General features: G+C 59.9%; 35 protein-coding genes, 2 tRNA genes and 7 pseudogenes. 14 read left to right on the top strand and 30 right to left on the bottom strand.

Features of this window, described 5'->3' with window-relative positions; genetic code table 11:
* Positions 1 to 362: 362 nt before the first annotated feature.
* Complete coding sequence (locus tag ACVIW0_RS06325; protein ID WP_461351550.1) at positions 363 to 1625, bottom strand: serine hydrolase domain-containing protein; 1263 nt, start codon at positions 1623 to 1625, stop codon at positions 363 to 365.
* A gap of 102 nt (positions 1626 to 1727) precedes the next feature.
* A complete protein-coding gene (locus ACVIW0_RS06320; RefSeq protein ID WP_229158754.1) occupies positions 1728 to 2408 on the bottom strand; it encodes a molybdate ABC transporter permease subunit in 681 nt (226 codons plus the stop codon).
* 1853 nt (positions 2409 to 4261) lie between these two features.
* On the opposite strand from ACVIW0_RS06320, the gene dctA reads away from it, so the two are divergent.
* From dctA to ACVIW0_RS06300, 4 genes are all read left to right on the top strand, one after another.
* On the top strand, positions 4262 to 5566 hold the full coding sequence (gene dctA / locus ACVIW0_RS06315) for a C4-dicarboxylate transporter DctA (protein WP_461351549.1): 1305 nt from the start codon (positions 4262 to 4264) through the stop codon (positions 5564 to 5566).
* Between the two features lie 1080 nt (positions 5567 to 6646).
* Positions 6647 to 9319 (top strand): PAS domain S-box protein, encoded by a 2673-nt coding sequence (locus ACVIW0_RS06310; RefSeq protein ID WP_461351548.1) that lies wholly within the window; start codon positions 6647 to 6649, stop codon positions 9317 to 9319.
* Positions 9316 to 9984, top strand: a complete 669-nt coding sequence (locus ACVIW0_RS06305) for a response regulator transcription factor (protein WP_461351547.1) — start codon at positions 9316 to 9318, stop codon at positions 9982 to 9984. The genes ACVIW0_RS06310 and ACVIW0_RS06305 overlap by 4 nt, the downstream gene beginning before the upstream one ends.
* Before the next feature lie 93 nt (positions 9985 to 10077).
* Positions 10078 to 10464: a response regulator transcription factor gene (locus ACVIW0_RS06300; RefSeq protein ID WP_461345123.1), complete on the top strand. Its 387-nt coding sequence runs from the start codon at positions 10078 to 10080 to the stop codon at positions 10462 to 10464.
* Between the two features lie 991 nt (positions 10465 to 11455).
* On the opposite strand, the pseudogene ACVIW0_RS06295 reads toward ACVIW0_RS06300, so the two are convergent.
* The 5 genes and pseudogenes from ACVIW0_RS06295 to glmS all read right to left on the bottom strand — a co-directional run.
* Positions 11456 to 12202 (bottom strand): annotated as a pseudogene (locus tag ACVIW0_RS06295) (transposase); the annotation flags it as partial.
* Between the two features lie 441 nt (positions 12203 to 12643).
* Entirely contained in the window at positions 12644 to 13444 is an 801-nt protein-coding gene (locus tag ACVIW0_RS06290; RefSeq protein ID WP_461351546.1) for an effector protein NopP, read from the bottom strand.
* A gap of 213 nt (positions 13445 to 13657) precedes the next feature.
* Positions 13658 to 13947, bottom strand: a pseudogene (locus ACVIW0_RS06285) (transposase); the annotation flags it as partial.
* Positions 13948 to 14502: 555 nt separating this feature from the next.
* On the bottom strand, positions 14503 to 16473 hold the full coding sequence (locus ACVIW0_RS06280; protein WP_461351545.1) for a glycoside hydrolase family 127 protein: 1971 nt from the start codon (positions 16471 to 16473) through the stop codon (positions 14503 to 14505).
* 1140 nt (positions 16474 to 17613) lie between these two features.
* Positions 17614 to 19440 (bottom strand): glutamine--fructose-6-phosphate transaminase (isomerizing), encoded by a 1827-nt coding sequence (glmS, locus tag ACVIW0_RS06275; RefSeq protein WP_461351544.1) that lies wholly within the window; start codon positions 19438 to 19440, stop codon positions 17614 to 17616.
* An 890-nt stretch (positions 19441 to 20330) separates the two neighbouring features.
* Between glmS and gmd the strand changes: the two genes are divergently transcribed.
* Together gmd and fcl are read left to right on the top strand one after the other, a co-directional pair.
* Positions 20331 to 21416, top strand: coding sequence for a GDP-mannose 4,6-dehydratase (gene gmd, locus ACVIW0_RS06270; protein WP_461351543.1), 1086 nt, complete (start codon positions 20331 to 20333; stop codon positions 21414 to 21416).
* Positions 21388 to 22422: a GDP-L-fucose synthase gene (gene fcl / locus ACVIW0_RS06265; RefSeq protein ID WP_461351542.1), complete on the top strand. Its 1035-nt coding sequence runs from the start codon at positions 21388 to 21390 to the stop codon at positions 22420 to 22422. The genes gmd and fcl overlap by 29 nt, the downstream gene beginning before the upstream one ends.
* A gap of 260 nt (positions 22423 to 22682) precedes the next feature.
* Here the strand turns inward: fcl and ACVIW0_RS06260 are convergent, their stop codons facing one another.
* The 4 genes from ACVIW0_RS06260 to ACVIW0_RS06245 form a co-directional block, all read right to left on the bottom strand.
* Positions 22683 to 23825, bottom strand: coding sequence for an MFS transporter (locus ACVIW0_RS06260; protein ID WP_461351541.1), 1143 nt, complete (start codon positions 23823 to 23825; stop codon positions 22683 to 22685).
* A gap of 881 nt (positions 23826 to 24706) precedes the next feature.
* The gene (locus ACVIW0_RS06255; protein ID WP_461351540.1) at positions 24707 to 24976 is read right to left on the bottom strand and encodes a hypothetical protein; all 270 of its coding nucleotides are present in this window, start codon (positions 24974 to 24976) and stop codon (positions 24707 to 24709) included.
* Positions 24977 to 24980: 4 nt separating this feature from the next.
* On the bottom strand, positions 24981 to 25916 hold the full coding sequence (locus tag ACVIW0_RS06250) for a sulfite exporter TauE/SafE family protein (protein ID WP_461351539.1): 936 nt from the start codon (positions 25914 to 25916) through the stop codon (positions 24981 to 24983).
* 818 nt (positions 25917 to 26734) lie between these two features.
* Entirely contained in the window at positions 26735 to 29839 is a 3105-nt protein-coding gene (locus ACVIW0_RS06245; RefSeq protein ID WP_461351538.1) for an efflux RND transporter permease subunit, read from the bottom strand.
* 802 nt (positions 29840 to 30641) lie between these two features.
* On the opposite strand from ACVIW0_RS06245, the gene ACVIW0_RS06240 reads away from it, so the two are divergent.
* Positions 30642 to 30717, top strand: a tRNA-Ile gene (locus ACVIW0_RS06240).
* Positions 30718 to 31141: 424 nt separating this feature from the next.
* Here the strand turns inward: ACVIW0_RS06240 and ACVIW0_RS06235 are convergent.
* From ACVIW0_RS06235 to ACVIW0_RS06225, 3 genes are all read right to left on the bottom strand, one after another.
* Complete coding sequence (locus ACVIW0_RS06235; RefSeq protein ID WP_461351537.1) at positions 31142 to 31375, bottom strand: hypothetical protein; 234 nt, start codon at positions 31373 to 31375, stop codon at positions 31142 to 31144.
* Positions 31376 to 31963: 588 nt separating this feature from the next.
* Positions 31964 to 32212 carry a hypothetical protein gene (locus tag ACVIW0_RS06230; protein WP_461351536.1) on the bottom strand — a complete coding sequence of 83 codons (249 nt, stop codon included), beginning with the start codon at positions 32210 to 32212 and terminating at the stop codon, positions 31964 to 31966.
* Positions 32213 to 33419: 1207 nt separating this feature from the next.
* Positions 33420 to 34148, bottom strand: coding sequence for a hypothetical protein (locus ACVIW0_RS06225; RefSeq protein ID WP_461351535.1), 729 nt, complete (start codon positions 34146 to 34148; stop codon positions 33420 to 33422).
* A 203-nt stretch (positions 34149 to 34351) separates the two neighbouring features.
* Here ACVIW0_RS06225 and hisN point away from each other — a divergent pair, with 203 nt between their 5' ends.
* Together hisN and ACVIW0_RS06215 are read left to right on the top strand one after the other, a co-directional pair.
* Positions 34352 to 35143 (top strand): histidinol-phosphatase, encoded by a 792-nt coding sequence (gene hisN, locus ACVIW0_RS06220; RefSeq protein ID WP_461351534.1) that lies wholly within the window; start codon positions 34352 to 34354, stop codon positions 35141 to 35143.
* A 139-nt stretch (positions 35144 to 35282) separates the two neighbouring features.
* Entirely contained in the window at positions 35283 to 35564 is a 282-nt protein-coding gene (locus ACVIW0_RS06215) for a DeoR family transcriptional regulator (protein ID WP_461351533.1), read from the top strand.
* 447 nt (positions 35565 to 36011) lie between these two features.
* Here ACVIW0_RS06215 and ACVIW0_RS06210 read toward each other — a convergent pair.
* The 9 genes and pseudogenes from ACVIW0_RS06210 to ACVIW0_RS06170 all read right to left on the bottom strand — a co-directional run.
* A pseudogene (locus tag ACVIW0_RS06210) lies at positions 36012 to 36276 on the bottom strand (IS5/IS1182 family transposase); the annotation flags it as partial.
* 180 nt (positions 36277 to 36456) lie between these two features.
* Complete coding sequence (locus tag ACVIW0_RS06205) at positions 36457 to 37359, bottom strand: terpene synthase family protein (RefSeq protein ID WP_461351532.1); 903 nt, start codon at positions 37357 to 37359, stop codon at positions 36457 to 36459.
* Positions 37356 to 38906 carry a hypothetical protein gene (locus tag ACVIW0_RS06200; RefSeq protein WP_461351531.1) on the bottom strand — a complete coding sequence of 517 codons (1551 nt, stop codon included), beginning with the start codon at positions 38904 to 38906 and terminating at the stop codon, positions 37356 to 37358. Before ACVIW0_RS06200 ends, ACVIW0_RS06205 begins: the two co-directional genes overlap by 4 nt.
* 277 nt (positions 38907 to 39183) lie before the next feature.
* Positions 39184 to 40182 (bottom strand): polyprenyl synthetase family protein, encoded by a 999-nt coding sequence (locus ACVIW0_RS06195; protein ID WP_461357256.1) that lies wholly within the window; start codon positions 40180 to 40182, stop codon positions 39184 to 39186.
* 132 nt (positions 40183 to 40314) lie between these two features.
* Positions 40315 to 41658, bottom strand: a complete 1344-nt coding sequence (locus tag ACVIW0_RS06190) for a cytochrome P450 (RefSeq protein ID WP_461351530.1) — start codon at positions 41656 to 41658, stop codon at positions 40315 to 40317.
* Complete coding sequence (locus ACVIW0_RS06185) at positions 41658 to 42503, bottom strand: SDR family oxidoreductase (RefSeq protein ID WP_461357255.1); 846 nt, start codon at positions 42501 to 42503, stop codon at positions 41658 to 41660. Before ACVIW0_RS06185 ends, ACVIW0_RS06190 begins: the two co-directional genes overlap by 1 nt.
* On the bottom strand, positions 42490 to 42798 hold the full coding sequence (locus ACVIW0_RS06180) for a ferredoxin (RefSeq protein ID WP_461351529.1): 309 nt from the start codon (positions 42796 to 42798) through the stop codon (positions 42490 to 42492). Before ACVIW0_RS06180 ends, ACVIW0_RS06185 begins: the two co-directional genes overlap by 14 nt.
* Before the next feature lies 1 nt (position 42799).
* Positions 42800 to 44089 (bottom strand): cytochrome P450, encoded by a 1290-nt coding sequence (locus ACVIW0_RS06175; RefSeq protein ID WP_461351528.1) that lies wholly within the window; start codon positions 44087 to 44089, stop codon positions 42800 to 42802.
* 93 nt (positions 44090 to 44182) lie between these two features.
* A complete protein-coding gene (locus tag ACVIW0_RS06170) occupies positions 44183 to 45385 on the bottom strand; it encodes a cytochrome P450 (RefSeq protein WP_461351527.1) in 1203 nt (400 codons plus the stop codon).
* 724 nt (positions 45386 to 46109) lie between these two features.
* Between ACVIW0_RS06170 and ACVIW0_RS06165 the strand changes: the two are divergent.
* Together ACVIW0_RS06165 and ACVIW0_RS06160 are read left to right on the top strand one after the other, a co-directional pair.
* Positions 46110 to 46220 (top strand): annotated as a pseudogene (locus tag ACVIW0_RS06165) (phospholipase effector Tle1 domain-containing protein); the annotation flags it as partial.
* Between the two features lie 345 nt (positions 46221 to 46565).
* Positions 46566 to 46796: pseudogene (locus ACVIW0_RS06160) on the top strand (hypothetical protein).
* Between the two features lie 43 nt (positions 46797 to 46839).
* On the opposite strand, the pseudogene ACVIW0_RS06155 reads toward ACVIW0_RS06160, so the two are convergent.
* Positions 46840 to 47018, bottom strand: a pseudogene (locus ACVIW0_RS06155) (DUF3606 domain-containing protein).
* A gap of 132 nt (positions 47019 to 47150) precedes the next feature.
* Between ACVIW0_RS06155 and ACVIW0_RS06150 the strand changes: the two are divergent.
* Positions 47151 to 47312 (top strand): annotated as a pseudogene (locus ACVIW0_RS06150) (DNA ligase); the annotation flags it as partial.
* Between the two features lie 220 nt (positions 47313 to 47532).
* On the opposite strand, the gene ACVIW0_RS06145 reads toward ACVIW0_RS06150, so the two are convergent.
* Together ACVIW0_RS06145 and ACVIW0_RS06140 are read right to left on the bottom strand one after the other, a co-directional pair.
* Positions 47533 to 47793: a hypothetical protein gene (locus ACVIW0_RS06145; RefSeq protein ID WP_461351526.1), complete on the bottom strand. Its 261-nt coding sequence runs from the start codon at positions 47791 to 47793 to the stop codon at positions 47533 to 47535.
* 75 nt (positions 47794 to 47868) lie between these two features.
* The gene (locus ACVIW0_RS06140) at positions 47869 to 49788 is read right to left on the bottom strand and encodes a methyl-accepting chemotaxis protein (protein ID WP_461351525.1); all 1920 of its coding nucleotides are present in this window, start codon (positions 49786 to 49788) and stop codon (positions 47869 to 47871) included.
* 1171 nt (positions 49789 to 50959) lie between these two features.
* Between ACVIW0_RS06140 and ACVIW0_RS06135 the strand changes: the two genes are divergently transcribed.
* Together ACVIW0_RS06135 and ACVIW0_RS06130 are read left to right on the top strand one after the other, a co-directional pair.
* Positions 50960 to 52690, top strand: coding sequence for a hypothetical protein (locus ACVIW0_RS06135; protein ID WP_461351524.1), 1731 nt, complete (start codon positions 50960 to 50962; stop codon positions 52688 to 52690).
* A 717-nt stretch (positions 52691 to 53407) separates the two neighbouring features.
* A complete protein-coding gene (locus ACVIW0_RS06130; protein WP_461357254.1) occupies positions 53408 to 55069 on the top strand; it encodes a recombinase family protein in 1662 nt (553 codons plus the stop codon).
* On the opposite strand, the gene ACVIW0_RS06125 is transcribed toward ACVIW0_RS06130, so the two are convergent.
* The 4 genes from ACVIW0_RS06125 to mnmA all read right to left on the bottom strand — a co-directional run bounded on the left by ACVIW0_RS06125 (position 55026) and on the right by mnmA (position 57494).
* Positions 55026 to 55102, bottom strand: a tRNA-Met gene (locus ACVIW0_RS06125). The genes ACVIW0_RS06130 and ACVIW0_RS06125 overlap by 44 nt on opposite strands.
* 117 nt (positions 55103 to 55219) lie before the next feature.
* On the bottom strand, positions 55220 to 55582 hold the full coding sequence (locus ACVIW0_RS06120; RefSeq protein ID WP_461351523.1) for a hypothetical protein: 363 nt from the start codon (positions 55580 to 55582) through the stop codon (positions 55220 to 55222).
* Between the two features lie 53 nt (positions 55583 to 55635).
* Positions 55636 to 56274 (bottom strand): class I SAM-dependent methyltransferase, encoded by a 639-nt coding sequence (locus ACVIW0_RS06115; protein WP_461351522.1) that lies wholly within the window; start codon positions 56272 to 56274, stop codon positions 55636 to 55638.
* 23 nt (positions 56275 to 56297) lie between these two features.
* On the bottom strand, positions 56298 to 57494 hold the full coding sequence (gene mnmA, locus ACVIW0_RS06110; protein WP_461351521.1) for a tRNA 2-thiouridine(34) synthase MnmA: 1197 nt from the start codon (positions 57492 to 57494) through the stop codon (positions 56298 to 56300).
* Between the last annotated feature and the right edge of the window lie 177 nt (positions 57495 to 57671).

The following is a 57671-nucleotide window of genomic DNA, read 5'->3' as shown; positions in this document are numbered from 1 at the left end:
GATACCGAGCCGTGCAGCGCACATGCTTTAATTTGCAAGGCGGATCGATCCGATCTGTCTGTCTTGCAATGTGGCTGCGCACGGCATCACCACGGGATCGGGTGCGAAGGGCTGAATGTTCTTGAGTCTAGGAGCGCACCGCGCGAGCCAATCAATGGCAAGCCGCGGTCCTCTTAGCGCATCACGACACCGCACTCGCCTCAAGAATCGCTTCGCGATGCGGAGGCGTCGCGTTCGTCCTAGCACCGGCGCAACCCGGCCGAGGATAGCGGGAGCCGGCGCTGACGTTCAGTCATTGGTGTCCAGCTCACCGGTTTCCAACCACCCCAAACTGTCGTCGGGCTCTTTCAACGCCGGGCGAACTATAGAATTATTGCGGCATAGACGATGTACTGGACTTGTTCGCGATAGTACTTCCGGATTTCTCCGCGCGCGGCCGTTCCGACCACCACGACCAGACGTTCCTTTGGGTCGCAGAAGAATTGTGTTCCGTAAGCGCCGGTCCAAGTGAACTCACCTGGATTGCCCGGAACCGCTGAGAGACCCTCTCTTATGCGTACAGCCACTCCGAGTCCAAAGCCGAAGCCGGCACGATGTGCCTCCACATTGGAGACCTTATTCCTGATCTCCGGCCCGAGGTGGTTGGAGATCATGTGGCGCACCGTCTTCGGGCCGAGAATGCGCTGCCCATCGAGCTCCCCACCGTTGAGCAACATTTGTCCGAAGCGCACGTAGTCACCGACTGTCGCAAACGCGCAGGCTCCTCCGCAGTCAAACTTTGTCGGACTCTCGAGGAGCTCGATCTCTTGTGGCTTTCCCGTCAGTGGGTCGTCTGGAAACGGATGCGCGAGGCGCTCGCGTTGCGATATGGACAAATGGAAGGTGGCATCCTGCATGCCGATCGGCTTCCACAGGTTGTTGGCAAGATAGTCACCCAATCGTTGTCCGCTGACCTGTTCCACGACAGCTCCGAGCACGTCGGTTGAGAAGCCGTATTCGAATTCCGTCCCCGGTTGGCGTGCTAGCGGCAACTTGGTAATGGCATGGATGAAAGCCTGCTTGTCGCCCTTTACCGGCGGGGCTGCAAATTCCGGGTAGAGGCGCGCCACTTGGTCTGGGCTATCTGGAGGCGCGCCATAGGTGAGACCTGATGTGTGTCGATAGAGATCGTGGATGTAGATCGGAGAACTCTGCGCTAAATATTCTAACGAACCGTCAGGCCGTGGCACCGCCACCTTCATGTTTGCGAATTCCGGGTAATAGTCCGTAAGCCTGCCCCGCAGAGGCAGGCGACCTTGCTCCATGAGGGTGAGGCCAGCAACGGCCACCATCGGCTTGGTCATAGATGCGAGCGCGAACATCGCATCGAGCCGCATCGACGATCCTTTTGCAGGATCAAGTTGGCCGTACGCCTTGTAGTGGATCAGCTTGCCGTCTCGGGCGATTGCAACCACCGCGCCCGGCACGCGTTTGTTTTCGATCTCACGATCGAAGAACTCGTCCAGCTTGGCAAGGCGCTGCCGAGAAACTCCGACATCATCGGCCATGACCTCGGGCAGAGGCGCTGGATGCACTGAATTAAAACTGATTCCAGCAACCGCTGCGGCCATGACAAGCTTGTTCATTCTATCCTCGCCATTAGACGGAGCTGGCTTGGGCTGCTCCAGCTCTGGCAAGTCTGGTTTGGCAAGCGGAAAGCCCCTCGATTCGGCTTGGCGTGCCTGCGCTCATGTGCTTCTCCTGGCACAGCGTCTGTCGAGGAGAGCTAAAGTGAAGATGACCGCAAAAGCGAACATCACCATACCGCCCGCAACCACACTCGCCTCGCGCCAGCGTGATGCTTGGACGTAGTCTATGACGTAGGCTGACAACACCTTAGTGCGCCCGGGAATATTGCCGCCGATCATCATCACGACGCCAAATGTGCCGATCGTATGAGCGAAACCAATCACAGCGGCTTTGACAAACTCCAATCGCGCCAGCGGCAAACCGATTGTAATGAAGGCATACAATGGAGAAACCCGCGCCGCAGCTTCCAGCGGAGGGTCGCCCATCGCAACAAAGGCGTTGCGGATTGGCTGCACCACCAAAGGCAACGCCGAGAGCACCGATCCGACTACGATTCCTGCGAAGGTAAAGGCGAGCGAGCGCTCGCCCCAGAAAGAAGCGAGAAGCCCGCCCGGCCCGCTAGGGCCGAGCAGCACGAGGACGCAGAAACCGAGTGCCGTCGGCGGCAGCACCAGCAGCAGCGTGATGATCGCTGCCACGGCCTCGCGCAGAGCAGTCTTTGAACGCGCTAGCCACCACGCGAGCGGCGCACCAATCACCAGGAGGATCATGGTCGTCACGCTGGCGAGCTCGACCGTAAGCGCAACGGATTGCCAAATCTCTGCCGAAAACGCATCCATCGCCGTCAACTCCCCAACGAGCGACGGCCGCCGTCTCGGGGCAGTGATCGCCTGCGGGTCCGGCGCGCCGAGGCATGGGGCCCACAGCGCCTCTTAGTCATGCGGAACTTCGTGGCGGCCACCACATTGACGTGCATCGTTCTCGCAACCAAGAGCAGCGGCGCAAGCTTCATAGGAAACTCCTGTTACGGGGCCGCCTCGACCGTCGGCGGCAGCTCCTCGCTCATCGTCCAGCAATCCCTGTGCCGCTTGCGCAATGTGGTGCATCCTAGGCTCAGCGTGAAAAAATACGCACGGACGACGAGTTCGCGGTGGAGTTGATCCTGCGCTCTGTCAGGTTTCCGGCAACTTTGTTCCCGAGGAGACAGCGACGGCACAATGATTGGCAGAGTTTGACGCCCTCAGGGTTGCTATTGGATCTTACGGCGATTGATGATCAATCGACGCAATCCTTAAGTGGATTCTGTTTCGAAAGTTGCCCCGGCCGCTTAAAGTTCGCTCGAACGCGGGCGCGGCTGAGCGCGAGCACAACCCGCCCCATTTCCATTTACGATAATGCCTTTGCTTGACGGTGCCGGAAACGACCATCAACAGAGATGCCTCCATCCGGCAATCATGTGCGCACCATAATCAGCGGGCGCACATCCTTGCGACATGCAGCTAGTTGCGCTGGGACCGGGACCTGCCGCCAAGAACGGTTTGCAGCGAACCTACAGAGCGTCCGGGAGGTGCCGTAGGTCGACCGTGATAATGCCCCGGGCGCGAATATCTTTTCGTTCCGCGTTTCTGCGGCTCGTCGAAGAAGACGTCACGGTGGTCAAGATCAGCGTCGGTCTTGACGATGTCGATGGTGCAAACGCCACACTCGCGGCGCACCAAATTGCCGAGACGCGCATCTGCGCGATTTGCGATAGTGGCAGCCCCCCGGGGTGCATGGATAGCGTGAAGGCGCGTTGCTCAAGCATCGTGCATGCTTGGACAATCCGATAAAAAAACGACGGAATCAGCGCGCCCCTGCCTCTTGCCCCGCGCCGCATGCGCTGTACTCGGGGATTCTCATCAAACCACGATTCGCCTCTGTAGTGCGCGCCCACATGCGGGAGCTATAGAGCATGTGCGGTATTCCCATTTCTGGCCAACCGCGCGTCGAGCAGCGACGACGGTAGCCCCGTCTTGAGGGGCCACGTTGCCGCTGAACTCGGCAACACACGGCAGGACTTCAAGGGCCATAAGATTCCTTCTTCTTGGACGACCTCTGCGGGCTCCCAGATGCCCGCCTTCTGCTGAACTGTGCGGTCACTTCACCTGGAGACAAATGCCTCGCTAACGGACATGCTTTGCCGCTAGCGAGAATGTAGCACCTCCATCACAGAATTTGGAGGCAATCGGGTTCTAGATCTTCGATGCGCCAGGCTTCCATCGTATGAATACCTACGATCGAAACTATCGATTTTACCAATCTCACGCAGTGTTGCATCGATCTCATCAGGCGCGCATACCGATCGCACCAAGGTTCTAGGTCGAGGCGAGCCCGCGCTACCACAGCCGGCAAAAAGGTACCCATTGTGCTGCAACGTCATGTTCGAGCTTGCAACCGCGGTCCGAGCACCTGGACTGAGCCAACGGCGAGAGACGGTTTATCCGCAGACGCGTGATTCGCCGCAGATCGACATCTGGTGCATATCTTGCTTAGCAAAAAAAGATAACGTAACTGAACGCCTGCCTTTGGGATGACCCGCCGCCCCTCGGATCGTCTTCAATCGGACACGGCTAAAACAACGAGCCTCGCATGATGCTGTCGCCTCTCAACGACGCGGCCGCTTGCATTCGAGTATATTTGGGAAGGAAGCGTCATGACCACCATGGCAACCGCGGCACCCGCGCGCGCGTCGCAGACTTGGTATAAGATTCTCTATGTCCAGGTGTTAATCGCCATAGTGGTTGGTGCATTAGTCGGTTGGCTGTGGCCATCTGTTGCGACCAACGATTGGGTCAAGGCGCTCGGTGACGGGTTCATCAAACTCATCAAGATGGTGATCGCACCGATCATCTTCTGCACCGTCTCATCCGGCATCGCGCACATTCAGGATGCAAAGAAAGTCGGTCGCGTGGGCGTCAAGGCGTTGGTCTATTTCGAGATCGTCTCCAGCTTTGCGCTGCTATTGGGCCTTATTATGGGTAATCTGATCCAAATCGGTCGTGGCCTTGCACTCAAGCCGGACGCGGCAGCGGTCGCCAATTACGTCAAGCAAGCGGAAGCGTCTAAGAGCGTCGATTTCGTCCTCAACATCATTCCCGATACCGTGGTCGGCGCGTTCGCTCGCGGTGATGTTTTGCAGGTACTCCTGTTCGCGATCCTGTTCGGTTTTTCTCTGATGGCGCTAGGAGAACGCGGTGAGCGGCTGCGCGGCATGATTGATGACGTCGCGCACGCGGTGTTCGGCGTAATCGGCATCATCATGAAAGCGGCCCCGATCGGGGCCTTCGGCGCCATGGCCTTCACGATTGGCAAGTTCGGGCCGGCAGCGCTCGGCAATCTGATCGGTCTGATCGCGCTATTTTACGTGACGGCTGCGCTTTTTGTGGTGGTGGTGCTCGGCGTTATCGCACGCATCGTCGGCTTTTCGATTTTCAAGTTCATTGTCTATATCAAGGACGAGCTTTTGATCGTGCTCGGCACTTCGTCCTCGGAAAGCGCGCTGCCGCAATTGATGGAGAAGCTTGAGCGGCTGGGCTGCTCCAAGCCCGTGGTCGGCCTGGTGGTCCCAACTGGGTACTCCTTCAACCTCGATGGCACCAACATTTATATGACGCTTGCCACATTGTTCATTGCCCAAGCGCTCGGAGTCGATCTCACCTTTGGCCAACAGCTCACGATCTTGCTCGTGGCAATGCTGACCTCCAAGGGGGCAAGCGGCGTCACCGGCGCGGGCTTCATCACGCTCGCCGCAACATTGTCGGTCGTCAACCCAGCGCTGGTACCGGGTATGGCAATCGTGTTCTCGATCGACAAGTTCATGAGCGAGGTACGCGCCCTTACCAACATCACTGGCAATGGCATTGCAGCCGTGTTCGTATCCTGGTGGGAAGGCGAGCTAGAGCACGCGACGTTGCACGCTCGGCTTGACCGGCCCACCACTGTCGACACAGGGCGGTAGGCCCCGGATGTTGATCGCAGTCAGTGCAAGACGCGTCGAATCCAAGCGCAACCACATTTATGGTTCTTCGTAGTTCAAGTCGGCACCGTACCTGATCTGCGAATCGGAGCTTTCTCCCACGACATCCCAGAACGCAGCTCTTGCTCCCCGTCACGCCCCCGGCAGTCGCCGGGGAGGGGTGACCGCACGCGATAAGGAGCTGCAGTTTTAGAAAGTCATTTTCAAGCGTAATCTTTCGAGGTCTGGCTTCTGGCCAGCCGAGCGCCTGTGCAACATTGCCGAGCCAGGCGGGAAGACTGCGAAGGAACGTATCCAGCGTGACGGACCAAGGTGTTGGCCTGCCCACAAATGCCCATGTGCGTGGTCAACACACTTGCCTCGCCCGGCCGACGAGGCGGTAGCATCTTCCGCGTGCAACTCAGTACTACGGTACGTATCAGATCCGATGGATGTGATCAGCGTGGACTAGATTGGCACCTTGACTGAGACGAGGCGGCTCGCAGAAGCAAGTGTCGGCTCGGCCCTCATATACCCGCTCTGGATTCCGGCCGACGGCTCGTCGGCACCGAGCCTGGCGGACTTGGCCGCGATGCATAGATAGCAGTTGCATAAGTTCGCCTTGCTATCTCGGCACATCACATTACGCTGCGTTCCGCATGATCGATCGCGAGATGCGTGGTCCTGCAGCTTGCACCTGCCCTTTCCGGGTTCGACAAGGGGGCTGCTTTTTCGGCCGCGACGTCCTGGCTGAACTGAAGTCCTTGTCCTCGTCGTGGGTGCCACTGGGTCGCGGCGGCGGTCCTCGGCCGCAGCCTCGAATGCCTGCCCCGAGGTCACCGGCGGCGGAGGAAAGCCGACAACCCAGCCTCGATTGTACAGAGGTCAGCGCGCAATATTGAAAGGTTTAGGACAACTATACGTTCGTTTGTAATGCGTCTTCCTTCGGCGCGTGCTGAGTTCAACACTAGGCAATCAATCTCGGAACCGCGCACGAGCGTCTGTCGGCACGGAAAGGATTGCCTCATTTTTGCCTAAAATGTTATAGCTCTCCCGCCGGAGAAAAGGCCGGACGATATCAAAATGCCTAGCCAGATCAGCAGTTTGAAAGTTTCAGCACCTCAGTTTACCTTCGGCAGCGTAACGTTAGCCGTAGTGACGCTGGCTTGCCTGTACCTTCACGCGCCGTTCGCTGCGACGGCGTTCGCCTATTTGTTAGTCGTATTGCTGTTTTCGTTGATGGGCAGCCTCATCGCGTCATCCGCGCTTTGTGTCGTGGCCATCGCAGCTCTCGCTTACTACTTTGCGCCGCCAGCGTTCAGTCTGCGGATCGATGATCCACAAGATCTTCCGGTGGTCGTTGCGTTCTTCATTGTCTCTATCATCGGAACGCACCTGATCGGAAAGGTCCGCCAAGAAAGCCAAGCCGCGCGTGAGGCCGCAGCCAAGCTCCGGATCAGCGCGGCCGATCTGGAGGACCGCGAGAAACGCTGGCAAGCAATCTTTGAACACAATCCAGCCATGTACGTCATGGTCGACGAAGCCGGTACCGTCCTCAATACCAATACGTTCGGCGCGGCACAGCTCGGCTATGCGCGTTCCGAACTGATCGGCCATTCCATCCTGGGAGTCTTTCTGGAGGAGGATCGCGAGTTAGCTCGCGAATGCATTCGCGCCTGCCTTGAAGATATCGGTCAATCGCGAACCTGGGAGGCTCGGAAGGTCAGGAACGATGGCTCGGTACTGTGGGTACGTGAAAATGCCAAAGCCATGCTGTGGGCTGATGATCGGCCCATTGTTCTGATATCCTGCGAAGATATCACGGAACGGAAGCGGACCGAGTTTGCCCTGCAGCGGAGCGAAGCACATTTGGCCCAGGCGCAGGAGCTGAGCAATACGGGCAGCTTCGGCTGGAACGTCGTCACCGGCGAGGTCTTCTGGTCAAAGGAGACGTTTCGAATATTTGAGTTGGACCCGCAGACCGTTCCGTCGCCGCACCTCGTCGTCGAGCGCACCCATCCAGATGATAGGGCTTCGGTTCAAGAGGTCATTGATCGGGCGATGCGAGATCCGAAGGATTTCGAACATGAATACCGGCTGCTGCTGCCGGACGGCTCCGTGAAACACATCCATGCGCGGGCACGAGCCACGAGAACCGCCAGCGGTGATATTGAATTTGTCGGAGCAGCGACGGATGTTACCGCGGAGCGACAAGCAGAGCAGAAGCTGCGCCGCAGTGAAGCCTACCTCGCCGAAGCCCAGCATCTCAGTCACACGGGCAGTTGGTCCTGGGACGTTCATGGGCTCGATTTTGTGTATCGCTCCGCCGAGGTCGATCGTCTGTTTGAGTTTGATCCGCAAGAGACTGTATCAATAGAGACCATTCGCTCGCGCATCCATCCAGACGATCTCTCCGGGCTCCAGGAGGTGCAGCGCCAGGCTATCGAGCTCAAGGAAGATCGCTTCGAGTATGATTTTCGAATCCTTCTAAAAGACGGCGGGATAAGGCGCATACACTCCGTTGCGCACATCGTACTCGGCAACGATGGTTGCGTGAGCGAACTGATCGGAACGCATATGGATGTGACCGAGCAATACGCCGCCAGAGAGCGCCTAGAAAACACACTGGCTGCGCTGCGCGAAAGCGAGCAGCGCTTTCGCGATTACGCCGAGACGGCTTCCGATTGGCTCTGGGAGACGGGGCCGGATCACCAGGTTACGCGCTTGTCCGAGCACACCAGCGCTGCGGGAATCTTAGCGACAGGATTGATGGGCCTGCTCCGCTGGGACATTGCGTGCGATGTCGAAGAGGAACCTGAGAAGTGGCAGCAGCACCGGGCCACACTGGAGGCGCATCTGCCGTTCCGGGATCTCATCTACCGTACTGTTAACCGGGCCGGATCTCCGATCTACGTTCGGACGAGTGGCAAGCCCTTTTTTGATACGAACGGCAAGTTCCTTGGTTACCGCGGCGTCAGCACCGACATCACCGCCATTATTCGCGCAACTCAAGCCGAACAACAGTTGCGAAAGGCACATGCGGAACTTGCGCATGTGACACGTGTAACAACGTTAGGAGAGCTGACAACCTCTATTGCCCATGAAATTAACCAGCCACTCGCCGCAATCATCAGCAACGCCGACGCGTGCCTTGGCTGGATGGGCCGCGAAACTCCTGATCTATCGGCGGCGCGCTCTTCGGTTGAGTGGATCATCGAAGACGCAATACGGGCAAGCGAAGTGATCCGTCGCGTGCGCGCTCTTGCGAAGAAAGGCGAGATCGAGATGGTGCCGCTCGATATCAATGAGGTCGTTAGAGACGTCATTGCGCTGGTGACCCGAGAGCTTGTGAGCCACCAGGTGGCGTTAAGAACCGAGCTGATGGCAGCGCTGCCTACGATTCTGGGTGACCGCATTCAGCTGCAGCAAGTGATCATCAATCTGGTGATGAACGGGATCGAAGCCATGGACGCAGTTAGGGATCGAAAGCGTGAGTTGCTGATTCAGTCGTCGATGGACGATATGGGGCATGTGCAGGTGGCCGTGACAGACTGGGGCGTCGGGATCGCCGAGAATGATGCGGACCGCGTGCTAGAGCCTTTCTTCACCACGAAATCCAGCGGCCTTGGAATGGGTCTTTCGATCTGCCGGTCGATCGTTGAGGCTCACGGAGGACGGCTGTCAGTGGTGCGCAAGCAGGAGCCGGGCGTGACATTCCAGTTTGCCCTGCCGTTGCATGAGGAGATCGTCTCATGACGCGACGCTTTGACTCGCCAAGCAATCTCGAGGCTTCGACAAAGGCCATGGTCTTCGTCGTCGAAGATGACATCTCCATGCGTCGGTCGCTCACCAACCTTTTTCAATCGGTAGGATTGGACGTCGTTGCATTTGGATCGGCCCGCGAAATGCTGCAGAACGCACTTCCGGATGTTGTTAGCTGTCTGGTTCTTGATGTCCGGCTCCCAGGCTTGAGCGGCCTCGAGTTCCAAACCGAGCTGGCGAAGTTGAACATACATATTCCGATCATTTTCATTACCGGCCATGGCGACATTCCCATGAGCGTCAGGGCGATGAAAGGAGGCGCGGTCGATTTTCTTACCAAACCGTTTCGCGATCAGGAATTGCTTGACGCGGTGATCGCCGCGACCGAGCGCGACCGCAAAAGACGGGAGGCCCAGCAAACCGTCGCAAACCTGCAGTCCCTGTTTGCGACCCTAAGCCCGCGCGAACAGGCGGTCATGAAGCTGGTCGCTTCCGGCCTGATGAACAAGCAGGTAGCCGCTGAGCTTGGGCTCGCCGAGATTACGGTCAAGATCTACCGGGGACACGTAATGAGAAAGATGCGTGCCCGCTCGCTGGCCGATCTGATCAGAATGGCTGAGACTCTGGGGATCGGCGCCAATCGTCCTGAACAAACCTAAGTATGATTTTACAATTTCGTCCCTCGAGCCCACTTTTCATCCAGGGTGGCTAATGCCTCGGCAGCCGTTAGTCCCGCGCCAGGAGGGATCGTCTTGTCCACGCCTTTGATTTCTGTCGTAGACGACGACGCATCCGTCCGTGCGGCGACGGAGAACCTATTGAAATCGCGCGGCTACATCGTTCAAACGTTTACATCGGCGGAGGACTTTTTGAGATCGCCGCGGTTGAAGGAGACCTCCTGCGTAATTACGGACGTGCAGATGCCGGTTATGAGCGGCTTGGATCTGCTGGCGGAAGTGCGGACTCGCGGTTACGGGGTGCCGTTTATTTTCATTACTGCCTTCCCGAACGACCGCGTGCGCGCCTCAGCTCTGAGCGCAGGAGCGGTTGGCTTTTTGGCCAAGCCCTTCGCCGGACATGCACTGATCGAGCACCTCGATGCCGCACTGAAGGAAAACCGCAACGGAGGATGCACTTGAAACGATCAGCCGGCAGCGAGTCATTTCAGCCCGAATGTCGAGATCCGGTCGCGAGCTCGGTACGATCTTATTGAAGCGGCCTGTGCGAAATCAGGTGGCCCAGCGCCAGTCGATGTCGCATTGCCTTCGTGGCCCGTGAGCTGCCCAGGCATCAGGCCGCTCAGAACGACGTTGCCACCAAGGGTCGGAGTATTTGGCACTTCTAGGCTCCGCTCGTCCCTTCTTTTTGGCACTTCGGGGAACATTGCGCAGAGGGTGTTCGACAAAGCTCAAGCGCGAAAGTTCTGCGCGAGCTGCTTCCGACACAGCGCCAGTCGCCGCATTTTTCCCTGCCTGCCATCGCTCCGTGCTTTCTTCAGACCACCCTTAGAGCAGCCTCCCTCGACGCTCCCCAACCCCTGCACATGTTAGATGGTGTACAAGACCTCCGCAGCCAAGCCGTCCAGATACTCAAGGGAAATGCCCGGCCGCCAGCGGCGGCCTGGCGCATCTTGTTCTGATCTGACGTAGCCTATCACCGGATGCGAGCAACTCCATCTATTGGATGGCGCACCGGATCGGCTGCTCAGTAGGAGCGAAGCTGGGCGACGCAGCTGTACTCTAAGCGGTATCTCGCTCAAGGCGGCGGGCCGCAATAGGCCGCTTAGTTACTGAAGATTTCGCGAAGAGCGACGCTAGCTAGTCTAGATGACGATCTTATGTAAGATCCTCTCGTCACATGAAATCGCCCTCGTAGTCGTGCGTTGATGAGCTTACTGCGTTCTCGTCATCGCTACCATCACTGTCGTCAGCTTTTGCGAGGTACGGCCAGTGGTGCCTTTCCGCTGCCATTCACCATTGCGGTTCCTTATCCAATTGGCCGACTTTTCTGGGTCGAGAACCATGTTGTCTTCATCAATCTTGACGAGCCCCCATCTTTGCCGCACGGGCCCTTGCTTCCGGATTAGCCGGACGCAAATTAAGCAGCGGCGCGGATCTGGGAGGCTCAGCTGAGCGAGAGGGCGAAGGCATTCTCGAGTACGGCCAGGCCTTCGATCTTGCGGCGGATATCACGGATGATCCGGCCCAACCGGCTGCGCAAGATGCGCAAGTGCCGCTGATGCCGCTTGAATTGCTTGGCGTGAGCGTAGCGTCCCGCCATCATGGCCGCGATCTTGGCAATGCGAAGATAGGACTGCCGCAGCTTGACCCCGTGCTTCCTCGCTAGGCGGTTGAGCCCCTTGACCGCCGCGTGCAGCAGCTTGGCATCGGTCGGGAAGGTGATGGCCTTCGGCTGTACGGTGGTATCGACCGTGACCCGCTTGAAGTCCTGACCGGGCAACGCGCCGGCCTCGTGCACCACCCGCGGGCTCTCGGCCAACAGCAGCTCCGGCTTGTCGCCGAGCCGCTTGCGCCAGTGGCTCAGGTCCGAGCGCTCGTGCGGGAACGCATGCTGAAAGAACTCTTCGCCGGTGAAGTACTGGAAATATGGGTCGTGGACCCAGCGCTCGCCCCCCCTCATCGGACAGGCCGTAAATGTGCTTGAGCAGCAGCAGCCCGATCATGAAGCGGTCGCCGTCCCCGGTCGACCGTTCTCGCTATAGAGCGGCGCGATCTCGCCGTCGATCCAGTCCCAATCAACCCTGCCGGCGAGCTGAACCAGCTCATGCTTCATGTTGATGATCTGGCCCAGCCTGGCCCGGAACAGATCGCTCGATCCCGTTGCTTTGGGCTTCTTTGGTGCATCGCCAGCTCCGATGCGTGTACGGAATCACGATTGGCCATTCGACCGAATCCTGAAAATGAATTTGCAGGGTTCCGATGCCCGAACATTAAAACTATGCAATCCCAAAACAGGCCACAACGAATAATGCAATCTCACCTCAGTCGCTTAGCCGCTCTTCACGGTCGACGCGTTAACTGGCCGGAAGCGGACACGATGACGCTCGCGCCTGCCATAGGCGATCCGCTCGTGCCGCCTGGCGGCAGTCGAAAACCCCGGCTGCAAGCCGGGGTTTTCTGCTGCGCTATTCATAGCCAACCAACTCTCGTAACCGCCGCGGTACGGTGAGCTACGGTGCACCTCACGCATTGAGCCGAATTGGATTCGGCTTCGTTCAGTCCTGGGCTCGATCGTAAGCCGCAGGTGTTGGTTTATCTGCGCTCCTGCACCTCCTTTCATCGAGGTGCGGATCTTACGTCACATAAAGTCTCCGTCCGAGTCGGACTCTGAAGACGATTCGGTATCGCTCTCCACTTTGGAGAGATACCTCGAAGAATTGGTTGCACGCTGCCATCTACCATCCCTGTATCGCCATTGGCTGGACTGGCTGGGATCGAGCACCATGTCATTTTGATCCACTTCAACGAAGCCCATTTGTTCTGCACGAGTTCTCGCTTCGTCATTAGCAGGACGCCAGTTCACCAGCGGCCGGTCGCCGTCTTGCCGTAGCTGGTGCTCGAGCAGAATATCGCCAGCGTTGCCGACGAGCGGATGAGCAACCTGAAAATCCACGATCGAGGTGACGTCAGTGCGTCCGGGGAACTGTTCTCGCCACTGTTGGCTGTAGAACTCACTCTCCATAGAAAATCCCGCTTCCGTTCTTTGGAGACCGACGCTCCTGTTTCCTAGTTGGTAGCTGTAATATCGGGCGGCGTCAGAATCCCTTCGGATCCCGAAATTGTAAGCGACATCCGCCGTGCGCCTGGCTCTTTCGGATACATATTCCGAGTACTCCTGCGGATTGTTGGCGATATGATTGATTTCGTCGCCATGAAAGTTCCTCACCTCTCGCCGGAATCTGGCTTGGTCGATTTCAATGACAGGAGGGCTTGAGCTGAGATAATAATTCGGCTGCGACGATGAGCTGGCACCGGAATCGTGCAATCGCATTCTAGCGAACGCGTCGGAAAAGTCGTCGGCATTGCCGTGACTGCCTGAGTGATGATACACATCATCGGATGGAACATCCGACCAGTTGTTAATTCGATTGTTGTACATGACGACCATACTCCTATCGATGTTGCATCTTGTTCAGGTCCCTCGACCTGCCCTGCTTGATACCGAGCTTAGCTGTCCGCAAGCTGACGCCGCGTCAGCTTAGCTGTCCGTAAGCTGACATCGCGTCTTGGACGAGAACGTGGCCGGAAAGTCGAGGGCCATAGGGATGAGCCGGATTTGCTTCGGCGCAAATGTCGCGCCGCTCCGTTGGCAGAAGCTCAATTCGTCGCGGAAGTATTGGTAACAGGGGTTCTCGATCCAGCGAGCGCACAGCACCTCATCTGACAGCTTGTGCATGTGCTTCACAATGAACAGGCTCGCCACTAGCCGCCTCGGCAAGCCCGGCTGTCCCGACCCTGCTTGGCACACCGAACTGAAGCGCTCATTCAGGATGTTCCGGTCGATCAGCGCTTCCAATCGCACCAGCGGATGACCATGTCGATGATCTGATCGAGCGCCGGAAGCAACAGGTCCTTCTGGCGATCATCCCGCGGCTTGCTCATCGCATTCCCCAATGTCGACGACGCCGTCAGGGGATCACGAATCGCCCGAAAGCAAAATCCCTAAACGCAAGAAAGCGAGGTCCAACACCCCGCTTTCCTGCAACATCGAATACACATCAAGACCAATTCTGCTCATCTGTCAGGTCATCCGCATTCTTCACGGACGACTAGATTTCTGCACTTGGTCGAGGCCTGTTAGGCCGTGTGGGTCTGATAGGCAGCCTGGCTTACGAAAACCTGACGTGGATCCCTCTAATCGTACTTCACTCTGGTTTGTCACCGTGCTTGCTTCAAACACTCACGGCGGCACGCTCAAGCAGTCGGCATTTAGCCGGCTTGATGAGGCCGAGAGCAAGTCTGAGGATGCCTCTGGCCTGCTGATTGCAAGCGGCTCGTTCGCGTTCCAACGGCTCGTCGCACCGCCTCATATCCTGTTCTTCGTTTCGATAGTTCAGTGGAGCTCGAGGACGGGCCGACTTAGCTAGATTGGCGATGTCTTGGCTTTGACCGGCGATATCGCCTAGCTAATTGCGACTCATGGCAGCAGGCTCCTTGTCAGCATCCGCGCTCATTTATCCAAATCCGCATTTCGCCTTCACCGCGGTTAGCCCAGCTGAACCAGGGGATGAATGTCAACCGCTTCGGTTCTAGCTGTCCAGGCACCCTGTCGTAATGATACAGTGGCGCTTCTTCGGATTGCGTGTGTTGAAGTCGCCCTCCGTCCGCCTGCAGCAAAATCTTGCCGTTGAAGAGACCAGTTCCGTCGACAAGGGAAAAACGGCTGCCTGCATGAAGCCAAACGTTGTGTAACTCGGTCCCGTTGTCGACTTCCTCAAGGCAATAAACTAGCGGGCCACGCTCTATGGCCACCTTGCCAGCCAAATTACGAACTTGCGGATGGCCGTAAACGCGACGTACTTGCATCGGCAGCAATAGTTTGACGCGATCTCCCTGTCTCCATGTCCGGTGAATGTGCAAATAGCCACTTCGGGGCTCGCAATTGATACGCTCTCCATTCAGACTCGCCTCCGGCGCGCTGCACCATTGTGGTAGGCGCAGAGCGAGTGTGTGGGAAATTGGCAGCGCGGATTCGACGGCGATCTCCACTTCGTCTTTCCAGGGATAGTTGCCGCTCATGAGCAATCGCAGCTTAGTCCCGCCGACCGGTATTTCCACCCTATTGCCTACGTAGAGATTTACATAGAGCGCATCGGCGCGGGGTGTATAGATATAATGACCAATCGATGCGAAAAGCCGTGCGATGTTCGGTGGACAGCACGCACAGCCAAACCAGTGCCTTCGCACCGGCGAGACATGATTATAAATGCCATTGGACCTCAGCGTTTTGGGATGCATTTCGAGCGGATTAACATAGAAATAATGACGACCGTCGAATGCGATACTGCCGAGAACGGTATTGTAGAGCGCGCGCTCCATCACGTCGGCATAGTGACCATCCAGCTCCATCTCCAACATCCGACGCGCAAACATCATTAGGCCAATGGACGCGCAACTCTCCGCATACGTTGTATCGTTCGGCAGATCGTAATCGCAGCTAAACGCTTCGCCCGCGCTCTGCGAGCCGATGGCGCCGGTGATATAGATCTGGCGCTGCACCATGTTTTGCCACAGCCGTAGGCAAATCTGACGTTGCTGATCGTTCTGACGCAGCCGGGCAAGATGAGCTACCCCGGTCATGAGGTATACAAAGCGAACCGCATGGCCGGTGGCAGTCCGCTGCTGCGAAAGCGGCAAATGCGCTTGGCTATATGCTTTGTTTCTCAACATCCATGGCGGGCCGCCTGATTTGGTCGCACAGGATCGCCGGCGCTTCTCGTACTCAATGTCGTAAAAATGGGGCTCCGAGCCCCGTTGCTCCACGAAAAAATTGGCTAGCGCGAGATATCGCTGCTCATGCGTCACTTCGTAAAGACGCACTAACGCAAGTTCAATTTCCGGGTGGCCATCGTAGCCATGTAGCTGATCGCGCTCCGGGCCGAAGACTCTATCGACGTGGTCAGCAAGTCTGCAACCAACCTCGAGCAATCGCCGTTTGCCCGTCGCCTGAAAGAAAGCGACACCCGCTTCAATCAAATGGCCGGCGCAGTAAAGCTCGTGGCACTCTGCTAGGTTGCTCCAGCGCTCCCGAGGCGCGTTCAATGTGAAATAGGTGTTAAGATAGCCATCGCCACATTGGGCGGTTGCAATCAATTCAATCAGCTCGTCGGCAGCCTTCTCCAGCTCTGGATTGGGTGCCTGGCATAGCGACCAAGCAACCGCCTCCAGCCATTTTGCGACGTCACTGTCCTGAAAAACCGTTCCATGGAACTCGCCTCTTGCATCTCCGGCGGCGATGCGGAAGTTCTCCACCGCGTGGCTCGGGACTGCCTCTGGATCGCGATCGTTCAGCACCTCCCATTGGTAGGGAATTGCCACTTCCCTTACCAACTGCTGACATTTCCCAATCAGTGGATCCAAGACGTGGAGGTTGTGAAGATCGATTTCGGCCACATCCCGCTCACTCATTTCAATCCTCCCTGGTGGGACGGAAGGACGCCTAGCCGGGCAAGCCGACGCACCGTGATTGCGTTGCTGGAGTTGCGGCACTGAGGTTTGCAGCTGCACAGTCCTATTCCCGAAGCGAGTGTTGCAGTGATAGAAATGGAGAGGGTTCTCCTGCGGCGTCGCACTACCAAACATGTGCTGGCAGCGGCTCGTTCGAGGAGCGGGCCAGCAATTCCCATGCCGAGAATGAGGAGTGTTCTTCTGGTCGATCCGATCCGCGGCTCTGCGATAAGCGTCCGTCGCGATCGCTGGTCCACCAACCGGATTAGCCAGTCGAGGTAAATCCCCCATCGCCGCAGCGCTGGGGCGATCCTGGTACACGAACCGATCGGCTGTCCCCAGGGCAGATAATGGCCCACATACTCGCTGGCCGCAGATACAGCCGGAACACCGCTCCTTTCGTCGCGACCAGCCGCCCGCACCTGATTCGAGGTCTTCAATATGCTGCGCGGGAATGTCAGGTTTCGGACAATCCTTTGATGACGCGTGGCAGGTGGGAGGGGTGCGCAGGGCGTGTGAAACCCAAGTCGGATCGAATGGGCCGCTGCTACGCTGGATTCAGCGGAAAAACTGGGCCGTTAATCCTAGCCCCCGGTCGAAGGTGTATATACAAGTTGGCCGAGATGGCGCGCATGCTGGCATTTTAAAAAGTAAGTTGCCGCGCCTACGCCTTGCCAATGACCCAGCCGCGACGAAGCAGCCCAGAGCTCTTTCGCTGGTCTGCTCGTTGGCTTTGCGAGAATGCGGAGCATCCGTTCTGAATCGGCTTCAGGCTGATTTCGCCCTGTGGGCAGGCGGGCCTCGCTCCCATCGCGTTAGTTAGGGTTACGATCCAAGTAAGAACCAATCTGCTCGTCCAACTGATCGGTCTATGATCGGCCCGTTGATGCCAGGAATCGTTCTCCATCGAGACTCACCGTCTGACCGATCGGCGGAGCCCCGGAGCGGCGGCGACAGCATTGCCTGAGCGAGCAACCAGCAGAAACTACGAGCAACTTCGGATTCAACTGGATCAAGGACTTGTCCTGCTCCGTCATCCACAACCAACGGAACGGAACCCAAATCCAACAGCCCGATACCTTGGCGGGAGGCTCTGCGGCTTCATTCGACAGTCACCGATTTGGCGAGATTACGTGGCTGATCCACATCCGCGCCTCTTACGAGGGCGGCGTGGTAAGCCAAGAGCTGAAGCGGAATGGCATAGACCATCGGCGTAAAGTTTGCGACCATCTCCGGCAGTACAATGGTCATGAGTGTGTTCAGCGTTGCTTCCAAAGCGCCCCTCGCATCGGTGATCAGGATGATCTTGCCGCCGCGAGCTGCAACTTCTTGCATATTCGATACGGTCTTCTCGAAGAGCTCGTCGTAAGGCGCAATCATCACCACAGGCACGGCCTCATCGATCAAGGCGATCGGTCCGTGTTTGAGCTCGCCGGCGGCATACCCTTCTGAGTGGATATAGGAAATTTCCTTCAACTTGAGTGCGCCTTCCAACGCCAGGGGGGCGGACGTGCCACGGCCGAGATAGAGCACGTCCCTCGAGTTGGCGATATCACCCGCGAGCTTTTCGATCTGCGGCTCGATCAACAGCGCCGCAGCAATCAACCGCGGCACTTCAATGAGCTCGCGCACGAACTTCGATTCATGGATCTCTGACAGCTTACCGCGCTCTTTTCCTGCTGCGACGGCAAGCACCGCCAATACCATCAACTGGCAGATGAATGCCTTCGTAGAAGCGACGCCGATTTCTGGCCCGGCCAGCGTCGGCAGCACGGATTCGCTCTCGCGCGCAATCGTCGACGTAGGGACGTTAACCACAGAGATCGTGTGCAGGCCCTGGCTTTTGGCGTATCGCAACGCAGCTAGCGTGTCAGCGGTTTCGCCGGACTGCGAGATGACGATCGCGAGATCGCCCTCGCGCAAAGGCGCCTCCCTGTAGCGGAACTCGGATGCTACGTCGACCTCGACAGGCAAGCGAGCCAACCGCTCGAACCAGTATTTGGCGATGTGACCGGCATAATTTGCCGTCCCGCACGCAGTAATTGAGATACGCTGAATGGAGTTAAAATCGAACGGCAATGCGAGCGGCAGAGCTACGCGCTCGCCTGCGGTATCAAGATAATGCGTCAGTGTTTTGCAGGCTACTCTCGGCTGCTCGTGAATTTCCTTGGCCATGAAATGGCGATAGTTCTCTTTATCCACAAGGAGTGACGATACGCCGGGCTTTGATGTCTCCCGCTGCACCACGGCGCCGTCTGCGCTATAGATCACGCAGATCGCGCGGGTAAGCACGGCCCAGTCGCCGTCTTCAAGATAGGTAATGGTGTCGGTCAAGGGCGCGAGCGCGATCGCGTCTGATCCTAGGTATACTTCGCCGTTGCCATGTCCAATCGCGAGGGGCGATCCCCTGCGCGCACCGATCATAAGGTCGTCGTGGGCCTTGAAGAGGAATGCAAGCGCGAAGGCTCCGCGCAGCCGCGGCAGCGAGGCTTGTACTGCATCCTGCGGCGAGTAGCCATTCCTGAGATAAGATTCGACGAGATGCGCCACCACCTCGGTGTCCGTCTCTGAGTGGAAGTTGGCCCCATCCCGCTCCAGCTCGGCTCGCAACTCGCGGAAGTTTTCAATGATTCCGTTATGAACGACGGCGACATTGTCCGTCGCATGCGGATGAGCATTGCTCTCGGTCGGTTTTCCATGAGTCGCCCAGCGGGTATGACCGATACCGGTGCGACCCTCGGGCGGACAATAGCGCAGCCGCTCTTCAAGGTTTCTCAGCTTACCTTCAGCACGCCGGAGCTCGATACGTAGCCCTTCGAGCGTCGCAAGGCCTGCGGAGTCATAGCCACGATATTCCAATCGCTTGAGCGAAGCGACCAACTGCCCGACGACAGGACCACGCCCCAGGATGCCGACAATCCCACACATATCGATTAATGCCGCCCAAGTTCAAAGAGCCTGACGTCCCCGAAAGGAACTCTGGTCATGAAATTCGTTTCTGACAAAAACTGACTTTCGCTGGATAGCGACGATGGCGTCATTGCCGCACGAGGCTGCCGCAAGGATACGTCGTGTAAGTCGTGTGGCGTCACCTTACAACTTCCTGCTCTCGTATTCACGCAACCGAGGGTTTGTCGCGCTGGTGTAACAGGCTCATCAGCCTCTGACGGTTTCCAGCTATGTTGGTCAGGATGAGACTAAGTGATTGCCACCGAAGCTCCATTGTACGAACGTAAGCTTTCGATATCGAACTTGTTCGAAGAACTATACCAACGTTTGCTGCATTCTCACATTTCGTGCTCTCGTCGACCATCGAAGAGCGATGATCATTGTCGATGATCCTCCCCGCCCAGACTATGGGTTCCGTTCAGAAGAAGGATCGGGGCATTTTTGTAGGGCTAATGTTCTCGATGCGCAGGATTCGCCGTACTCTGGCTTACGTGCCAGAGTTCAGACGAATACATCGACTACCGCCGCTTCAGCAAGTCACCCTCTTGGGCCGAGGCCACACCGAGCGACTGCACGCACCCAATGAAAGATAGAGAACACGGACTTTCGGCCTCGCTCATTGACGTATGCACATAACGGGGCTCGCCTCTATGATGGTTCGTTAGTTTTCATTTTGAAGCTCGATGGGTATTCGCCCTCCAGACGATATAAATCAATGTATATAGTGTGCATTTCTGCACGATGTGTATGACTAGATCTAACGATTGGCTTCCTCTGATTGCGAGTGAAGTGCGCCGGCGGATTTCTCGAGAAGCCCGCAAAGGACAATTCGATGGGAAGCTTTCTTTCCAGCGCAGCTAAGAGAGACCATGGCAGCTCAGGACTCAAAGCGGCGCGTTGCGCTGATCACCGGCGTGACCGGGCAGGACGGCGCGTATCTCGCCGAATATCTGCTCGGGCTCGGCTACACCGTGCATGGGATCAAGCGCCGGTCGTCCTCGTTCAACACCGCGCGTGTCGACCATCTCTACCAGGACCTGCATGCCGGCAACGTGCCGTTCCTGATGCACTACGGCGACATGACCGATTCGACCAATCTGATCCGGCTGATGCAGCAGATCCGGCCGACCGAGATCTACAATCTGGCCGCACAGAGCCACGTCCAGGTCAGTTTCGAGAGCCCGGAATACACCGCCAACGCGGACGCGATCGGCGTGCTGCGCCTGCTGGAGGCGATCCGCATCCTCGGCATGGAAAAGGAGACCCGGTTCTACCAGGCCTCGACCTCGGAGCTGTACGGGCTGGTGCAGGAGGTGCCGCAGAAGGAGACCACGCCGTTCTATCCGCGCTCGCCCTATGGCGTCGCCAAGCTCTACGGCTACTGGATCACGGTGAACTACCGTGAGGCCTATGGCATGTTCGCCAGCAACGGCATCCTGTTCAACCATGAGAGCCCGATCCGCGGCGAGACCTTCGTGACGCGCAAGATCACCCGCGCCGTCGCCCGCATTGAGGCCGGCCTGGAGAACAAGCTCTATCTCGGCAATCTCGATGCCAAGCGCGACTGGGGCCATGCCCGCGACTATGTCGAGGGCATGCACAGGATCCTGCAGGCGGACGAGCCCGGCGACTTCGTGCTGGCGACCGGCGAGACGCGCTCGGTGCGCGAATTCGTCGAGCTGGCATTTGCCGAGGTCGGCCGCAGCATCGAATGGCGCGGCAAGGGTGTCGAGGAGATCGGCGTCGACAAGGCGTCGGGCCAGACCCTGGTGCAGATCGATCCGACCTACTTCCGTCCGACCGAGGTCGACCTCCTGATCGGCGACGCCAGCAAGGCGCGCGCCAAGCTCGGCTGGGCGCCGAAGACGCCGTTCGCGCAACTGGTGAAGGAAATGGTCGCCGGCGATCTCGTCGAGGCCAGGCAGGATGCGGCCAATGGCAAGCACGGCGTTTGAACTGAAGGGCAAGACGGTTTTCGTCGCCGGCCATCGTGGCATGGTCGGCTCGGCGCTGATGCGACGGCTGGCGCGCGAACAGTCTGATCTCCTGACGGTGGCGCGCAGCGAGGTCGACCTGCGCGACCAGGCCGCGGTCAATGCCTGGTTTGCCGCCAAGCGGCCGCAGGCGGTGTTCCTCGCTGCCGCCAAGGTCGGCGGCATCGTCGCCAACAACACGCTGCGGGCCGAATTCCTGTACAACAATCTGGCGATTTCGAACAACGTGATCCAGGCGGCGCACGCCAATGGCTGCGAGAAGCTGATGTTCTTCGGCTCGTCCTGCATCTATCCGCGCCTGGCGCCGCAACCGCTGCGTGAGGATTCGATGTTGACCGGCTCGCTGGAGCCAACCAACGAGCCCTATGCCATCGCCAAAATCGCCGGCATCAAGATGGCCGAGGCCTATCGCAGCCAGTATGGCTCGGACTTTATCAGCGTGATGCCGACCAATCTTTATGGTCCCGGCGATAATTATCACCCCGAATACAGCCACGTCGTCGCCGCGCTGATCCGCCGCTTTCACGAGGCCAAGGTCTCCGGCGCCGGCAATGTCGTGGTGTGGGGCACCGGCACGCCGCGCCGCGAATTCCTCTATGTCGACGATCTCGCCGACGCCTGCATCCATCTGATGAAGACCTACTCCTCGCCGGAACTGGTCAACATCGGCACCGGCGAGGACATCACCATCGCAGACTTCGCACTCATGGTCGCAGCCGCCATCGGCTTTCGCGGCGAGATCAGCTTCGACACCTCGCGCCCAGACGGCACGCCGCGCAAGTTGCTCGACGTCAGCCGACTGGGCAGGCTCGGCTGGCACGCCCAGACCTCGCTGCAGGAGGGCATTCAGTTGGCGTATCGGGCGTATCTCGCCGACAGCAGATGGACGGCCAGAGTAACCGAATGTCCCGACAAGCGGGCGCAGGGCCGATCCAAGAATTACTGGGCGGTAAATGTCCCAACATAGCCGCGCTAGCCGCTCACGCAGATAATCAACTCGCCGCGCAGCCAACCCAGTTCGTTAAGAACGACGCTCGGTAGGACGCCCAGCACCGAGTGCCCTGTTGTGCCAAAGCCACGGCTCAGCCAGCCGACTTGCAGGGACGAGGCATGATCGACGTGCTGTTCTACGCCGATCAAGTTGCGAGCTATCGACGCACGGCACGAACGCCGCCTTGCGACCGGCCATTAGCTCGACGCGCGGCGCTATTCCCTCTGGGCCGACGCTTAGAGAGACTCTGCCATCACCATCCGCGCCGACAGCGTCGCGATGCACATGAGCACACCTAAAATCGCGAACGCCAACGGCAAGCCGACCATGTGTGCGACGAGCCCGATGCTGGCGGGACCGACCAATATACCAGCATACCCTGCTGTGGTGATGACCGCAATCGCAACGCCTACGGGCATCACTTTCTGCTTGCCGGCGCGTCGACACAGTACGGGTACAACATTTGAAACACCCAATCCAATGAGCACGAACCCCGCCATGGCAATCAACGCAATCGGCGCGGCCACCACGGCCAGGAAGCCGATCAAGATTGGCACGGTCCCGAGCATCAACATGGTACGGTCGCCGAGTCGAGCTACCATGGTATCTCCGCTGAGACGGCCTGCGGCCATCGCAATTGAGAAGAGCATACAACCAAGGCCGCCGTGGGCCTCTGCGAGCAGGCCTTGCCCAACGAGAAGCAAAGCGCTCCAATCAAGCATTGCACCTTCGACGAGAAAGGTGATAGCCGCGAGTACGGCTACTAGCAAAACACTGCGATTGGGCAAGACAAACAACGGTTCCTGCCGTCTCGAACCCATTGCGAGCAACCGCGGCCAAGCTGATATAACCGCGACCATCATTAAGGCCGAACAGACTAACGTCGAGATAAGCGGGCCACACTGCAACGAAAGAACCGTGGTCACCGCGGCAGAGCCGGTGAATTCGCCAATGCTGTACTGGGCGTGGAAGCCGGACATCAATGGACGTCCAGCGGCGTGCTCCAATTCGATCGCATGAATATTCATGGCTACATCGATCGAACCAAGTGAAACACCGAAAGCAAACAGCATGGCACCGAGGCTGAGAGGTGTGCCGGCAACTGCAAGCCACGGCAGGATGAGCGCGATGCCAAGCCCACTCGCGATAATGATGGGCTTGCTGCCGTAGCGCGCATTCGACACACTGGTCAAAAGCATAGCGATGACGGACCCCGCTCCGAGACAGAGTAGCAGAAGACCAAGCACGCGGTTATCCACCTCGAGCCGCTCCTTCGCGAGCGGCACCAAGGGCGCCCAGGCCGCGAGGCCGAAGCCGGCCACAAAAAATGCGAGCCGCGTCCCGAGCAGGCCCGCAGACCAGTTGGCAAATGGTATCACAGGCACTCCTGAGAGGACGGCTCGCGAGCGCGGCTCCCCTCATCCGGTGAAGCTCGATGATGGCGGCCTCAAGTTGATAATCCTCAGCTCTGCAAATGCTATGCCGTCGTAAAACGGGGGCCCAGGTCCTGGCGCGAGAACGCCTAAGGAGCGTGATTGTCGAGCACCGTCGGGCGCGTCGCGCAATCTTTCTGGGACAAGCCCTAAAGTGACAATCGTCTTTGCTGGTACCGGCGGTCGGGAGTGCAAAGCTCAAGGAATCCCTGTCGGAAAACATACAAAGCCCAACGCGCCCTTCCATGCACTGGTTCACCTCGAACACGGTCGTCAGTTTTTATGACATAACTTTTAGCCAATCCGAAAGCTCTCATCATAAGCAACGACACTGCGTTGCAAGATCAATACAACGAGCGTCACTAGCGCGGGCTTTCCAGATCAACACCTAGCTTTATTCGGCACTGTCGCGGAGGCCAAGGCCCCTTCATTCGTGCGGTGTGCGCGAGGCCTCGGGCTTTGCGTCTGGCTTCTCCGCAAGCGCTTCCGTCAGCCCAATGAGCTCAGCGAACTTCCATCTCGTTATCTAGGACAGATTGCGCCGAATGCGACGATGCTAGAAGCTGAGCAGGCTGAACGTGCGCGCGGGGATCTCGCGGACGAGCCGGGACGTAATTAAGTCCCCGCTGATGACGAAAACGACATCTCTGCCGATAAAGCGGCGGGGGACGATTGAGCCGTAGTGAAAGGTGATGACCGATGGGACGGCGGTCGCGCGCAAGCCGTCAATGCCGGTCCAACACTTGCGAGATCCCATTTATTCCCAACTTCAGGCTGGTGATTTCCTACGCCGTGCCAAATGTCTTCGTATTTCAGGTGATCCGGTCTTAGTGTGCACTGACGAAGATCACCACCATTTCGGGTCGAACGGCGAGAACATCAGTTCCAAACGTTCTGGGCTTTCCTTTGATAATGGATATCTGGCCCGTGGGCTGGGTTGTCTTTGGAGCAATCAGCTGGATGTCCATGTCGTTCTCGTCGACACCGAAAGGGGCCGCGCGGTGCCGCGACGACATCAATTCAATTAGCTCTGCGATCGCTTGGCCGGGTCCAGGACAGGTGCCCTCGACATCAAGGCGCCCGCTGGTATTGTTCAAGTGCTTATACCCGCGACTTGCCGAGGTCGCCGCTCTGACCAGCTCGAACGGCGCTGGTAAGGAACGAGTATAGTAACCAAAGATCGATTAATATCGTCGCGGCCATCACGCTATACGCCCATGCGCTCTGCATTAGATTGAGCTCGATCAGAGCCCGTGACAAACCGAAGCCCACGATCCAAGCATCAAAGCTCATGCAGATGCGTCGAAATATCTCCGGATCAAGTCGGCGAATGACGTAGGATCCCAGTGGGATGCCGAATACAACGCTGGGTACCAAGACATGGAGAAGAGCGCCGCTTTCGGAAATGAACAGACCGAGCTTGTGATAGACGAACGCGGTCACGCTCGATTCCGCCACGCGTACCAGGGCAAGGCCGGCGCGAAATTCGTTTTTAACCAGGCCCTGATTGTTAAACAGCATCGCCAAGGGCGGGCCGGAGATAGTCGTCACCGAATAGAGGATGCCCAGCATCGATCCGAATGGCAGACCGATCAGCCAGCTTGCCTCGATAGGGCGGCGCCAACCGGCTGCTTGCAGCAGGATCAAAGGTAGAATGATCGTGAAGGTGGCTAATTTGATCCAGCCGGGCTGCAGTGAAGCCAATGCATAACCGCCAACCGCAATGCCCGGCAACAGTCCAACCAAGATAGGAAACACGCGCCTCCAAACCGCCGGTACGCCCTTCAGATTGATGACGAGCACGTAAACGTTGACGAAGGCTTCGACGATGACAATGGCAGGATTGAGAATGCGATTGGTGTAGAAAACCAGCGCAAGCGGCACAGTGAGCGACGAAAAACCGTAGCCGATGGCTCCGTTTACGAAAGCCGCAAAACACGTCGTTGCGGCCAGGAACCAGATAGAAGCATCAAACCCAGGCATTTCCTTAACTTTCTCACCCCGGAGGGCGCCCAATCCCGCCAGGGAATCAGACATAAACATTGGTCTTCAAGATTGCGAAAGATTCTGACCACTCGCTTACGAAATGCGGCCGTCTTGATAATGGCGATGACCGTAGTCAAGTGCGGAGCTTCAACATTTGCTCCCTGTTATGGGCTGCAGTTGTGCAACAGAAAGTGGCGCTGTACTTCCCTCTACCCAACTACATCACTCAGCATGGGCCTCTGATTGCTCCACCAACGGGTTTCGTATCGAAACCTCAACTGCGTCGGCATCCGTATAAGTGCGGACAACCAGTTCTCCGACCCCACAGAATTTCCCTTATCGGCAGCACTTGAGGCGGATCAGACTGGAGTTCGTCTATTTCAGCTAGCAATTCAAACGCGATCGGATGAGAGAAAGTAAATTTTCTATCATCGCAATTTGCGACGATGCAAAAGCTGCTTTTGCTCGAGAACACATTAATTCACTCCGCGCCTTGCGGTGAGCCGGCGTTCGGCTGCGGTGAATGTGCGGCAATTCATCGTCGCGAAGCAGCATCGGATTGCTGATGTGTTCTTCAAGCGCCCGATACACACCAACCTCGGCAGCAATGGCGCAAAGATCTCGATGAAACGGAGCGTTACGCCTCTCCTAAGGCTCCGCCGTTCACCACGCCGATAGCTCGAGATGATCTTCTCTCCCTTCTATGAGGTAGTCCTTTGCCGCGGGTTAACGATAGGTCGACAAGAGCACCACGCGAGCGATCATCCTTCGGTCCCGTCGCGAGTTTCAGGGCGCATCAGATCACCACGTTGTGCAAGAAGCGTACCTATCGTAGAGCCCCAATCGGTCGATCCGGCCTGATCCTGGCGTCATTGCTCGGCCGGCTGGGCCTCGGCAGCGCTGGTGAGGTCGAACATGGGGCCCTTCTTCGCCTGACCGACACTCGCATCGGCACGGTGATCGGACGCGATCGCGACATAGACTGCCGGCAGGACGAAGAGCGTGAACAGCGTGCCGATAGACATGCCTGCGACGAGCACCAGCCCAATTGAGAAGCGGCTCGCGGCGCCAGCTCCTGTTGCCGCCAACAAAGGTACCACGCCAGTGACCATCGCCGCCGTCGTCATCAAGATTGGACGAAGTCGGACGCGAGCCGCCATCTCTATCGCCGAGCGACGGTCTAGTCTCTCCTTGAGCTGCAGCTCGTTGGCGAACTCAACCATCAGGATCCCGTGCTTGGAAATTAAACCAACCAGCGTCAGCAGCCCGACCTGAGTGTAGATGTTCATCGTCGCCCAGCCAAAGAATAGTGGTATCAAGGCGCCGACAATTGCCATGGGTACACTGATCATAATAATGAGGGGATCGCGCAGACTTTCGAACTGCGCCGCAAGCACCAAGAATATGACGACCAGTGCAAATGCGAAGGTGATGGCAAGTTGGTCGCCCTCGTGCACATATTGCCGCGCATCGGCAAGGAAGTCGTGGCTGAAGCCCGCCGGCAGCTTCTTTGCCTCTGCTTCCAGGAAGTCGACGGCTTGACCGATCGTGACCCCAGGCATCGGCACGGCCTGAAAGGTCGCGCAGTTGAGCTGGTTATAGTGGGTGAGCGCGTTCGGATCAGTCGCAGTCTCCACCGAGACGACGGTAGATAGCGGAACCATCGAGCCCGTCGCAGTCTTTACATAATAGTTCCCAATCGCTTCCGGGGCCATGCGTTTCTCGCGCGGCACCTGCGGGATCACCTGGTAGGAGCGGCCCTGCAGGTTGAAGCGATTGATGTAGTTTCCGCCAAGTAGGGTGGCCAGCGCGTCGCCGATATTCCGCATGGTGATGCCAAGATCGTTGGCCTTGGACCGATCGACCTTGATCCGCACGATGGGCTGGTTGAACTCGAGGTCAGAGTCGCTAACCATGAACAGACCGCTCTTGCGCGCGGCGTCCTTCAGTTTCGACATCTGCTCATAGACGGATTGGAAGCCAAGCGTTGAATTGATCACCATCTGAACGGGCAGGCCGTCCGATCCGCCTGGAAGCGCCGGTAAGCTAAAAGCAAATGCGTTAATGCCTTCGATTTTCGACAGCTCGGCTTGAACAAGGGACCTAAGCACGATCGATGATCGTTTGCGCTCGTCCCATGGCTTCAGCAACATTCCGGCCATACCTGATTGGGAGCCGCCACTACCGTTGAGCACGAAGCTCAAATCGGTCTCGGAAAACTTTCGGAATGCCTTTTCGAGCTTGGCACCGTAATAGTCGAGATAGTCGATATTGGCATATTTCGGTGCCTTCGTGAGTGCGAATACGATACCTTGATCCTCTTCGGGTGCAAGTTCCTTAGAGGTATGCGCATAGAAAAAGCCGACAAGGCCCAGCATGGTCAGCGCAAACAGCCAGGTAATTGGGCGATAGTCGAGCGAGCGATCAAGCTTGCGGCCGTACCAGCGTGTCATGGCAGCGAACACGCGTTTCGCGAACCTTGCAAACCGCCCCTCCTCGGCGCTCTTTAGAAAGACCGAGCACATCATCGGCGACAGCGTCAAAGCGATCACGCCAGACACGATCACCGCCCCGGCCAGCGTGAACGCGAACTCGCGGAACAGCGCACCGGTGAGGCCACTGAGAAAGCCGATGGGTGCGTATACGGCCGCCAACGTAATCGTCATGGAGACAACGGGGACCACGATCTCGCGCGCTCCCCTCGTGGCGGCCTGCAGGGGCGGCGCCCCTTCCTCTAGATGACGATGGACGTTCTCCACCACAACGATCGCGTCGTCGACCACAAGACCTATCGCGAGCACCATCGCAAGGAGGGTCAGGAGGTTGAATGAGAACCCCAGCGCCAGCATCAAGCTGCAGACGCCAACGAGCGACAGCGGAATGGTGACGACGGGAATGATGACCGATCGCAGCGAGGCCAGGAACAGGAAGATGACCACCACCACGATCGCGATGGCCTCGATGAGGGTCTTCTCGACTTCATCGATCGACGATTGGATGAATTTCGTTGAATCGTAGGCCACTTTCATCTTGAGCGATGGCGGCAGGTTACGCTCCATTTCTGGAAAAAGCGCGCGAACACCTCGTACTATGTTCAGCGGATTGCCTTGTGGACCCGCCTGCACGCCGATGACGACCGCGTGCTCGCCGTTCATGACGGCACTAACGTCTGTCGTCTGTGCGGCAAGCTCAACTGTTGCGATGTCTTCAATGCGCACAAAGCCACCATCATTGGCTTTAACGGTCATGCGCTTGAAGTCATCCACACTCCGTAGGTCGGTATTTGCCGTGACGTCGGAGATAGTGAAATATCCCTTGGTCTGGCCGGCCGCCGCCTGGAAGTTATTAGCGGCGATTGCAGCCGAAACATCAGCCGGCGAGACGCCGCGCCCTGCCATTTTCGCCGTATCGAGCCATAGCCGCATCGCAAAACTTTGGCCGCCCAGGATGTCTGCCGAGGCGACGCCGTCAACGGTTGACATAACCGGTTGCACAACACGCGAGAGATAGTCGGAAATCGCGCTGGCCGTCAGTTCCTCGCTGGAGAAAGCGATATACATGACAGCGGTGGCCTGACCCGTTGCCTTGGTGACGACTGGATCGTTTGATTCCTTCGGGATTAAATATTTGATTGAGTTGACCTTAGAAAGCACCTCGGTGAGCGCCTCGTTGGGATCGAAATTCAGCTTTACGTAGACTTGGATCGTCGACGCACCGAGTACTGATGAGGAAGTGATGTAGTCGACGCCCTCGGCGGAAGCGACGGCCTGCTCCAGTGGAGCGGTGATGAACCCCTGGATCATGTCGGCGGAGGCGCCAGGATAGGAAGTCGTGATATTGACGACCGTATTGGACAGCTTGGGATACTGCCGGATCGGCAGAACGGTAGCCGCGCGAAGTCCGATCAGCAGGATCAGGAGGCTGAGGACGACAGACAACACCGGGCGTTTGATGAAAAGTTCGGTAAATGCCATCTCGCCTCGCATTCAAGGTAACGCAAATCGCGAGCAGGTCATGCTGCCCGCGGCTAATGCGCGTAAAATTTGGGAACTGGAAACGCCCGATCCAAAGGCACACGCTCCCAAGCAGGGAGCTCAGTCCTGCGCTTGTTACATCGTGGTTGCTGGGATGAAGATCGGACCTACCCTTCTCATCACTGACCGCGACCTCGAATTGCGGGAGCACTTCCCAAGTTAAACATCCATGTCTTTTTTGCGTCTAAGCAGCCTGCGGGCCGCCTCAAGACGTGGAATTGGGCTCACCTGTTTCCATGCAGTTTCATGCTCAGACCTGATGGAACGCAACGACCTCCAGCAAGGATTCAAGCCAGCTCAAGGCTTCGCTTCGATCGCTCGTTCGAATGATCCGCTTCGGTGTCGAAAGTAGAAACGATTTGACGGATGCTCAACTCTACAAAGGTGAGTGGGTAATATAGGATGGGCTATCAAACCTATACCAAGGTTTTGTCAAAGCGGAACGCTGAAGCCTCATCGCCCCCCTCAACACCAGTGAAAAGCTCGCCGGGTTGGAAAACCGATCTTTTGACTCCGCGCGGGCGCGGCCTGCTGATTCTACGCACGTCGCGCGCCTTCATAAGGACATGATAACTGCACCAAAGAGGTCTTCGGACCGAATTCACGCTTCGAGCTACAGAACGTGAAAGGAACGTCTGCGGAGAAGTCCGAAGCGCGGGCGCTAAAGCATGACCGAACCTTGCGGGAGCGGCAGACAAGCTATAACGATGCCAGCATGCCGCGCCGCCGTCCCTTTGTAGCGGGGCCTGTAGCTCAATGGTTAGAGCCAACCGCTCATAACGGTTTGGTTGCAGGTTCGAGTCCTGCCGGGCCCACCAATTTCGTCAACAAACACAACAATAATAACATGTGAGAGACATTTCGAACGACTCAATTTGCTCTCTTTGGAGCGGCGGCTCGATTTCGTTTTAAGAGGGACTTGTCACTGAGACGACGGCCGAATTTCCCGATTTTTTCGCCGATTTATAAGCTTGAGATAGCCGAGGGTAATGCCTCCAGGAAATCTGCCTTATGAAACCTGCTGGTCGACGTGGCACAACAGCCGGTGATCCGGGCTGGTCGAACTGCGTCTCCTACGGCACGGCGGTTGGCAAATCTGCCGTGCGCGCGAACACATCCCGATGTGGCTCCTGCGCGCCACAGGACCCCCATCGCATGATCGCACCGGCCCTTTCTGTGCTGCTGCAAACCAGCGAACGCCCTGGATCAATGGCCCGCCGCCGCCTCGCCGAATGCCTTTGGCTAAGCGGCCAAACTTGACGGCAAGCAGCGGACTTGCGTGCGCCCACCGAACGACAGCAGCTTCGTCGACATGTCGATCAGGCTCCCTAGTCCGCTGCGGTCCCCTCTCAGCCCGCTCGACATGCAGATGCTGCTGCTCGGTGGCACCGGCATGTCATCCCGACATGTGGCATGATCAGCGCCGATCATATTGCCCACCACGCGGGCGATCGTGATCATGCCGACTGCGATCATTCCCCCTTAGCCCATCGGCCGGTTCCGCATTAGTTCTTGAGCCACCATCGATATGATTAGCTGGCTTTGGCCTTCACGTATCTGCCGGGCGCCGCCTCGCCCGGAGGGTAGAGGTTACTCCCAAGTTGGGAGCGTGCAGCCAACGCTCCTCCGTCCAGAACTTACGCCACCCCATCCAGTTGTTCCACCAGCTCTCCGGCTTCTCCTCCGCATGGGCGAGCCAGGTCTACGGCTCATCGCTTCGATTGGCCGACAGCCAATAGCTTCTCCTGTTCCTGGATGCAGGATTGATCGCGCCGGCAATATGTCCGCTCGCGCCAAGATTAAAATGAACGTCTCCACGGAATAGCCAGTAATCTGGTAAGCAGAGCGTTCCAACACGTTTCTACTTGAGGGCTTTCCCACAGACGACACAATGGCCATCGACGAGCGTAAAAACATGCCGCTGCCGCTCCCTGCACCGGCCTTATGGCGACCAGTAATATCAATGAGTGAAATTGTTGATTGCCAAATTCAATCCATACAAGACTGAAGGCCAATGTGACGATTGCCGCACCGACCACGCATTCTGCGGCCCAACTTTAGGCACTACGCACCCGTCGTCAGTACACAAGCGGCCTGTTGCCCCGAATACGATATCCTATTAACACCATAGTTGGTCTCACGGATGAATTCGTCGAACCCGTACATTTCCGCAGCGGTTACAAGTTTGCGCAGGTGTTCATTTGCAATGTCCTGCTTGCTCAGCATTGTCGAGAAAGATTTGGCTACCTCTCTGGAAGATTTTGCTAACCGATCAATTGCTGCCAATAGGCGATGATCAACCGTTTCTTTCATCGCGTCATTCTTCTTGACTACACAAAATCAATTGCTCTCGCCGATCCCGACGAAATTAGCTCATCGATCCTGTGAAAAGCGTAGCTTTGAAAAAGCATTCTATGAGACAGGTAAGAGCGACCCGATTTCGGACCATAAGAACAACTGATTTGCGGCTGCTGCGACCAAATCCAGCAAAGTGCAAGATTGACAGGGTGCAATTCGAAGAATGGGCGCCGAATTTGGCCCGGCCAGCAGGCGGCTAGTCGCGCCGGTATCGGATGGGGGGTGATCCAACTCTGCTGCTGGTCCTGCTGCTGGTCACCGCAGACACTTGACGATGCCGATGATCGGGTATGTCGATGATCATCACCAACATGATGATGATGCGATGATGCCGTCGAACAGCATGTTCATAATGCCGACGATCAGTTGATCATCGAGTATCTGGCACTTTGGCCTCGATCCCGATCGGCGTCCAATTCAGTCAGGTCTCCGCCGCGCTAGGGCATGATCCGGCTGGTAGGCCGGTCCGAGCGTATCCTGGCGTCCAACGAGATCGAAAGCGTCGTTTTCGATCACCAGAAGCGCAACGTCTGCTTCACCGTACCATTTGGCGCTTCGGTACTGCGTCGGTAACGAACGCTCGCAGTCTGACAACGGGACGACCCGCCGTACTTCCTGAGGTCAGACTTCCGCTCAACAGACTTGTAATCCTCGTTCGCTGAGCCCGAGGTCGCACCTGACGAGCCCGTTCGTCGATTGCGCGTCTGGCCGCGGAAGCGCGTCCAATTCTGCCGTGGCCTTGACGCTTCTCTACCACCTCTACAATCGCACTCTTCAGCCCAGGGGATGCATCCCTGCCTCACCAACGCCATAAGCCCTCCATCCCCAGTGCTCATATCGACGCCGTGCCCGCCGACGATCCTGACGGGATGCTCGTTCGTGTCTTCCTCAACGAGTCCTTGGGAAATAGCCAAAGCCGAGGTCTCGAAGGCAACGGATTCTTTCCGATGAAATGAACCGGCGTCGCCCTTCGCCTGAACGTTTCAAATTGTAGCGATCGTTCGCGGCACTCGTTCACCGCCGCCGGCCAACATTCGAAGCACACGCGAGAGCTTTTCCCGCGCACGAAGAAACTTTGCCGCAGGCGCCGTGCCTGGCCGGCGCCAAAATGGAAGTGCGACGTGTCCTCGGCCCATTCAAGCATTTGCAGGCGGAAACTGCCTTATCGGGAGTGCCACGTGATCGTCTCAGAACCGGAAGATCCGGCGGCCCCGGGCACCGTCACCTGTATCGATGCCGAGACCGGCACGTTCATTGCTAACGCTCGGATCGCCGATCGGTACGATCGTCCGATCGGGGACGAAGAGGTCACGTGGATGGTCGGGGGAGCGTACCGATTGGCCTCAATCGCGGTGGATTTGGAGACGGATCTCTTGTCTCGCCGCAGCAGGCGCATTTCGGATATGCTGCGGACCCGCCGACGTCTCTGGCGTCGCCACTGCCGCGTCCGATTGCACGCTCTCGGCTGATTTTTTTTTGCGCCGCCCGCGTCATGCAGGGCCGAACCATTAAGATCTAGGGCACGAATGTAGCGCGATCGCGGCCGCTTCGGAGCGGCTGAAAAATCATCCGGATCAGGCTCGTCTGGACCGACCTCGGTAAGGATGGGTTCTTCGTCGAGTGGACGATTGATGATGGCGAGAGCTTGGGCAGCAGCATAGACCCGTAGCCGTCGATTCTTCTGATTGAACGCGCCGCTAAACACCGGGCAACGCATATAGCGCGCTGGTAATGCGTCGAGCTCCGAGCCTTGCTGCTCCATTCGGACGGCGAACATGCATGCGCGAAGAGAAGAGGTGCTCAATATCGCGGACCATTGTGCGGTTTTGCGTGCCTCCCCGGAGGTGTCGGCAAATTGTCCCAGCGACTCATAATTGCCCGGCGCAGCCAAACGGATTCTCTGTCGAAGCCAATATCAATTACCGGATGGTAGGCCGGAGTGGCCGTCCGGCTAGAGATGCGACCAATAATCGGGATTGCCTTTTATGTTTTTGGGTTTCTGCGTGACAACGGAAGCCACGGCATCAAAAGCGATATGGCCATATGTGTTTTTGTGCCTTAAGCTGGATCTCTAATGCTCAGGAGGTTGTCAGCATGGATGGTGCAGACTCGATGTCTGATTTGGTCGACTTCGCATTCGAGGTCGCTGGAAGCGCAGGTACTCACGCCACCGAATGGTTTCGACGGCCGATAGACATCAACACGAAGGATGACGAGAGCCCCGTTACGGAGGCAGATCGGCGTGTCGAGGAAGCCATCAGAAAGGCGATTTCCGCTCGATTTCCAGAGCATTCGATTTTCGGTGAAGAATACGGAATCCAGGGTGATCTCGATTCGCCTACGTGGGTGGTTGATCCCATAGATGGCACGCGCAGCTTCATTTCCGGGTCTCCGCTTTGGGGAACGCTGGTCGCGCTCGCTATCCAAGGGCGTTCACAGATTGGGGTCGTCGAGATGCCCGCATTGCGGGAACGCTGGACGGGCGCAACCGGCCTGGGTAGCTGGTTTGTCAACTCGAGCGGCATTCGCACAAAATGCCAAGTTCGCGACTGCCGGCGCCTCGCCGACGCGAACTTCTACACCACGTCGCCCCTCTATTTTGCAGACTCAGAACGCGATCAAATCCTGGGCATCAGCCAAGCTGCCCGGATGTGTCGCTTCGGCGGTGACTGCTACAATTATGGATTGCTTGCATCGGGACACATCGACCTCGTCATCGAGACGCGGATGGAGCCTTACGATTTCATGGCGCTGGTGCCGGTGATCGAAGAAGCCGGCGGCATTGTCACCGACTGGGAGGGAAAGCCGCTCACGATCACCTCCGGCAAGCGGGTCATCGCTGCAAGCACGGCAGAACTCCACGCCGAAGTTCTGCCGTTGCTATAGAAACGATGGAAGCGCGGCTGAGTCGGGCAGTTGCGTGGAAAGATGGGCGCCAGCATCATGTCGGTTGGACGCATCGGGCCTATTGTCGTATCGCGTGCCCGAAGCCGATGATGGAACAGTTTAAAAGCTGGGAGCATCTATGTGGCAAGAGGAACGGCGGCGTCACATTCAGTCGATGTTGACAACGTTCGGCACGCCAAGCGTTGATCGGCTGACGGAAGATTTTGGAGTATCGCGTGAAACGATACGCCGCGATCTCATGGAGATGGAAGAAAGTGGAGAACTCCGCCGGGTCTGCGGCGGAGTCGTTCCGGTTGCGGAGGACAACGGAGGGGCTCCCTACCAAGTGCGCACTGCCGTACGTACCCGCAAGAAAAGAGTGATTGCCAAAGCGGCCGCAGGAATGGTCGAGGCCGATTAGACGATCATTCTCGACGCGAGGCGCGACAACCACCCTCGCCCAACGTTTAGCTCAGATGGAAGGCCTTCCTGCCGTCACCAACTCTCTGAATGCCGCCAAGGGCATGACATCCTCGGGCGATTGTATACAGCGGAAACCGGTGATGATCTTGGGTGGGGACAGACGATCCGCCCGCAAGGTCCCCTTCCCGCATGTAGGCGATCACCTGCGCCGTTTCCTTGGCGAGAGAGATCGATGAGGTGCGGTGGCGGTGTATACCGACGAACTGACGATCGATTCTAATCGGATGTGCTAACCCATCATAGCAACCCGCCTCGTCCCCTTCCAGCGACTCACGTGCTGTCAAGAAAATCTGAAACCAACCCAGTTGTGAGCTGCGGCGGAGGCTCTAGCGACCGCTTGCGGCTCGCGCCATTGTGCCGCCATCGAATTGCTCAAAAGTGAGCGGAGCACGCGTCCGATGTAGCGCAGCGCTGTGCTGCCTTTGCGGATACGGCCGCGCACCCGGATCGCTCGTGGGCACGTGCATGCTGCTGCGCGATTGTCCGCGGAAGTCGCTGCCGCCCTCGTCATTGCCGTCATCCTTGAAACTGCTCTGCCCGGCCCAGGCCTAGATCAACGTGCCATTCACACTGAAATGTTCGCCCGACAACCATCCCGGGGCATTGGTGATCTCCACCACTTTGTTGAACAGCGCGACCACCGCATCGTGCTAGATCAATCGCTCGCAGTTCTTACGACCGTAGCCGGCCGTTTACTGATCCAGCATGACGTCTGGATAATCGGCCTTGCGCCGAGCTCAGGGCGGTGTCGCTCATGATCGCTCCATCGGTTGCATCGGGCGACGAATCGGACCGACGGCAGTGCGCGCACGCCCTCGCATCCCGCGCGTTCAGGCCGGCGCACGATGGCCTCCCCCCACAGCGTCGCTGCGGTAGCGGCTGGTCGAGGTCTGGTAGTACTGAGCGCGGATGGCCACCATGACCTCGATCAACGCGCCCCACGGCGCGGGAAAGCGTTCTTCCGCTATCACCCCGTGCAGCATGCGCGTATGGCCGGCCAGCTCGTCGTTAAGAAACTCCATCACAGGCATAGCCGGATAGCGCTGCAGCAGCAGGATCGCGGCGTTGTCGGCCTCGCCGGCCGACGTGTCCTTGTCCCGTCCGTGCAGATCGTTCTGTAGGCGCCCTATCGCGGAGATGAGTCGCAGGACCTGACGAAACGCCGGACGCGCGCGCAAGGTCGCCATGTCCAGCCCCCACAGCAGCGACAAGCAACAGAACACGTTCACATAGGCGATCGAATCGATGCCGTTGTGCAGGTACTCGGCGTAAGACCAGCGTTCTGCCTCTGCCGGCCGCGCCTGTCCGGCGCGCAGCGCAGCGCAGTAGCGCCGGGTATCGTCGAGAAGCTGAGCATAGTCGCGACGATCGTAGGCAAGTGCCGCCAGCGAAGCGCGCAGCACAGAGCAGCCCTCGAATCCGGGGAGCGCGCACGGCTCGCCCTGCCCCAGCGCCTTCTCCACCGCGGCGAGTTGTTCCGGCGCGATCAGGCCAAGGTCGTTGCAATCGTCGAGCCAGAACAGCAGCGCCAATTCGCGATAGAACGCCACGATCAGCGTTTCGTCCTGCGGATCGCGGCCGGTGCGGGCGCTGGTGTCGCGTAGGCTCGGGTGGATGCACTGCAGGATGTACTGGCCGCCCCTGACCGCTTCCATGGCATGCTCGTCGGCGAACCCGGTCAGGGAACGCCCCCACTCCAGCACCTGCTGCAGCGCGCGTTGGGGCTGGATCATGGCGCCGCTCCTGCTTTCTCGGCCTGGACGCGCCGCCCCCAATGAAGCGACAGCCACAACCCGGCGAGTTCGGCCACGCGCACGACCCGGGTGGGGCAATACAGTTCCTTGCCGATCCACAGCGGCGTTTGCGGCAGTGCATGCGCCGCATGGCGGGCGAGCATCCACTCCAGCGCACCCGCGACCGCCTGCGCGATGCGCCAGCGCCCTGTCGGCTCTTCGCTGCCGTCCATCACGCGCAACGCAAACAACGCATAGGCGGTTTCCTCGAATGTGGACGCGCGACCGGCGCCCCAGCCGCCGTCGTCGCGCTGCGCCTGTATCAGCCCCGCCAGCGCGCGCTCGTCGCGCCACTGGGGCTTGCCTTGCGCCAGCGCAGCGATCGCATGCGCGGTGGGATACAGCCACGAAACGTGCCATTTTTCGTTGTCCCATAGACCATGCGGGTTGCGATTGGCCTCAACGTAGGCGCTGGTGCCGGCGGCGGGCTTTCCCAATAGTCGCAAGGCATGCAGGGCATGGATGTTGGTCGACACCGAAGCATTTCGCTCGCCTGGGAAGGTGGCGAACAGATCGCCAATTTCGAAATGGCGTAACGCGTCGACCGGCGGGTCACGGCCAGCAAGGTGCAGGACGCATAACGCAACGGCGGTGTCGTCCGCATCGGCCGCGAAGTGCAAGGCCGGGCCCAGACCGCGCCCGCTCAGACGCGCGTCGAGCTGCGCGACGATCACGCGCACCGCCTCGGCGAGCGCGGGATGCGCGAACAGCCCGGCCAGATGCAGGGTGTACAGCGACCAGCATGGCTCGAACACATTGATCGGCCAGACATTGGGAACGACACCTTCGATGCCGCTGCGCGTTGCCCGCGATGCCGTCTGCAAATACTCGTCGGCGCGCGCGACCTGCGGCGTGTTCCCCTGTGTCATGGCATGCGCGCGCCACGCGGCGGTGGCCGCCGGACTGATGCCAACGCTGCCGTCCTCATCCGGGCGTGCAGTGGTCGGCGACGTCCCCCAGGCTTCCCAGGAGTGCAGCAGCGGATGGCCGCTCGGCAACGTCGCGATCGCCGCCAGCTTGACCAGGCACGCTTGCCGCAACGGCAACAGCGCTGGGTGGCGCGGAAACGTCACGCCGCCCAGCAAGGATGCCGCCTCGCCGCAAAGCTGTGGCAGAATGAGTTCCGCGCCGATCGGCGCGTCTTCCGGGACTGCATGCGCATAGGGATCGGGCTGGCGCTGGAGGAACCGGCTTGCAGCCTGGACTGCGTCGGCAGCGCCGGAAAGAGGGCAGGCGCGCTGGAATGCCAGTAATGCCGCCCACGTAGGCGCATAGCGGAACAGCGGGAAGTCCGCGCTTCCCCATCCGCCATCGGCCTGTTGCTGCGCGATGACCCACGCGTATGCGTCCTGCCGACCGGTGACTTTGCCGTGAAACCGCAGAGCTCGCGCCGTGTCGTAGACGGACGGACCGACGCTGCCGCCATCGCTCATCTCGCCTAGCAGACGACGCAATTCGGAAAGGATCTGTTCGGACAGCGCGTTCACGCGGGATGCCCCTTCTGCAAACGGATGGGCAGACGTCGCGCATGTCGCCGCGGGCCGTCGTATAGGCAGTGCCGGACGGCCGCCCTGCTCCGGCGCGGGCGCCCCGATGCTGGCGCCGGCCCGCCGAATAGGCTTGCGCGCAGTGCGCCGCGCGCGCCGCGGCCGTGCGGGGCAACCGCTGCGATCGGTGCCGGAGACTTCGCACATAGTGCAGCTTGCACCGCTGCCGCCAGCCAATCGCAGCGGCACACGGGCATCTCCAAGCGGACGGGCACGCTCATGCGCATGGCGCGTGCTTGAACAGATACGCGTTGGCCTGCTGCAGGATTTGCGCCAAGCGTTCTGTACCCGGCCCCAGCGGCGCGATGGCCTCCCCGGCATCGCGCAACAAATCCAGCGCGAACTGGCGCGCTGCCTGCAGTCCCATGATCGACGCGCAGGTCGGCTTCTGCGCCGCCGCATCCTTGCCGGGGGTCTTGCCCAGCGTCGCGGTATTCGCTGTCACGTCGAGAATGTCGTCGATCACCTGCAACGCCAGGCCGAAACAGGCGCCGTAGCGATCGAGCGCACAGTACAGCCGAGCGTGCGCGGCATCCTCCGCGATGGCACATAGCGCGCCCATGCGAACGGACGCGCGCACTAGCGCTCCGCTCTTCATCCGGTACATCGCCACGATCCTGTCCAGCTCCACGTGCTTTCCAACCAGCGACAGATCGATGGCCTGCCCGCCTGCGGCACCCTCGGCGGACACCGCCTGCGCCAGTTCGCGCACGAGCGCGATACGGTGGTCGCCCGGCGCATCCAGGCTCGTCAGGGTCAGAAAGGCGTGCGCCTGCAACGCATCGCCGACCAGGATCGCAGTAGCTTCACCGAACTTGACGTGCACGGTCGGAAGGCCGCGGCGAAGCACGTCGTCGTCCATCGCCGGCAGATCGTCGTGCACCAGGGTGCAAGCGTGCATCATCTCGATGGCAGCGCCGACGCCCTCGAGCATGTGCGCCGGCGTGTCGGACAATGCGCCGGCAGCCAGGCAGAGCAAGGCACGGGTGCGCTTCCCGCCATGCAAGGTGGCGTAGCGCATCGCGGCCATCAGCTCGGTCTCGCCGTCACGTTCGACAAAGAGAAGGCGCGCCAGCACCTGTTCGACCCGCTTTGCACCGTCCTGCATCCAGATCTCGGGCAGCAGCCCGCCGGATGCGCCGCGCGCCGGCGCGCCCAATCCGCCGAGCGCGGAATCACCAGTTCTGTCGTCCTGTGGCGTGGAACCGGTCTGCATGTTGTTCATGTCCTTGTCTCCGACAAGCGGGCCACCGAGGTGTTGTCGGCGTCGCACCGTGGGCGCGCCGAGTGCAGCGTTGCCGCGCGGCGCCGGCGCCGCTGCCTCGCCACATGCGCTTGCGATGCCAGCTCATGAGAATCCGATGCGCATAGTCATGGACGGATGTGCGGTCGGGTAATAGCGCCGGCCTTTTTCGGCGTCGCTCAGCAACCGCGGCCGCACCCCGGCCTCGTGCATGGTCAGCGCCAAGGCGATGCAGAACTGCACCAGTTCCAGCCATGCCAGGTGGTAGCCCATGCAGACGTGCGGACCGGTACCGAACTGCAGCATGTCCATCGGCCGGATCGGCTCGGTGCGTTGCAGCCACCGCGCCAGCCGAAACTGATCAGGCGCCTCGTGCAGCAGCGCCGAGGTCGAGAAATGCAGCAGCGGGACGCACAGATCGGTGCCCGCGGGAATGCGCCGTTGGCCGACTCGCAATTCACGCACTGCGCGACGCACCAGGAGCGGCGTCGCCGGATGTACGCGCAGCGTCTCGCGGAACAGCGCCTCGGCAACCGGACACTGCGCCAGGTCCGCGTGCCGGGTCGGCACCGCACCCACGCGTTGCGCCTCCTCGACCAGGGCGTCCCACAGCCCAGGCTGCCGCGCCAGCTCGATCACCATCCAGGCCATCGTCGAGGCGGTGGTGTCGTGCCCGCCAAGCAGCAGCAAGCGGATATTGGCGACCAGGACGTCATCGGAAAGCGCATCGTTGCTGCGATCAAAGGCGCTCACCATGTCGTTGATCAACCCGGTGCGCGAGGCATGTTCACGCGCGGCGCGGACGAACTCGCGCAACCGCGCATCGATCCAGTCGCGGGCGGCGCGGCCGCGCCGCAATGGCAGTCCGGGCAGGTCGACCGGGGGCGCGACGATCAGCTGCAGCAGTTGCCGGTATTTGCGATGCCATCCCGCCAGGTCCTGCGCGGGGATTCCCATGAGACTGAAGATGAGCTTGAGCATCAGATCGCCGGTTTCGCGCAGGATGGTTACGTCGCCGCGGTCGCGCCACCTCTGCACGCGCGCCCGGATGACGGGCGCGAACAGCTCGCCGATGCCGGCCTGGGTCAGTCCCTTGGGCAGAAGCGCCACCTGGATCGCGTCGCGCGCCTGCCGGTGCGCGATGCCGTCCTGGGCAACCAACGTTCCGCCAAACAATTCGGGCGCGATGTCTTCGATCAGCGCCGAGGACACGTCCTTGTGCCGGAGCAGTGCGAGAGCGTCCGGATCCAGACTGGTCATCAGATGTCCGGCAGGGCCGAAATCCAGCCAGAAGTGGCTGCCCAGCGTCCGTTCCGCGCGCCGCAGCAGGCGCGGCAGGTCGCAGACGACGGCGGGAAGATGTCCGACCAAGGGGAAAGCGCCCGGCACGACCGGGATGTCGTGCCGCAGCCGATGCCGACGGTTCAGCGGGTTGAGCAACATGTCCATCAGCAGCCCCGCGACGCGTCCGCTTCGGCGGTCTTGCCGGAAGGCCGCGCGGCGCGGCTGTTGCCACCATCGGCGTACGTCGGCACATGCGCCAGCATGCCGCCGTCGATGCACACGACCTGGCCAGTAATGAACGCAGCATCGTCGGAGAGCAGGAACGCCACCAGCGCGGCCACGTCTTCGGGGCGGCCGACGCGCGGCAGGAGCTGGTGCCGGCGCAGATGCCATTGCGTGCACTCGTCCAGCTTGGCGAGGAGACGATCGGTCATGATGAGACCCGGCGCAACCGCGTTGCAGCGGATCTGCGCATGACCGTACTGGGTTGCAAGCGAGGCGGACAGCATGTTCATCGCCGCCTTCGACGCGGCGTAGGACGTCTGCGCGGTGTCACCGCTGAGCCCCTGGCACGACGACATGTTGACGATCGCGCCACCACCGCGGGCGATCATCCGTGGGATGGCCTGCCGGCAGCAGAGCAACGTGCCGCGCAGATTGGTCGCCATTGTCTGATCCCAGACCGCCAGGTCGAGGTCGAGGATCGCTCGGTCGCGCGGAGTCAGATGCATGGCGCTCGCGTTGTTCACCAGCAGGTCGACCCCACCGAAGTGCCGCTCCGCCGTTTCGAACAGCGCAGCCACCGCCTGCGCATCGGCGATGTCTGTGGCCGAGGCCAGCGCGCGGTCCGCCTCGGATGCAATTTGCGCGGTGCAGGCGATGGCCGCCGAGCCATCAATGTCGGCGACCATTACCCTGCCTCCCTCGCGCGCGATAGCGAGGGCGCATGCCTTGCCGATACCGGCGCCGGCACCGGTCACCACGGCCACCTTGTCTTCAAATCGTCCCATCGTGCCCTCCTGGGTGGCGTTGGTCTCTTGCGGCATGCCGCTCGGCCTCCAGTGTAGAAGGCACAGGGTCGGCGCTGCCGCGCTCGTCATCGCCAGCGTCGCTTTCGATGACCCGAATGGCGGCGACTGGGCACTGGCTCGCCGCCAGCCTCAAGGCGGCGTGCAGCGCGTGCGGGACCGTCGCCACGCATACTTCGGCCACGCCGTCCGATTCGCGCTGACGAAAGGTGCCCGGCAGCGTCAGCACGCACTGCCCGCTGGTTCCGCACAGATCCTGGTCGACCACGACGCGCATCTCAGCTCCGCTGCGCATGCAGCCGCACCGGCAGCGCGCGGAACGTCCGAAGGAACGCGGAGGGCTCCCGGGTCGGCTGCCCGGCCAATGCCAGCGTGGGGAAACGGGCCTGGATCCGCGGCAGGCTCTCGGCCAACTGCACCCGGGCCAGTTGCGCACCGAGGCAGAAGTGAATGCCGTGGCCGAAGCTCAGCATGATCTGCCCGTCGGTCGACATACCTGGACTGGTGCCGTAGAACCGCGCCGGATCGAAGCGATCGGGATCGGCGAAGGCGTCCGGGTCGCGATTGCCGGACGCGATCAGCACGCGCACGTCCGTGTTCTTCGGGATCATCACGCCGCCCAGTTCGATGTCGCGCTGAGCGATACGCGGAATGGAGCTGAACATCGCGGGCGCGTCGCAGCGCAGAACTTCTTCGACGAACGCCTTCACCCCCACGGTGTCTCCCTGCAGCCAGTGCCTCTGTTGGGGATACGCCAACATCGCCAGGACCGCATGGTCGATGGTGGCAGCAGTGGTGGCGAAGCCGCCGAGCAGCATGCCCCACAACATGCTGATCAACTCCGCATCCGACAGCGTGTCGGCATCATCGTCGTGTGCGCCGACGAGCATCGACACGATGTCGTGGCGGGGATCGGTGCGCTTGCATTGTATGAGGCCGCCGAAATAGGCCTTCACTCTGGAACTGGCCGCGTCCGCCGCGGCGAGCTGGGAATCGCTGGCGTGCGGGCTCAGGCCTTCCAGAATGGCGCCGATGCCGGCGGCGAGCCCGAACATGTCGTCCTGGGGCATGCCAAACAGTTCGGCGAAGACCAGCATGGGCAAGGCCAGCGCGAATTCCCGATGCAGGTCCACGGCCTCCCCGCGCTCCAGTGCGGGCGCCATGCCGTCCAGGCGCGCGGCGACGATGCGCGCGATGCTCGGCCGCAAGTCGTCGATCTGGCGCATGGTGAAATCGCGCGAGATCAGCCGGCGCAGACGCGTATGCGCCGGTGGGTTCTTCATCGCTAGCGTGGACGCCAGCAGATTGAGCGACAGGCTTGTCGCCGCATGCGGGAAATAGCGCGCCAGTTCGCCTGGCGCCGGTCCCCGAAACGCATCGCCCGTGGCCTTGAGCGCCCAGTAAATGTCGGCGTGGCGGCTCAACAGAAAGAGGCCCGACGCCGCGCGATGCACCGGATCGTGCTCGCGCAACCACCGCATGAACGGATACGGGTCGTGGATGCACGCCGGCGACGCCAGTTCGGCGAAGGCGTCCCGGTATGCTGCCCTGGTTTCTAGCACGTGCATCCTGATTACCTGTCGGGGGCTTGATCTAACCGGCGCGCCCCAGGCGCGCCGGCAAATTGCGGAGAGATCGCGATCAGCGTTGGCGTCCGTGCATCACCAGAGCACCGGGAATTCCTCGAAGCCGCCAGTAATGATCTCCTTGCGCAACTTCAGTTCTTCAGGCGCCACGGCCAGACGCAGCGCGGGAAAGCGCTGGAAGATCGAACCAAACACCGCCTTGAGTTCCAGCCTGGCCAGCGCCCCGCCGATGCAAGAGTGCGGCCCGTAGGAGAACGCCAGGTGCGGCTCTTCCTGGCGTTCGATATCGAAGATTTCCGGGTCATCGAAATGGCCCGAATCGAACGACGTCGCCGGCAGGCCGACCAACACTTTGCTCTCCGCGGGAATATCCACGCCCGCGATGGTCACGTCGGTCCTCGGATAGCGCATGATGCCGTCCCAGCCCGCGCCCGGCGGGTACATGCGCAGGATTTCCTCCACCGCCTTGTCCACCAGGGACGGATCGCCGACCAGGCGTTCGCGCTGTTGCGGATGGCGGAACATGGCCAGCAGGCCGAATTCGATCTGCGCGACGGTGCTCTCGTGCCCCGCCACCAGCATGCCCGCCGCAAGGCCGACCGCCTCTTCCTCGGTCGCCTTGCCCTGGTCGACCGCCGCGAGCAGATCCGTCAGCAGGTTGTCACCCGCAGTCTGGTGCTTGTCGCGCATCTTGCCGCGCATGTAGGCGCGCAGCTCTTCCCAGGCCCGGCGCGACGCACTGCGCGGGCCGCTTTCATGCTGGTGCGTCATCACCTCGTCGGACAGCCGGGCGAAAAAGGCGTGATCCTCATAGGGCACGCCCATCAGCGCGCTGATGACCATGGCCGGAAGCGGAAAGGAGAGGTGGCGCCTCAGGTCGGCGGGCTGAGGCTGGGCCGCTAGTTTCTCAAACAACTGCGCGGCGATCGCTTCGACCTGCTGCGCGAGCAGCTTCACCCGGCGGTTGCTGAAGGCCGGTGCCACGATCGTGCGTAACCGGGCATGCTCGCCCCCCTCGTGCGACACCAGCCAGCCCGGCGAACCGAGAATCACCGAATCCGGGGTGAATGCCGCCGGCGGCATTCCCGCGGGCCGGAATGCCGCGTCGGACAGCACCGCCTTGGCCTCGTCATAGCCTGTCACCCACCAGCCTTCGTGTCCGGACGGGAAGCGTACGCGGTGGATCGGACCGTTCGCGCGTAGCGCCAACATCTCCGGCGAAGGCTCGATGTGATCGACGCGCCACATCGGCAGCGTCGGCAAGGATTGTTCGGACATGGTGGCACATCACTCTCTAAGCGATGAACGGGCGGAAGGTGACCGATAGGAGCCGCAGGCAGCGAAGACGGTAGGTAGACGATAGCCTCCGCGACGTTGGTCCGCACCAGATCCCCCATCCGCACGAGTGGCGCGAAGAAGGCTCATCGCAATTCCAGTCGTCCCAGCGCACGCTCAGGCAGAAGGGAGCCCTAGCCGAACGGCAGGTGCGGGTTGCTCCGACGCATGACATCGAACCTGTCGGCATCGCCAAGATGGGCTGACCGTAAGGATTGGTGAAGGAGGCTCGAGGTACCCGCCATCAACTTGCCCGCCAATATAGCCTGCGGTGCAGTCGCACTTTTCCGGTGGCGGTTTCGCTGGCTCCCAAAAGAAGAACTCTAGATCGCATCCAACCCTTCCCTGCATTTCTCGGTCCACTACCGAGCGCCAAGTCATGCCACAGCAAACCGTCGGAATGGACCAAACGCGAGCGGCGACGCGCGCCGTGTCCGTCCCGAAGATCATCGCACCGCGATCGGTGATGATGCCGTGAACAGAGCAAATCGCGTGCCGAGGTGAGTTCGCAGGCTCAGCAGGCACTTCGTAGCGCGCGTATGTCAGGTTTCTGGCATTGAGTCTCAATGCCGACAATGGCGCAGCAAGTGCCAGACAAAGGCCCGCTCTCGCGCTGAATGTGCGGGGCGGCCTTGCAGGGATTTCAAACAACCGGATTGGTTGTGGAATGTGGTTCGCAGGAAACCACTTCGATGTCGACGGTAGTTATCCCGAAAATGAAACCCGCCTCTCCGACATCTCGCTGAGTTGGATGGCGCATGCGGCCGAGACCTTTCCCGACCGCAAGGGACGCGGCGGATTCGGCATCAAGGTACACGATAGATTTCTGAAGCTGAATGCGGATCGCTTGGTCCCTGGCACGACAAGCGCGAACTCGGTCACTTTTGACTGCAAGTCAGGGGCCGTCCCCCCCCCAACACGAGAGCGCGGTGCGGCTCTGCCTGCACGCGCAAAGACCTAAGCGAACGTGATGCAGGCCATCCTACAAGAACCGCCCGGCATCTTTCACAGGGATCTCAGAAACGGGGAAACCTTGTCCTCTGCTTACTGGGAATCCAGCCTTGTGCGAGGAGCCGGAACAGATGGCGGACCACAGGATTCGTCGTATTCGGAGCCTACTTCAATGCTGATGACTACTGAACGAAGGCCGACAATACGGACGCTGCGCGGATGGGAGATCCACGTGCTCCGGGAAGCGGGCCCATCCGCGAGTGCGAGGAGCACGCTTGGATGCAGGACCGCGCCAGTCCGCATGCACGAGAGCGGGCCTTCAATATCGCCCGTCGAAACCCGCCAATAGGCGTCTCTGGACTCGATTGGAGACACCTGTCCAGAATGCCCCCAACGAGGATGACCGGCACTTAGCATCTACGCCAATTCGTCTCTGACTCAGCGGCCTACTGTTTCTCCATCCGCTTGCGCGCGTCGCCGACCTTTTTGACGGCCTTCTTGACCGCCGGCGCCGACTTTCCGGTCTTCTTCGCCTCGTACTGCACTTCGTAGTCCTGCCCGCCTGCCACCCGCGGCCGGTCCTGCTTCGTCCGCGCGCCGTGTTGCTCTTCTTCGCTGCAGCCATCGGTGCCTCCTGTTGTGACATTGAAAGCACCGCGACAGGGATTCGCAGGTTCTGGAACGATTCGAACTGTGCCAATTTGAATCGGCTGCAACGTTGAGTTCTTCCTGTGCCTTTTCAGCGTAAAGCCAACAGCTACCGGCGGCCGACGGCACGACCGACTTCTCGGTCCTGCAGAACGAGCTCAAGGGCAAATCGAAGAGCATCATCCTCGTAGCGTTCGATCTGCTCTATCTGAAGAGCCCATGCGACATCCGACTCCCGCTCTTTCAGCGCAAAGCCGAACTTAAGAAGATCCAATAGCGGTACCCGGCAACGGGCAGTGATAGCCACGCCGGCATACGCCATGACGGCGGGCCCCTTTCCAGAGTGCCCCCGCGGAGGAGCTTCATGAGTCCTTGCGCGAGGGATGAACCCGCATAGCCGAGACGCTGCGCGGCTCGGTTCAGGAGAGCCCGTTGCGGCATCGGCCGCACGCGCCAAGCGGAAGAAGTGACCCGGGCTTGAATCTGAGGCTCTAGATTTCCTCACGCGCATGCGTCTGCGCGTCATAGATCCTGACCCGAAGCTTGGGAAAGCGTCTCTTCAGTTCTTCTCCGCCGGCCCTGGCGCCCTCTTTCGTTGCAAACTCAGCTTTTAACAGGCCATCGACTTCGATCGCGAAGCCTGAAGTCGGCATCTTGCGGGCGGCAGCAACCATCTTGTTTCGTCTCATATTGGATTTGCGCACGAACTGCTTAGCCTGAGTCGGCGAGAAGCCGCCAGTCACAACGGCCATTGTTGACGACCAAGTAGCGCCTGTCTGCAATTCGCATGCTGATCTGGATGCTTTTCGGTCTACCCCTCCCCCAACCTACGCCGCCTGGATTCTAGCGAGGAAGTCGTCCAGCTCGCGCTTCAGCCGAGTACCTTCCTCAGAAAGCAGTTCGGCAGACCTTAGCACTCCCGCCGAAGCCTCCCCGGTCAGCTTTGCGCCCTTAGTGACCTCACCGGCGCTTGTCGCCACCTGCGTCGTCCTGGCTGCGGCTTCCTGCACGTTGAGTGCGATGCTTTGGCTGGTCGTCTCCTGCTTTCCGATGGCCTCCACCACGTTCCCCGCAATCTCCGAGATGCGTCCGATGAGGCCGCCAATTTCGGCAATAGTCCCGACCGAATCACGTGTCGCAGCCTGTATTCCGCCGATGTGTTCGCTGATCTCAGCGGTGGCATGGGCGGTCTGCGTCGCGAGAGATTTCACTTCCTGCGCAACGATCGCGAATCCCTTGCCGAAGCCTCCGGCGCGTGCAGCCTCGATGGTGGCGTTCAGCGCGAGCAGATTTGTCTGCCGTGCGATCGCGGCGATCAGCTGAACGACGCCGCCTATCCGCTCCGCCGCGACCGCCAGACCGGATATTCGCTGGTCGCTCAGTTGCGCCATACGAACCGCTTCGTGCGACATACTGGCCACCTGGTCGACCTGCCGGCCGATGGTGGCGATGGTTCCTGCCATTTCGCCGGTAGCGTCAGCGAGGTGCTGAACGTTGGCGGAAGTCTCTCCCGATGAAGATGCGACCTCGACGGAGAGTTGCTTGCCGCGATCGGCCGCGCCGGTAAGGCTGCGCGCGGACGCTTCGAGCTCTGATGATGCGGATGAGACGGCGCCGATAATCTGACCCACCGCGCTTTCGAACTCACCGGCGAGCCGCGCGATATCGGCCTTACGCCGTTCGGCAGCGACACGATCCAGCTCGGCGCTCGCATCGACCTCGGCCCGCGCCTTCTGGCGGGCTTTCAGCTTGAACATTTCGACCGCTTCGGCCATCTCGCCGAGCTCGTCCTTTCGGCCGAGTCCTGGCAAAACGACGTCGAACCGCCCCTCGCCGAGCTGGCGCATGGCCGCTGTCATCGAAGCCACTGTTTTGGCGATGCGCTGGCCGAACAACACTGCGGTGAGCCCTACAAGAACCGTTGAAAGTCCAATTACCCAGATGAGGGTCTGCCGGATCTCTTCAGCATGGACTTCAGCAACCTGCGAACGGGCCCCGGCCGCGTCCATGATCTTCACGAGCGCCGGACGGACACGGTCGTAGATATGTCCGAGATCCTCCACCTGGTCATTCAGCGCTTGCTGTGTAACCATGAACGCAACGAAACCCGATTTGTATGCGTGGACCAGGTCGAGGATCTGGGATTTCGCCTCCTCTGGCAGGTTGGCTTGAGCAAGCGCGGTCTCGAATACCGCCTCCTGATCGACCAGTTGATCGCCATATTTATCCTCGCCGCGCAAGATGAAATCCTTCTCGTGCCGGCGCATCAGTAACATCAAGGTGGTGAGGCGTGGCTGGTTTAGCTCTTTCAGCCGCTGCTCGACGTCGTGAACGGCACCGCGCAGCTTGCCCTGAAACCCCTCATTTTCATTGAAGCCGAGATTGCGTTGGGCGGAGACAACATTATGAAAGCGCGTTGCGTAGAGACCGATCACGGAGCGCAGGGACGTGACCTGCTTGAGCGGATCGTTATCGGGCAACGTCGCTGCAAACGTTTCAACGTAATCGATGTCAGAAAGCTGCCGTTCGTAATTCTCGGCATGGTTCTTGATCAAGATATCACTTGGTTTGCGGAGGAAGTCGTTTGCGATTTGTCGCGACTCCAGGAAGCTCTGTGACAGGGATGCGACATGATCCTTGAATTTGTTGTTGTCGTTTGATTCGCTCTGAACAAGACGCGCGTAAGTCAGGGCGCCGGCGCAGATCACGCCGGTAACAAGGACCCCGGACATCCCGAGCAGCGCCATTTGGCTGCGCAACCCGATGCGAAAACGCCTCGATGACCCGCCGTTCCTCGTCGCAACTTCTCTCATGTTACCCCTTGAAAGAGTTCGTGCCCCGCGGTCGTGTCGGTGAACACGGCGCCGACGGGCGTTGGTCGGTATTGGCTAGACGGAAGTTGTTGACCTGGTCCGTTCGGCCGATGTTGACCGGCTCCATAGGTCAGATTGATTTCAAAAATCTGAAGTCGCACTATGCGTTCTGATCGACATGAACTACGAGCACTCTCCGGCAACGGCAACATCATGCCCGCGATAGGCCGATCATCGGCCACCTTTGCAGAAAAGATGCGAGCGTGACGCGAAGTTCGCCGATAAGCGGCACAACACACCGACAAGCGTTCCGATTCGGACGCGAACTATTCTGATAACAATGAAAAAGATCGCCAGCTGGCTCGATGCCTCCGCAGCCAATCACCGCGGAAAATCACTTTCCGCAAGTACCGACGCGCGTCATTGGCATCCCGGTAACAATGCACTCTATTCATTGCTCGGAGACTTCCGTGACGCACTGCACTTCCCGAGACACAAATTGTACTGAACGGACGAAGGTGGGGAGTACTTCGCCGCCCCGTTGCGAGCAACTCCGCGGACGCCTAGGATAGACGGATATTCTGGCTCATTTGGAAGACGCGCTTGCATAGTCCCCGGGACAGCCAAAGCGAAAAATCAATTCGCGCTGCATGGAAGAGAGAAGCGCGATACCTGTCCCGGCAGCGGGCGTCGATCACGACGGCGAGTAGCGATCGCCCCATAGCTGCCCTGGTCGGTTTCGATGCGCCATTTCGCGACGCTCCCGGAAGTGTGGGGATTCCCAGCTGGACGCTTACGAAAAGGCCGACTGTAGCGAGGCAGGAGATCTTCATCGGCTCCAATTGCAAGGGGCGAATCTTGTGGCCGCTCTGCGATGAGGCCGCCAATCAAGCTGCAGTCACGATCGACGGTCTCGTTCGTGAGATCGATATTTTGCCGTCGATCCCGGCACAGACGAACGCGGCGATCGATCGTCTCGACCGCCCAGAGCGCGGCCCATCCGATGATCGACCCGCAACAGAGGCGTTCGGAACGCTGCGCAATCAGGCGTGTCGGCGTCGTCGTTCGCACGCGACGACGTCGCCTGGGTGGAGCTAAACGCGCGATGCTGCAGATCAATAGTGGAAAGCTCTACACCCGCGGTGTGGGTCGAACGAACCATCTGCGCGGTGTTCTCTATTCCAACCTCGAGCTTTGCTATGGCTACGATGTCGCAACTGCCGCCGGCGTCCTGCGCACAACCGATGGAATGCGCGGCAATCGTGCTGTCGTCTACGAAATAGAGGAAAGGATCGAGGCGGCCGAGACCGGTCCTGGCGTGCTGATCTCCCATACCATCGCACCGTTTCTCGCCGATTTTTCAGCACTGGCATCGTTTGGGCTGCGGGCAATCGTTTCCGCGGATCCGGCTGTCGTTGATCGACTGACGTCGAGTGGGCCCGGCCTTGCTTCTTATGATCCTCCAAGAAAGTTTGTGCTGCGGTATTTCGACGAGCGCATTGCATTGCAGGAGCGGGAAATTGTCGCCTTCGTCGAGCTGGTCGATCAGTTGATCGCGCTCGATCGAAAGACATTCCTGGCGGCGATGGGTGCAATCCGTACCTTTGTGACAGCATTACACCGGATGCGAGACGATCTCGCATTAGCCTATACGCTTTTCGTTTCAGCATTGGAGTCGCTTGCACAGGATTTCGATGGCTATTGCACCACCTGGCATGACGTCGACGAACGCAAACGCAAGCCCGTCGACGCTGCCCTGGCGCACGCGACAAAGCGAACCGGCGAAGCCGTCCGGCAGGCGATCCTTTCAGCCGAGCATGCCTCGCTCGGCACGCGCTACCGTGCATTCGTTCTGCGTCACATCGATCGCGACTATTTCCGCGCGCCTGACCTGAACCTCGGCGGCGCTATCGGTCGGCACGAGCTCGATGGAGCGCTCCGGCAGGCATATGCCTTGCGTTCGCGCTATGTCCACAACGTTCGCAAACTGCCCGACGCAATCACGCTTGTCCATGCCGGTCGGGAAGTCACCGAGGTCGATCGCCGGGCCGCATTGAGTTTTGACGGACTGATACGCCTGACGCACCACGTGATCAGGGCCTTTATCAGCTCTGGCACCAAAATAGAGCACGAACCACACGACTATACGCGCGAGCAGGCTGGAGTGGTGACCGTGTCGCTGGCGCCGCAGATGTGGGTGGCAGCGCCGCTACGCCGTGCGGAACACGGACGCCAACGTCTGGAGGGGCACCTCGAGGAGATCGTCCCGGTGCTGGCAAACACGCCGAACTCGATGATCACGGATCTGCGGCCGATTTTCGTCGATATTGAGCGCTTGGTCCGATCGGGCAGGAAATCACATCGTACGACATTGCTCACGCTTTACGCATTGTTCGCGGCTTTCCTTACAAAGAACGATCGATCCCCGACTCTCGATGCACTCCTGGAAAGGCACTCCTCGGAGATCGGCCGCCCGTCCAGCGATGCGCTGGTCGCCGGGACGATCTTCGGCAGTCTCGACGCGTGGTCGATCGACGTTCACCGCGAAACGCTCGATCGCTATTTTTCCGAGCGGTCCACGCCTTCCGGTCTGCAGGCGCCGAAGCTCCTCGAGGGAGCGATGTGCCTCGCACTCGCCGAACGTTACAGGCAGGCGCGCCACCTCAACGAAGCACGGGAGACCATCGCCAGGGCAGTCGAGACCTATCCTGCCCATCCCGCAATCCGGGACCTGGAAGACAAGTTCTCACCTCGCAAGCGCCTGGACTGGCAGGGAGCACTGCTTCCCCGACCTGCCAAGCCACGAAAGCGCGGTCGACCTCCTGGCGCCGGTTGAGTCGATACGGTCTTGAGCTCAGCACGACGGTTCAACAATGGTAGCTCGGTTCGCAGGGTTGCGAAAATCATTTTCCATGTGGCTGCACTGTACGCTTCGTACGAAGCCGACGCGGCACAGATGCAATCGACTGATCGAGGCCAACCTCATGGAACCGGCAACTCAAAGAAGCGGCTAATTTTTCAAGCACGCGGACCGCGATCCTTTGGGTCTATTGAACTTTGGCCCGGGATAACAAGCGTATTCATCTACTGCGCGATCAGGGGTCTCGAATTGTGCAGTCTGACGCTCGCCAACGAGCTCTAGCCTTGGGCTGCTACCGGGTTTTGCTGGTGGCGAGTGCCGGCGCGGCGCTGCCCGGAAACTTGGACCTCGTTCAAGTGGCTCGGCAGCCTCGTCAGACGTCAGGCCGGCACGATTGTCTGAAACACCTTCTGAACTCTATCTTTTTCTTCGCTACGGCATCCAATTACACGACGAGCTCATAGCGGCCATTCCGCTTGGGCACCACCCAAGCATGATGCTCTGGATGATCACCGATGCCGATATTTTGTGGAGTGGCGCCAGCGCAGGTGCGTGCACCTCGTTTAATTGCTCGATCACCTAGAGGTTCGATCGTGCGTGAAGCGCCTCGCAAATTGTCCTTGCAGACGAATCCAGACAAGGCAATCTTACGGCTTGCGCGCGTACTTGCTCGTCTGGCCGCGAGGGAAGATCATGAAAGAGAGCTCGCCAATCGAAGAGACGACAAGGAAGAGAGCGACGATCTATGCTCGATTCTCAACCGATCTTCAGAATGAGCGTTCGATTGAAGACCAGCTTTCGCTTTGTCAAAGCTATGCCGAGCGGGAAGGCTTAACCGTTATTAGCACCTATGAGGATCGGGCCCGCTCGGGTGGCTCCGTCATGGGACGCGAAGGCCTTCTGCGGATGTTGGACCAAGCGCGGGAGAGATCCTTTGACGTACTAATCGTCGAAGCGCTCGATCGTCTTTCCCGCGACATGGAAGATCTCGCAGGCATCTATAAGCGGCTGTCTTTTCTCGGAATCGAGATCCGGGCGGTTCACGAAGGTGCCGTCAATACCGTACTGGTCGGCCTTCGCGGCTTGGTCGGACAACTCTATCGTGAAGACAACGCTCACAAGGTGCGCCGTGGCCAAGCAGGGCGGGTCAAGCAAGGTTTGGCTGGAGGTGGCCTGACATACGGATATGCCGCGGTCGCCGGAAAAAGCGGCGAACGGGTCGTCGTTGAGTCCGAGGCACAAGTGATCCGGCGTATCTTTCAGGAATATGCGGACGGTCGAACGCCTCGCGAGATCGCGCACGATCTCAACAAAGAAAGGATATCACCTCCGCGAGGGCGCGCATGGAATGCTTCAACTATTAATGGCAACTTTGAGCGTGGCGCCGGAATCCTGCAGAACCAGCTTTATGTGGGGCGCCTCGTCTGGAACAAGGTCAGGATGGTGAAAGATCCCGACTCGGGAAACCGCCTGTCACGACCGAATCCGAGGAGTGACTGGCAGGTTGCTGAAGTGCCGCATCTTGCAATTGTCAGTCCAGAGTTATTCACAGCTGCTCAGCAACGCAAAGGGGAGCGCAGCCACGGCCACCCCAGCCATCAACGTCGGCCCCGTCGGATGCTATCTGGCTTACTCCGCTGCGGCTCATGCGGCTCAGGCATGGCAACCAATGGGCGGGACAAATCGGGGCGCGTTCGCATTCGCTGCTCGGCGGCGACGGAGAGCGGCACCTGTCCTGACGCCAAGACTTTTTATTTAGACACCGTCGAGAGCGCAGTCCTTAGCGGCCTAAAAGCCGAATTGCGCGCGCCCAAGGTTATATCGGAGTACGTACGCATTTATCTAGAGGAGCGGAAACGCCTCGCAGCTGCATCAAGTGCAAAACGGCAGCGCCTCGAGCAGCAGCTTGGGCAATTAAACCGGGAAATCGAACGGCTGGTGGATGCGATCGCGAAAGGACATGGCGATCCATCCGTTCTCGGACCGCGATCGACTGCCTTAGATGCCGAACGACAGCGGATATCTGAGGAGTTGCAGAGCGAGCCACCTGCCCTGAAGGAAGTTGCGCTGCATCCGGCCATCCTCAAACGATATGAGGAACAACTCGGTCGACTTGAGGAAGCACTGGGAAAAGGTGTCAGTGCGGGCGACGGAGAGGCTGCAGAAGCCATCAGAGACCTGGTCGAGACGGTCACTGTGTTCCGCGATCCGGGGCGCCCAGGTGGTGTAGCCGTGGAAATAGCTGGCCGGCTAAATGCCCTGCTCGGGGAAAAGGCCTATCCAAACCACGTCAAAGGGGTGTGGGGAAAGATGGTAGCGGGGGAGGGACTCGAACCCCCGACCCCAGGATTATGATTCCCGTGCTCTAACCAGCTGAGCTACCCCGCCATGGGCTCGCGAATGGCGGCGCGGAGCCGCGCCTTGCGAACGCGCCGGCATATAAAGAGTGGCGCGCGCGCCTGTCAAGCAAACCCGGACGAGGCAGCAACTTATTGCAGACAGAAGCTATTTTGGCCTGACCGATGGGTCGCCGCCGGGGCTGCCGGGCGGTGGAATCACCGGCGTGTTGCCACCCTGCGGGGTCGGCGCACGCATTTCCGGATCGACGCCGGCCGGCGGGCACAGCACCCCGTCCGATTTGGCGAGCTTGTCGCCCAGCGGCTCCTTGGCTTGCCCGGTGGTGGTTCCCTCCGGAACCGGCACGCCAGGATGCGAGGGCTGCGGCGCGCAATTGGCAGCGGCGCGCGCCAACGCCGGCGGCGCGGTCTGTGCCGGCGGTGTCGCGGGCGTCGGCGGCGCCTGCGCCACGGCAACAACCGGTGCCAGCATCAGCACGCAGGACAAAGCCAGTGTTCGGTTGATCTTCATGACAAGAAAACGGCGACGGCGCGCCGATGTTCCCGGTCGAGTCGCAGCAAGCATCACGATTTGCGGAAACGAATCAGCGAGAAATGCCCCATCGGCGGCATCGGCCGGCGTTCCGCGAGGCTGACGCCGCCATGCTTGGCGGCCCAATCGGTCAGCCGCTCCCACGGAAATTCCGGACGCCAGCCGAGCCGCCGCGCCAGCGGCGCGAAGGCGAGCTCGAAGATGCGGCGCGGGCCGCTCTCGGCGCCGATGTGATTGACCAGGATCAACTCGCCGCCCGGCTTCAGCACGCGGATGAAATCGTCGAGCGTCGCTTCGGGATCCGGCACCGCGGTGATGACATATTGCGCGACCACCGCGTCGAAGAACGAATCCGGGAATGCGAGGTTCTTGGCGTCCATCACCGCCAGCGTTTCGACATTACTGAGGCCCAGCGCGCGCACGCGCTTGAGCGCCCGCCGCAACATCGGCTCGGAAATATCGACGCCGTAGAGTTTCGTGTTGCGCGAGTAATCGGACAGCGACAAACCAGTGCCGACGCCGACATCGAGCACACGTCCGCCGATCCGGTCGGCTTCCGCGATCGTCGACTGACGGCCCTGATCGAACACCTTGCCGAACACGAGATCGTAGATCGGTGCCCAGCGGCCATACGCTTTTTCGACCCCCTCGCGGTCGATGTCCCCCGCCATCCCCTGCCCCGAAACTGTCTGTTCTAGCCCCGAACCGCTTCCACGAGCGGCGTCATCGCATCCTGCGTCACAGCCCGCGCCAAGCGGCTCGCGCTCGCACTCCTGATGAAGCCGCCGCCGAGCACGCGCGCCTGCCCGGATGGCGCATCGTAGAACACGCAAGCCTGGCCGGGCGACACGCCCTCCTCGCCGGCGACGAGCTCGACCTCATAACCACTGTCGACGGCGCGCAACCACGCCGGCTGCGGCGCGCGCGTCGAGCGCACGCGGACATAGATCTCGATGCCCTCGCCGGTCACGCGATCCAGCGCGCCGTCGCCGATCCAGTTGACGTCGCGCAGCGCGATGCGATCCATCCGCAGCGCCTCGCGCGGTCCGACCACGACGCGGCGCGTCGCCGCGTCGAGCTTGACCACATAGAGCGGGTGGCCGGATGCGATGCCGAGGCCCTTGCGCTGGCCGACGGTGAAATGAACGATGCCCTGGTGCTGGCCGACGACATTGCCGGCGAGATCGACGATGTCGCCCGGCGCGATCGCATTCGGCTTCAGCCGTCCGATGATGTCGGTGTAGCGGCCGGTCGGCACGAAGCAGATGTCCTGGCTGTCCTGCTTGTCGGCGACCTCGAGCTCGAAGCGCCGCGCCAGCTCGCGGGTCTGCGGCTTGGTCATGTCGCCGAGCGGGAAGCGCAGGAAGTCGAGCTGCTCGCGCGTGGTGGCGAACAGGAAATAGCTCTGGTCGCGATCGGCATCCGCCGCGCAGACCAGTGAGCGCGATCCGTCGGCCAGCCGGCGCGAGGCGACATAGTGGCCGGTGGCGAGCGCCTGGGCGCCGAGCTCGCGCGCGGTCGCCAGCAGATCGCGAAACTTGACCGAGCGGTTGCACTCGATGCACGGCACCGGCGTCTCGCCGAGCGCGTAGCTGTCGGCGAAATTGTCGATCACCGACTGCTTGAAGCGGCTTTCATAGTCGAGCACGTAATGCGGGATGCCGATCCGCTCGGCCACATTGCGCGCATCATGGATGTCGCGGCCGGCGCAGCAGGCGCCCTTGCGATGGGTCGCAGCGCCGTGGTCGTAGAGCTGCAGCGTGATCCCGACCACGTCATAGCCCTGCGACTTCAACAGCGCAGCCGTCACCGACGAGTCGACGCCGCCGGACATCGCGACGACGATCCGTGTGTCTTCAGGGCGGCCTTCAAGATCCAGACTGTTGAGCATCTCTAAGCGGTCATTGGTCACTGTCGCGGCGAGGTTATCCGCTCCGCGACGAAATTGGAAAAAGCCTTTGTCCAGAGAGCCTTGGAACGCGTCCAAGACCGGGTCGGTCGGTTCGGGACGCGCCGGGGGCCACTCTTAATATAGGCCGTATTCCGGTGAGGCAATCCGGCGAAAACC

The sequence above is a fragment of the Bradyrhizobium sp. USDA 4454 genome (genome assembly GCF_054822705.1).
This window is presented reverse-complemented; position numbering and strand designations above follow the sequence as displayed.

Coding starts and splice junctions, on each gene's coding strand:
- ACVIW0_RS06135 (WP_461351524.1), top strand. CDS start 50,960: ATGCTGCAGATCAATAGTGGAAAGCTCTACACCCGCGGTGTGGGTCGA.
- ACVIW0_RS06170 (WP_461351527.1), bottom strand. CDS start 45,385: ATGTCCGAACAATCCTTGCCGACGCTGCCGATGTGGCGCGTCGATCAC.
- ACVIW0_RS06140 (WP_461351525.1), bottom strand. CDS start 49,788: ATGGCGCTGCTCGGGATGTCCGGGGTCCTTGTTACCGGCGTGATCTGC.
- ACVIW0_RS06180 (WP_461351529.1), bottom strand. CDS start 42,798: ATGCGCGTCGTGGTCGACCAGGATCTGTGCGGAACCAGCGGGCAGTGC.
- mnmA (WP_461351521.1), bottom strand. CDS start 57,494: ATGCTCAACAGTCTGGATCTTGAAGGCCGCCCTGAAGACACACGGATC.
- ACVIW0_RS06205 (WP_461351532.1), bottom strand. CDS start 37,359: ATGATCCAGCCCCAACGCGCGCTGCAGCAGGTGCTGGAGTGGGGGCGT.
- ACVIW0_RS06245 (WP_461351538.1), bottom strand. CDS start 29,839: ATGGCATTTACCGAACTTTTCATCAAACGCCCGGTGTTGTCTGTCGTC.
- ACVIW0_RS06190 (WP_461351530.1), bottom strand. CDS start 41,658: ATGGACATGTTGCTCAACCCGCTGAACCGTCGGCATCGGCTGCGGCAC.
- ACVIW0_RS06325 (WP_461351550.1), bottom strand. CDS start 1,625: ATGAACAAGCTTGTCATGGCCGCAGCGGTTGCTGGAATCAGTTTTAAT.
- hisN (WP_461351534.1), top strand. CDS start 34,352: ATGGATGGTGCAGACTCGATGTCTGATTTGGTCGACTTCGCATTCGAG.
- glmS (WP_461351544.1), bottom strand. CDS start 19,440: ATGTGTGGGATTGTCGGCATCCTGGGGCGTGGTCCTGTCGTCGGGCAG.
- ACVIW0_RS06280 (WP_461351545.1), bottom strand. CDS start 16,473: ATGAGTGAGCGGGATGTGGCCGAAATCGATCTTCACAACCTCCACGTC.
- gmd (WP_461351543.1), top strand. CDS start 20,331: ATGGCAGCTCAGGACTCAAAGCGGCGCGTTGCGCTGATCACCGGCGTG.
- ACVIW0_RS06290 (WP_461351546.1), bottom strand. CDS start 13,444: ATGTACAACAATCGAATTAACAACTGGTCGGATGTTCCATCCGATGAT.
- ACVIW0_RS06120 (WP_461351523.1), bottom strand. CDS start 55,582: ATGAAGATCAACCGAACACTGGCTTTGTCCTGCGTGCTGATGCTGGCA.
- ACVIW0_RS06235 (WP_461351537.1), bottom strand. CDS start 31,375: ATGATCGCAGTCGGCATGATCACGATCGCCCGCGTGGTGGGCAATATG.
- ACVIW0_RS06145 (WP_461351526.1), bottom strand. CDS start 47,793: ATGGCCGTTGTGACTGGCGGCTTCTCGCCGACTCAGGCTAAGCAGTTC.
- ACVIW0_RS06130 (WP_461357254.1), top strand. CDS start 53,408: ATGAAAGAGAGCTCGCCAATCGAAGAGACGACAAGGAAGAGAGCGACG.
- dctA (WP_461351549.1), top strand. CDS start 4,262: ATGACCACCATGGCAACCGCGGCACCCGCGCGCGCGTCGCAGACTTGG.
- ACVIW0_RS06115 (WP_461351522.1), bottom strand. CDS start 56,274: ATGGCGGGGGACATCGACCGCGAGGGGGTCGAAAAAGCGTATGGCCGC.
- ACVIW0_RS06195 (WP_461357256.1), bottom strand. CDS start 40,182: ATGCAGACCGGTTCCACGCCACAGGACGACAGAACTGGTGATTCCGCG.
- ACVIW0_RS06250 (WP_461351539.1), bottom strand. CDS start 25,916: ATGTCTGATTCCCTGGCGGGATTGGGCGCCCTCCGGGGTGAGAAAGTT.
- ACVIW0_RS06215 (WP_461351533.1), top strand. CDS start 35,283: ATGTGGCAAGAGGAACGGCGGCGTCACATTCAGTCGATGTTGACAACG.
- ACVIW0_RS06230 (WP_461351536.1), bottom strand. CDS start 32,212: ATGAAAGAAACGGTTGATCATCGCCTATTGGCAGCAATTGATCGGTTA.
- ACVIW0_RS06175 (WP_461351528.1), bottom strand. CDS start 44,089: ATGCACGTGCTAGAAACCAGGGCAGCATACCGGGACGCCTTCGCCGAA.
- fcl (WP_461351542.1), top strand. CDS start 21,388: ATGCGGCCAATGGCAAGCACGGCGTTTGAACTGAAGGGCAAGACGGTT.
- ACVIW0_RS06185 (WP_461357255.1), bottom strand. CDS start 42,503: ATGGGACGATTTGAAGACAAGGTGGCCGTGGTGACCGGTGCCGGCGCC.
- ACVIW0_RS06320 (WP_229158754.1), bottom strand. CDS start 2,408: ATGGATGCGTTTTCGGCAGAGATTTGGCAATCCGTTGCGCTTACGGTC.
- ACVIW0_RS06305 (WP_461351547.1), top strand. CDS start 9,316: ATGACGCGACGCTTTGACTCGCCAAGCAATCTCGAGGCTTCGACAAAG.
- ACVIW0_RS06310 (WP_461351548.1), top strand. CDS start 6,647: ATGCCTAGCCAGATCAGCAGTTTGAAAGTTTCAGCACCTCAGTTTACC.